Below are 57671 nucleotides of genomic sequence, written 5' to 3' on the forward strand. Positions count from 1 at the left end.
GCGTGTTCTGGTTCATGGTCCACTCCCAATTGGATCCGGCGATGGGGGTCGGCGCCGCAAGCAATTGCGGCCCGGCGGCAGTCAGGGCGACCGACGCATAAAGGTGCTCGGCAATGATGAGTGCCGCGTTGCGTTCTTCCGCCTCATTCCTGAAAAGCACCACGTCGCCAGCCTGCAGGCTTTTCAGCTCGCCAAGCGTTACTTTGAGTGTGCCGCGCCGAAGGCAGATTGGCAGAGGAAATTCGGCCGGGATCGGCGGTCTGGCATTGGCGATCTCGTCAAAAAGACGACCGATCCGAACCGCCAGGCTGGCGTCATTCGTGTTCAAGACGCAGTCAATCGTTTCCTGGTTGTCGGTCAGGACAAAAGCCAAAGGGGTCTCGCCCGAAACCGAAGCTGCTTCTGTTTGTGTGACCGAGGTGAGCGCGATGCTCTCGCCCACCTTGGCCTCAATCCATTCGAGATCCTCTTCAAACGCGGATTCCAGCAGCAGTGCGGCGTGGGCGGGGGCCAGCCGCTTCATGTCGACCAGTTCGTCTGCCCTGGCGAAGCCCCTTTCGACCACGGAGAGCGGCAGGCGCAATTTGCCCATCGTGTCTCCGACGGAGAACGCAATGGTGTACCACCACTGGTCGGCAGGGTTGGGCGCCGGCCAGACGGCGGCAATCGGCACCGCCCTGCCCGCGATCGTGATTTCCGCGGGCGCGCGCCGGCGGTAGAAGGCGTTCAATGCCTCAACGTCGACAGACGCAACAGAGTTCAGCAGCAGCCGCTCGCCAACGCTTGACCGTGAGGCCTTGCGTTTTGCCGGCTTTACCTGCGCTCTCGTTTTTCCCGACGCAAAGGCTTGGGGCATCACATCCATATTCACGATCACAAACTGGGCTATCGTTCTGTGGGCAGGCGCGTTGGACCACGCTCTTCTTCCTCGGAAAGCTCGGCAAGCGCCAGGCAACGTCGTGCGGTGCGTTTGATCAGATGCTCCAATAGCCCGTCCAGCTTCGTCAGAGCTTTCATGGCCGCACGATGATCATTGCGAGCTGCCGACAGTTCCTCTTTCCGTTGCTGCTCGGCGACGCCGGCCATCTTCTCGTTTTCACGCAACAGCTCGGTTTTTCTGGCGGCGATTTCGAACCGTCCCTGTAGCTGGTGAAGGCTGGCAGCCTTTATCGGATGCCCAATAAGCGAGCCGAACGCTGCGTCTTCGGCATCGACCGTGCGCTGCAGGTGCTCCGTGACCGCTCTGGCCGCCTCCCGACCCTTCCTCGCGGCCCGGTCCAAAGCGGCGTGCCGTCTGATCACCTCTTCCCGTGCACGGTCCTCACGGCGGCGTCTGAGGTCGCGTAATCGAGTGATCATCTCACGATCTTTCACCGACGATCTCCCGCATGAGTTGGCGTGTCCTCTCGAAGCTCTCATGAGTGGCGGACGCCTGACGCAGAAAGGCGTTGATGACATCGATCTTCACCACCGCCTCGTCCGCCAAGGGATCGCTGCCTTTTTTGTATTCACCGACGCGCAGGAGAAGCTCGATGTCAGCGTAGCGGGCAAGCAGTTCGCGCAGGTGGCCGGCGTCGGACCGATGTGCCGGCGCCACAACCGCATCCATGAGGCGGCTTCGGCTGCGCAAGACATCAATGGCCGGGAAATGGTTGCGCTGCGCAAGCTCGTTCGACAAGAAGACATGGCCATCAAGGAGGGCCTGAACTTCCTCGGCGACAGGGTCCAGCGTACCGTCGCCTTCAAGAAGAACGCTGTAGAGGCTGGTGATGGATCCGACGCGACCCGTGCCTGACCGCTCGAGCAGACGGGGCAAGATCGCAAACAGCGAAGACGGAAAGCCGCGACGCGTCGGCGGCTCGCCCGCGGCTAGGCCAATCTCTCTGTGCGCACGGGCAAACCGGGTTAGGTTGTCCATTGCAAGCAACACATGCTTGCCCTGGTCGCGAAAATATTCGGCAATGCTGGTCGCCACATAGGCAGCCTTGACACGCTCAATGGCGGGACGGTCCGAGGTCGCAACAACGACAATGGCCCTCGCCCGCCCCTCGGGCCCGAGCTGTTGTTCGAGGAATTCGCGCACCTCACGTCCGCGCTCTCCAACAAGGGCGACCACCGCGACATCGGCATCGGTGCCGCTGACGATATCGGAAAGCAGGATCGACTTTCCCACGCCCGGTTCGCCAAAGATTCCGACGCGCTGGCCGCGCGCACAGGTGAGCAGCGCATCGAGGGCGCGTATTCCGAGCTGGATCGGCTGGGAAATCAAGCTGCGCTCCAGCGGAGATGGCGGATAGGCATTGACCGGATAGCTGCCGGTGATGCCGTCCGGCGAAAGCGGCTTGCCGTCCAATGGCTCGCCAAGCGCGCTGATCACGCGACCAAGAAGGCTGGGGCCGACGGGCACCTGCTGGTCTTTTCCGGTCGCCACGACCTCAGTCAGGTTTGAAAGACCGGCCAAATCGCCCAGCGGAACAAGGATCGCCATTTCGTCCATGAGGCCGACGACTTCCGCCTTGGTCACCCTTCCGGTCCTAGGGTCGACGAGTTCGCATATCTCGCCGATCCGTGCCTCCTCCACAGTCGCATGAATGACCGTGCCGGCGACCCGCCGTACACGCCCCTTCCTGGGCCGGCCGGTATCGTCGCGCAGGCCCGAACGCAAATTCGGGATGATGGAGGCCAGACGGCTTTCGATATCAGCGGCGGGCGCGGTCATCGGACCTCCGTCTTCGGCGCAATCGCGGCAGCTATGGCTTTGAGCTGCGCGTCGATGCTCGCGTCGACGACGGCAAAGTCGGTCGAAACGATGCAGGCGTCGGGAGCCAGCGCGTCATCCGCGTCGATCTCAACCGTCATCCCCAGATCACTCTCGCGCAAGACTGCGTCCAGCTCATCACGAACCCTTTCGATGGACGCGGGATGAACTCGGACTTTCAGGTATTTGGCGCGGCGAATTTCAGTCACCGCCTGTCTTGCGGCTTTGGCGACAAGCGCGCCAACGTCGAATTCTCCCAGAATTCGCCTGACGATATCGACGGCAAGGCCAACGACTTCGGATTCCAGCCCACCAAAATAGCGATCCACCTTGACCGCCGTCTCGCTGACTAGCCGCGTGGCCTCCGCATCGCCTTGCGCCTTGCCGTCGTCATAGCCCTGCGCATATTCGGCCGCATAGGCTCGTCGAGCAGCGTCGCGCAACTGCTGCGCATCACGCCTTGCTTCATCGAGAAACGCATGCCCATCCTGCAGAGCGCGCACCTCGGCGGCCCGCAGGATCCGAGCGTAGGGACTCCTCACCAGAGCTTCCGACGCTTTGCCCGATTCGATCATCCCGTCTAGCTCATCGCCCGTCGAACAATCGCGGGGCCGGCCTCGGCAAATTGTTCGGCTGACGGCTGGTGGATGAGCTCTTGCGGCATCAGCTTGAGACGCACCCGCATGCTCGTATCGCTCGGCATGATCTGACACCAGGCGCCAAGGCAGCTCAGGCCGTCGGCATAGACGCGACCGGAAATGTCTTCCAGCGGCCCCAATCGCTCAATCGGGCCGGCCAGATCGCGGTTGGCGACGGCGAAAGCGCACAGATCAGCCCCAAGCGCCGTCTGCAATGCGGCCGCTTCGCGCCCAACAATGACGGCGGCCAGACTCCCAGCCCAGTAGATCGCGCCCGAGCGAAGTGCAAGTTCCTCCAACTCTTCGCCAGACGACAAGGCGATCGCTCGATCCACCTCATCGGCCGGCTCTTCGACCACTGGAGAGAGCCTATGCCGGTCGAGCAGAAGCTTCGACAGTCGCTCCTGCAAGCGTTGCGAGCGCAGCATGCGCTCGCAGGCAGCCTCGCCGATCGCGCCGTCAAAGCACTCCGCGAGCCAAGCCGCATCCACATAAGACGCGGGTTTGGAGATGAATGCCTGCCATTCCGGGCTGGCAGTTTGCTCCGAGCCGCGCTGGGTCATGTTTTCTTCACCGGCATTGCGGGAGCATCGAGCGCGTAGACGCCGGGCCGTCGATACCACTGCATGTAGGCCAACCGACCAGCCAGCGCGAATATGGCCGCCGCCATGCCATAAAACAGCGACATCGCGGCGGCGACGCTGTCTGGATGCAGCCACAGGCCGAGGAAGGTGGTGAAACCAGCCTCGCCGGTTTCCTGGTTGGGGGCTGTCGCTGCAACCGGAATGAGGGTGACCGAAACATTGTCATAGGTCAGTCCGGCGATGCCCTTGGCCACCAGCATCTTGACCTGCGGGATGAGCTCGTTCATCGGAACGGATGCGCGATGCCGGATGAACACGGAGGCGGACGACGGTACCAGTTGCTGCCTCAGTGGATCGTTTTCGGGCAGGACGAGATGAACGCGAGCCGAAAGCACGCCGTCGATGTCCGAGATCGTCTGCGACAGCTCCTGGCTCAAGCCGTAGATCATCGTTGCCCGCTCTTCCACCGGCGAGGACACAAGCCCATCCCTCTTGAACACCTCGCCGAGCGTCTGGAATTCCTGTTTGGGCAAGCCGCTCTCGTCGAGAATGGCCATAGCTTCGGCGAAGCGGCCCTTCTGTACGGAAACCGTCATCTTGCCGTCCTTGCCTGCCTCGCGTTGAGCCGGAATCCCGTGACGCATGAGCGTGGCCACGATCTCGTTGGCCTGCCGCTGGTTGAGGTTGGAATACAACTCCACCGAACACGCCTGGAGCACAAGCATCCCCACGACAACGAGCGCAACGCGACACCTGGCGCCGCATCGATTCAATCGCATTAAACGCCGCAGCGAGGTTGGCATGGGCGCGAACACTCCGCGGCGCTTACTGTTGCTTGATCAGCGTGCTGGTGGAGGACGTGACAGCCGTCACGCTGCTCGTAACCACCTCGAGATTGGCGGCCGCCCACATCACCGAAATCGATCGTTCCAGGAGTTGCTCTGCATTCTTGGCTCGGGAGTCTTCGCCTTCCTTGCCGGACAGAGCCATCTTGTCGGCGCGATCCTGCGCGGCGGCCGTTTCAGCACTTTCGGGGGCGTTAGCCTGGCCAAGAGCCTTCTGTACCTGCTGCATGGTTCGTTCCAGCGACTTGACGGCAGAACCGAAAAGGGCCGATGGATCCGTGAACACCCCACCTGCAGCCTTCTCCGTCTCGGCCATGTAGTCGAAGAGTTTGTGCTCGAGGATTGGCTCGGTCTTCTCCGGCTTGAAAGCCTGGCCGCCTATTGCCGGATTGGCGCCGGGCGTCTGCGCCACCTGCTGACCTGCCCGCGTGGCGACACCACTGCTCTCATGTGTATTGATCTTCGCGGCATCGTGCTTTTCTTGCTTGGCGCCCACCATTCGGTTGCCGGGCTGGGCTGCCGCGCCGACGGTGATTTGCTGTTGCGAACTTATGCTGGTGGTTAAGTTTGCAAGCGTAGCCTCTAGGGCTCCAATCGGTGCGATTTGCATGAATCTGCCCTCCTGTTCTAGTTCGGTTTGGCGGAGGGGACAATCTGCGCCTCCGCCTGCTTTCCGCGGAAAACGCGAACGGACACAGCCTTGCCAGTCTCCTGCTTGGCGCTCGGCGTGGCAGGCACCCCGAGGGTTTTCCTGACGAGCTCGATGTAGGATGGGGGACCCGATACCGAGATGACATCGTCTTGCTTGGAGACCTTTATTGGAAACCGCGGGTCACTGACGCCCAGCCGTGAAAGCCTGTCTTCCGCGCCAGCAGCCATGTTGGCATCAAGCGGGATCATTTCCGTCTGGACTTCCGCTTCGGTCGCGACGTTCATGACAATGCCGTCGAAATGCCAGATCAATCCGTATCGATTGCATATCTCTTCGAGGAACTCGCGAGCTGTTCCAACCGGCATGCCGGCGCTCAGGCGCCCCTTTACCAGCTTGCTGACACGCATGGGCACCCGCATGTTGCGGCCGAGCTCAACCAGCGCGTCTGTCACCGACTGATCGATCGTGATGTATTTGTAAGGGCCAGGGGGCCAGCGCGGTTCGGCAGCAAACGCAGGCTGGGAGCCAAAGCCGAGCGCCAGGATGACGGCAAGCCGGCGGGCTACAAGGGCAGCCCTGCCTCCAGATAACCGATCCGCACGGTAGATACTGCGTCCCGTCACATTGGTCCTATCGAAAGCGACCCACGAGTAATGCCCCGCCTCGCTTGCTTCATAGCTTGTCCGCCGATGTCATTCTATCGCGGACACTCGAAAAGGGGAAGTCCAATTGGATTGCGTATCAACGACCTGTGCCAAATGTTGCGAAGGAACCGCAAGACGATATGGTACGGCGTCGGAATCGGTTACCACCGGGTTCGGGATCATTGGTTCAATGTGGAAGGGAGTGGTGTCGGTGACGGCAAACAACAGCCTGCTCGCGAAGTTGGACGTGCCCGCAGGCGTTCCTCGAGGCAAGAGGTTTGTGGCAACGCGTCTTGTCGAGGGATTGAGTGCATCGGTTCTGGTCGCCGTGGCGTCGATTGCCGCAATCGCGTCGGCGCAGGCCCAATCGAACGGCGGTTATGACCCTAGAAGTTGGACATACGATCGGGGAAGAAATGTACTGGTCTCGCCTAGTGCTTCCGGCCTGACGGCCGACGGAGAAATCGTGCCCGAGGAGTCGGTGATTCCCAGGCAGGTCGTGACATTCAGCGAGGCTCAGCCGAAGGGGTCGATCGTGATCAACACCACGGAGCGGCGCCTCTATTACATGCTGGGGGGCGGCAAAGCGCTACGATATGCGGTGGGGGTCGGCAAGGAGGGGCTGGAGTGGTCCGGTCGCGACATGATTTCGAAAAAGAAGGACTGGCCAGATTGGCGGCCACCGGCCGAAATGCGATCCAGAGAAGCATCAAAAGGCCGGATCTTGCCTGCGCACGTGGCCGGAGGCCCGAACAACCCATTGGGCGCACGGGCCCTGTATATCGGAAACACGGTTTATCGCGTCCACGGCACCAATCAGCCGTGGACCGTCGGACAAGCCAACTCCTCTGGTTGCATTCGCATGACCAATGAAGACGTCATTGACCTGTATGACCGCGTAAAGGTCGGCGCTCAGATTATTGTCCGGCATTGAATTGTGATCCCTTTCAACATCAAGCAGCTCGAAACCTTTCTCCTGGTGGCGACTTTCGGAAGCTTTCGAAAGGCTGCCGAACGCCTGAACACCACGCAGCCTGCGGTGTCCAACCGAATTGCCGGGCTGGAAGAAGCGCTAGGTGCCAAGCTGTTCGAGCGGCAGAGCGGCAATGTCAGGCTGACAGCCCAGGGACAACGGCTTCTGCCGGCTGCTCAACGGGTCCTGCGGGTAGCGGAACGGCTGCAACTGACGGCCAGCTCTCTTTCAGAGGCGGCGGGGGTGCTTAGGCTCGGGGTTGCCGAAACGATCGTGCACACCTGGCTACCGGATTTCCTCCGGGAGCTGCAAGCAAACTATCCGCTTGTCGATACGGATATCGTCGTTGACGCGACGAACACCCTTCGCAACGAACTCATGTCGCACCGACTCGATCTTGCAGTGCTGATGGGCCCAATTTTGGAACACAGCATCGAGAACATCGAGATGCCGTCGTTTCCGCTCGTGTGGGTCTGCTCGCCGCACCTGAAACTGCCGCACCGGCGCAAGCTGACGCTGACTGATCTGATGCAATTTCCAATCATCAGCTATGCGCGCACCACCAGACCCTACAGCGAACTTTACCGCAAGCTGACCGGCGAACTGGAAGAGACGCCGCGTATCTTTCCCGCCAATTCGCTGGCCGCTTCCATCAAAATGACACTCAATGGTATCGGCATCGCCTCTCTCCCGGGGGAAGTCGTCCAGGATTATACCGCAAGCGGCAAACTGCGCATTGTCGACTGCGAATGGCATCCGTCCGATCTGCAGTTTACCGCCTCCTACTCCTCCGAACCGTCCAATGCGGCAGCTGAACGGGCGGCAAAGCTGGCCGCCAGTGTCGCAAACGCGTATGCCGCGAGAACCGGCAAGGCGCAGGAGCCAATGGACGATAGGCTTGGCCCGCAGTTTCTCAGCCGATCGAGGTGACCGGCAGATAGATGCGGTCGCCTGAGAAGATCAGGTCCGGGCTCAAAATATGATCCATGTTGAGCACCACCGTCTCCGCCACATCCGCAGAATGGGTCTTGGCGATCAGGCGAATGCTGTCGCCATCCTTGACCTTGACCCACTGATAGCCGTCTTTCTCCAGTGTTGGGTTGGTGCGACCCTCAGCATTGCTGCTGCCCTCGGCATGAGCCTCGACATAGTCGCCGGTAACCCAGCCGCTATGCATTTCGCCGTCCGGTCCGAAACCTTCCACAGGTATCCAGGTCTCCCCTGACGCATCTGTCGACGGCTTCGCGGTCTGTTCGACGAATGTGCCGGGTTGCAGAACCGTTTCAAGCGTCGAATGCCCGTCAGGCTGGGTCCGCAAATTCAGTCCGTCATCGGCGACCACGACGAGCTGCGGGGCATCCTCGTCCGGGATCTGCGGACCACCTGGAACGTCTGAAGGATCATCGGGTTGGTGGGACGAAGCATCGCCATCCGGTTTTTTCGGATCGGGTGGACGGGGCGTCTTCGCGCCCTCCCAAGGTTCCCCGAGCAAGGCGTCCAGCGAGAAGAGAAGCATTCCAACGCCGAAGGTGATGCCCAGAGTCCACCGATCCCATGCAGCCCATCTTTTGTCCGACTTTTCCGCCCCCGCGATATCAGCGTCGGTTCGCGGCACTGAACGGCGATTCATCCGGTCCGTCCTTATGGCCGACGCCCAGAATTCCGCGCAGCCGAAGGTGAACATGGCGCCGGCGACTGTGGCGATCGGCGCCGGCCAGGAGTGCACCGTATAGACGGCGCAGCCAAGCACATAGCCGGGTCCAGCCAGATATTCGGCCAGGTTTCGGATCACCGGTCTGCCGGTGAACGACTGCAGCATCGACTTCGTGCCATAGACGATGTTGCCGAGCGTAAACGTGCTGTTGACGACAAGATCTTTGCCCTGGATCATCCCGGTCGCGGCACCTGGTGCTGCCGCAATGAATGTGGCGCCGCCGAGCGCGTTGAGAAATCGCCCGAACGGCTTGTGACTTGCCGTTGCGTTGGGAAAGAGCGCCTGCGCGCCGAAGACGATGCCTCGCACGCCAAATGCCACCGATCCGGCGGTGGCGGTCCAGGTTGGCGGCAACGAACTCCATAACATGTAGGAGGTGGTCGACATGCCGCCAAAGGTGGCGAGCGCCTGAGCGTTTTCCCGCAGCCTGGCATGGCTGAGGGCCAGATCGACACTGGTGGCCTGATCCGGCGTCATCGCCTTTTTGTGGGTCGCCCGATAGGTCGTCAGTTGCAGCACGGAGAGGGCGTTCGTCTGATCCCCGTTCATCCACTCGAATTGCTCAAGCGTGAACTTGCGGAACTGGCCGGGGCTCATTTCCTCCAACTGTTTTCGTGTCACCACTTCGATCTGCCGCTGGGTCAGGGCCTCGGTGTGGTGGATCGTGAAGGCGCCCCATTGATCGCGGGTCAGCAGCGGAATCTGCTTCTCGGTCAGCCACGGCACCTGGTTGGGATCGAACTTCGCCACGTCCACCGAATCTATGATGGTTGCGGGGATCGCCTGAACCTGGCGCTCGGTTAGGTTCTTCAGCAATCCGGCCTCGCCCAGATCCTTGAATTGCTGTGACGTGAACTTGGCGACCTGGCCGGGCTTGAACCACGGAATCTGGCGCGCTTCCAACTTCGACACGTCAACGAACTCGACCATGTCTCCTTTTATCGCCTGCACCTGTGGTTTCGTCAGGTGAGGCGTCAAACCGGCTTTGCCGAGATCGCGGAACTGCTGGTCGGTCACATTCCGGATGTGGCCCTCGGTCAGCCAAGGAATCTGTTTCCCGTCGAAGCTCGAAATGTTGACCTGGCCTATCTTTGCCTTCGGGATACCGCGCAGCTGGCTCTTGGTCAGATAGGACAGCAAGCCGGCCTGATCCATGTCGCGGAATTGCTGTTCCGTCAGCTCGGCCACCTGCTCGCGCTTAAGCCAAGGAATCTGGTTCGGCTGGAAATCGCCCATGACGAGATCCGGAACCTGGTCGAGCGGGATCGCTCTGACGCCGGTTCGGGTGAGCGGTCCATTGTTCGGAGCGGGTTGGCCGTGGGTTGCTGGTGCGGGACGGCCAGTTTCAGCCGGGGGGTGGGAACCAGTGGGCTCGTAGTAGTCGTATAGCTCATCCGCGTACCGGCCATAAAACTCCCCATACGTTCCGTCAGCAGTGCTCGGCTCCTTGTCACTGAATAGCGTCGCCATTTCCTCAACGGCTTGCGATCGATCGATCTCGCCGGCCTTGTATCGGGCGAATATATCGGCCTGGGCCGAATTCCACTCGGCGCCGAGGATAGCAGCCGGCTTGCCGCTGTTAACCGCGAGCTCGTCGGCAGCGGCATATTGAGCAAATGTCGCTTCACCCTCGACGTTCAAATAGGCAGAGACCACGGCATGCTTATACGCCTGCCGATCTGGAAAATTATTGGGATGAAGGTCGATTGGCGCGTCCCCCACGTGGGACAGCTCGTGGCCGAGCAGGTCGACGAATTCGGCAAGTACGGTGTCGCTGTCCGCATCGGCTGCACGGAATGTCTCGGCATCGACAAAGACTACTCCCACGTCGCTGACGTATTGTGATCCAGTCGCCGTCAGATCGTCGCCGGAGCTGGCGTCGAAGATCCGGAGGTCGTGCCGCGCCGGGTTGACGATGCGTACGCCTTTCGCGTGAGCGCCGCGCAAGAGATCCATCAGCGTCGGCGAGCGGCTGAGCTGATCTATAAGATTGGCCTTGGTGACTTCCGGCATGCCGAGGTTCTGATGGAGCATGTTGTCGAGCAGGCTCGCCGCCTCCTGGCGGTTGGCCGCGATTTCGGCCTGCGTCAGCGGCTTGGCGAATGATGGGCCCGATGACCCATCTGCTGCAAAATCCTGCCCTTTCGGCGCTGGCCTGGGCGCCGGACTGCTGGGAGCGATCGGGCCCTCGCCAGCTGGCGGCAAGCCGTTTGCCGGCGGCGAATTATGGCGGACCTCCCGCTCAAGCAACTGGTTGAGGTAATGGGCCTGCGTGGGCGTCAGTTCGCTGCGAGCCTGCTGATCCAGTTGTTGCCGCAACGCTTTCCACGCTGGCTTGCTCATCCCGTCTGGGCGTCCGTCGACGGTCGCGAGTTGGTCCGGATATGGCGCACCACCCAATTCCGGGAACACATCGGACACGCGCTGGCCAGCGAATCTGAGCTGGGGATTGGGAGAAGCTGCGATGCCGGCAAGATAAGCAGCGAGATGCTGCAGGACGTCTGGGGTCAGTCGCCCATCCGAAGTTTCCAGCGCGGAGAAAACCTTTTGCGCGCCTTCGGAGAATCCGGGGTGCGCGCGGGAGGTACGGGCATGCGGCACCAGAACCTTCCTTACCGAGCCGAGTTCTGCTGTCGTTACCGGCCATTGCCCAAGGTTTACCGCGAAACCGACGCCGTGGTCTTTGCGGTCCAGGCGGTTGAGTGGTCCGGCGCCCGCCTCGCGCGGAACGCCCTCGAAGGCAGGGCTAGCGCGCCAGGGTTCCTTGCCGCCTCCGAAGGGGGAAATAATGTCGTAGTTCCGGTAGAGGACACGATCCTCGAAGCCGGGCACCTTGCCTTCGGCACTATAGTGGCTGGCACCACCTCTCGCAGCTTCTTCCCAGAAGGAGGCTGCCCTTTGGCTGAGCGGGCCAGGTTCCCTAAGCGTGTACCCCGACCGGCCGCCTTCGCCACCGAGATAGAGCAGCGTGCGTTTGACGTAGGCTCCACTCACAGAGAAGCCAGCGATGGATATGGAAGCGCCAATGGCGTTTTCGCTCTGGAACGTGTTCTTCGACATCATCGGGGCCGATGCGACCCACTGGGCAGATGGAGCCGCAGCCTCGTCATAAGCGAAATTCGGCCGGTATCCATTGACGAAAAGTTTCTGGCCCTTCGCATCGTCGGGATGGACCGGGAGCAGAAAGCCCGTGCCGTCCGGGCCGTTGTTCTTCAGGCTGAGTTCCCCATAGACCTGCCGGCTGGGCAGCGGCACCTTAATGCCGAGCATCGATCCGCCGAGGCCGACCGTGCGGGCCGCAAGATCGTTCAGCATCGACCCACCCAAGACATTGGCTTCGTGTTCCTGCAGGAACCAGGAAACGGTCGCGCGGTCGGACCGCCAGACCCCTTGCGCATCCGTGAAGAATGTCGGGGCACGCCACGAACTCGCCTTGTCGACATCCAGCAACCGCGCCAGCAGGACAGGCACCTCGCTGTTGATTTCGGTCCCGGCCTTGGGCTTGCTTCCAGGCAGCGCGTTCTCCAAGGCGTGCGCGAGCGACCGGACCGCGGGGTCCGCGGATTTCTGCTGGTTGGCGGCGTAACCGCGCATCTCTCGCCAAAGATACGGTGTCCAGGTCTCGTGGCCGGACAGAACCTTCTCATTGTAGCGGCCTTCCGGCGAAAGCTTGCCGGCGGGGTTGAACGAAGACTCCGGCTGAAGCTTCGGACCGTAGACCCACGTGCTGCCACCGTCGGCCTTCAGGACTTGCATGAGCGCATCCTGCTGTGCGGCGGTCACGGCCTTGCCAGGCTTGGTGGCGCGCCCCTTGAAAAACGGCGAGGCGGCATTTGCCACGGCGGCAAGGTTCGGATCGGTGGAGCCTGACGCAGCCTTGAGGTAGTCGCCGATGATGCCACGGCCGGCATCGGTCCAGCCGGCTTCTCCTGGCAGCGCCCCGGCGGTAAGGAACTGCTCGCCGCGGGGCAGCCTGCCATCGGACGACAGGCCGAGTTGGTCGATCACTTCTCCCGGCGACAGATGCGGCAGCTTGCCCTGAGCGCTGAACACCTGGAGGGTCGTCAAGCCGTTCATCGAAAGCTGGCCGACCGGCTTGGAGCCGGTGAACGGGCTGTTCCGGTCGGCGTTAAGCATTTCGACAAGCGCATTATGCTGAGCCTGCGTCATTTCCGTGCCGGACTGAGGCAGGCCCCTGCCCCCGAGTTGCACTCTGGTCATGGTCACCGCATCGCGGACGACGGGATCGGTGGAACGTTCGAGGGAATGGAGGTAGTCGCCGACGAGTTCCACCTGCTCGGGCGCCCACGTCGGCGCGGGCGTCGCCGCATCGTCGGGAAGCGCCGGCAAGGTCGCGGCCAGGGTTTCGCCGAGGGCCGAGCGATGGCTAACTTCCGGATTGTCGGCAGGATCGAACGTATGGACTTCCCGTGCCGGGGTGTTGACCCTGAGCTGGCCATTGGGCGTGGTTATCGATCCGCGCTTGGCGCGTTCGACCGTCGGGCCGGAACCCAGGTAGCCGGCCTCTGTGGCGTGCTCGCCCGGCAGGACGATGTCGCGGGTCATGCTCGCCTGCGGGCCGGCCACGATGACCTTGGCCGGCAGGTATTCGCCGCCGGCCTCGACATAGATGTCTTGTCCGGCGGTGACGCCGTCCTGCCGAACCGGTCTGTGATAGATGCTGTCGACCAGTTCGCCAAGCTTCGGATAGTCATAGCGGGGTTCGGTGTTCAGGTAACGCGTGCCGATGCGCCTGAGGCCGGCTCTGACGGCATTGAACGTCTGGCCGAAGCTGTACGGGTTTGACGAGAAATGATTGATGATCGGCGTGCCGTCGGGCCGAGCCGGGCTGGGCTGTCCGGTGTCCGTCACGGCCGGTGGCTCCGTGCGGGCGTTCGGATCGGCTGTCCAGCGGCCGTCGGCGCCAAGATAAAGCACCGGCAAGGAAGGATCGAGCTCGACAGGAGCCGGCACCGGTTCCGGCGCGGCCGTGATCGCCTTGGGTTCGGGTATCGCGACAACCCTCTGCCCTTCCGGCAGGTTGAAATTAACGAGCATCTCGCCGGTGTGGCGGTTGCCGAGAGTGTAGCGCATCAACGGGGGGGTGCCTGCCGCCCCAGCTTCCGGCAGCTTCGCTCCGGAAGGCCCCTGCCGCTCGGTGGTTTCGCGGCTGGAACCGTCGCGTGTTTCCGTTTCGGACTGGAGCAGGAGCTCGTCCGGGGTGGCCAGCACGGCCGGGTCGGAAGGGCGTGTGCCGTCGAGATAGCCCGTCTGCTGCGGATCCTTGCCGCTAGTGTAGGTGTATTCCGCGGGATTAGGCCTCGGCATGCCGGTGAACGTCTTGGTCACCGGGTCCCAGACGAGCCGTAAGCCGCTCTCGGCGGAGCGCGTCGTTCCGTCGCCGCGGACCGGCGGCACCACGATCGGATCGCCGTCGGCGGGGAGGCGCACATTCTGCTCACGCACTTCCTGAGCGCCTCGGTCGCTGGCATTTTCGGGATCGCCGCGCTCGCCCGGCGCGCTCGGCCCTTCATCGTGGACGTTGACGACCGTCCCCTCGACGACCGGGTGGCTGGGATCGTGGAAGACCAGCTTGTCGGTCGGGCGATAGACGCCGTCGGGGCCTTGCTCATGCACGACCATCGGCCGCGACGGCTGGCCGTCGCCTGATGGATCACCCCTGCCGCCCGTGGGTGGCGGCGGGTTCGGACCCTCGGACTCGCCGGCCGGCAGCGCGCGCTGACCGGTTTGACGGCTAGCTCCTCCCGTGTTGTGAAAACCGTTCCGGGCGCCGAAACCAGGCCCCTGCTGGCCGGACGTTTCGCCGATCACATCGCCATCGATGATGATCTCTTCCGGGTTCGGCATGACCTGTTCGCCGGTGGGCCTGTAGACACCGTCGGGACCGACTTCGTAGACGGCCCGTGGTTGTGGCCCCGAATCCGGTCCGCCAGGAAAACTGGCCGACGTATGAGTTCCGCTCCGAGTACCGCCCGCTCCAGGCATGTTGTACAACAGCGAGCGGCCGCCCAAGCCTGTGCCGACAGTGCCGACGCCTATCCCCATGACTGCGTTCGCGAGCTCGAGCAGGGACATCTCGCCGCCATGCGCCGCCAGATGTTCCACCGATTTGCCGAGCACCGGAACACCGGTAACCACGGCGGCGGCATCGAGCCCCCATGCAGCGGTGGTCAGCTTGTTGCCGCTTTGCATAAACGCCGAGACGTCATCAGCATAAGAGGCGTGCTTTACGTTCACCTGGAATCTGCCGATGCCCCAGCTGGCATCCTTCATGCGGGTCATCCCGAACCCACCCGCGAAAGCCTCGGACCCGGACAAGCCGGACCTGGCCAAGCCGAACGTGCGCAGGGCGCCGGCGCCTACGGGCAGGAATGCGGTTACGCCGGTCGCGATATTCCAAGCCGACTGACTGTCGAAGTCGCCGCCCTGAAGGAGGTGCTCACCTTCCCTGTACAAGGCCTTACCGCCCAGAGCCGCACCGGAGGTGATCGCGATTGGAATGGCCCATTGACCGCCTGGAACAAACGAGACAATGGTGGCGGCGCCCGCCACGATGCCCAGGCCTATGTCGGTGGCCTTGTCCCAGAAATCCACTTTGCGTGCGTCGGCCACTTCCAGTTCGTCGAGCGAAAAACCATCCTCGCCGAGCGACATGTCGCCGCCCTTGGCCATGACCAGATTGCCCTTCTCGCCGAAGATGCGATTCTCGTGCTGGAATTCATCGAAGGTGCTGTAATATTTACCAGAACTGTCGACATAGCCGGCTTCGTTTCCATCGCCCTTGATCGCGAACAAGGCCGTCGATGATTCCATCCCGCCATCGAGGGAGAAGATCGGCACGATCTTGACTTCGGCGTTGTCGCCGGCGCGGTCGGTGATTTCGTCGACGACCTTTTCGACTCCCTCGCTCGATGGATCGAGGCCGAGGGTCTGAGCAACGGTACCGCTGAGTTCGCCGGACGTATATGTCTTGTATTCACCGCTGAAACCGGCTTTGTAGAGGTTCTCGAACTGCACCTGATATCCAGCGAGCGCCTGGTCCCGGTGTTCTTCAAAATACGCGTTTTTGAGTCTCGCCTCGTGCTCCTCCAAACCATATTCGAGCAGCTTGGGGTGGCTCGCGGAAAAAGCGTACCAGTCGCGCCCTGCCACCATCGCCGGCCGCACGTTTTCTTCCCAGTCCTCCAATTGGTTCTTTTCGGTCTCCGCCTGGCCTCGATCGATTTCCGCGGCCGCGACTTCGGGGTGCACCCATAGCATCTGGCCGTCCATCTCGATCTGGACCCACTTGCCGCTGTCGCCGATCGCGCCTGGGCCCTGCTCTTCGTAGGCCGCGGCAACCTCCGGCGCGACCCACAGGTCGCGGCCGTTCACCGTGATCTTCACCGCCGTCTCGCCCGGCTTGAGCGTGCCGGCGGGCGCCTCTACGGTTCCCGGCCCGTAGTCGGTGATCGCCTGGTCGCGTGCCGTCGTCGCGTTGACAAGTTTCGTCTTCGCCTCCCTCAGCCCGGCATCCAGCTGATCGACCTGCACGCCTATAATATTCGACTTGGCCACCTCCAGCACCGAGTGCGATCCGTTCCCATATGGCGTGCAGACCGGCGCTGATACATCCTGCGTCGACGCCAGCATCTCCTGCCACTGCTTGTTGAGTGGATCGTTGCGGAAGTCTTCCCTGATATTCTCGTCGTCGAGAGCGTATGTCAGGGCAGATTTATGCACATTGGTGTCATCACCGTTCTCGTCGGTGAAAGTGTCGTTCTCATAGACGGTAACGACATAGAGCTGACCGTTCTCCTCGACTATGTCCTGCGATAATATCTTGCCGGTAAACTCACCGCGTCCATTGGTATACCCTTCCCAATCGAAATGGTGTGGGTTTCTTTCCCGCGCCTGCGCAAGCAGTTGCTGCTTGAGAGGCTCCATGGTTACGGCAAGATCCGCCGCCTCTTTCTGCGCAACCCCATACTCCTGATAGGCTTCGGCCAGCGTTACCTGGTTGGTCGCCGCCTTCTGCAACTCTTTCAGGCTGTCGCGTCGCCCTTCGATCTCCGTATATTCAGGACTCCCGGGTTTGGCATCGGTAAGCTTCAGCTCCAACTCGGTCGAGCTGAGCATTTGGTCGATCGTGGCCTTGTTGCCATTGGCGGTGTGGAGCGACACGTTCGTAAAGAGCTCGGCGACCTCCGCGTGCGCGGCCTTTCCTTGTTGGTTGGTTTCCTCGGCGCTGGGACCATCCGTGCTGCGGACAGCTGTCTGGTTGGGATCGCTGAGCGTCGGCAGGTCTATCTGTTTGTCGATCGCGTCGAGAAGTGACTTCTGGCCCTGCTCGTATTCGGCCCGGGCAGTGCTGGCGCTTTCAAGCGCGTTGTTGGCGAGGGTCAACCGATTTTGCGCATCGGACAGCGTACCCTTCGGCTCGGGGGCCTTCCACTCCAGCCCATAAGGCGCCAAGACCTCGTCCAGCGTCGACTCGGCACCCTCCATGGCGTTCTTGTATTCAGGGTCCAGCGCATAGACGTCGAGTTGTGCCGCGCTCTGCTCGAGCTTTGCCTGTGCCTCGCCGAGGTTCGCAATCGCAACGTTCTCGGCTGCGATCGCCTTGGCTACCTCCGGGTCGAACCATTGCCAGCTCCCATCGACCAGCAGTGGCACCCACTTCCCGCCTGAAGGAGCCGTCGGTGATGGTGGGTTCCCGTACGGACCGACCGACGTGGCGCTGCCGTCGAGACTTTGCGTCGCGGGAGTACCGCCGCCGTAGTTCTCGATCGCATCATTTACTGCTTGCTGCTTGTCTATGACTTCTTGAGCAAGCTCGGGACTTGCTCCGCCGAATATGCCGTCCAGCGTCGTCTTGACTATCGTGTCTTCCTTGGCCTGTTCCGGGTCATTGCTGTTCGGGTTGATGTCCAGCAACAGCTTGGCCAACGCTTCCTGCGCGGTGCCGGCCGCGATGTCCGTGACGGCGCCAGTCGTATCGTGGGTCAGCGTGATCTTGCCGTCTGACGACGTAGTCAGCGTATAGCCGTTGAAGGTGACTTCCACGGTCGTGCGGGTACCGTTTTCGATAGTAACCTTTTCCCCCGGATGGATGATGTCTGGGTCACGAGGCGAATTGAACAGCTCCGGGTTCGTTCTCCTCAGATCGTCCAGCGACACGCCATATTGCTGCGCAATCAGGGTCAGGTTGTCGCCAGGCTTGACCTCGTACTCGACGGGCTCGCCGCCATTGATCTTCTCGGTGGTCGTTGTCGTTACCCGACCGTCCTTGTCGGTGACGATCTTGATTTCAGTTCCGGCCTTCGGATCGACGATTGTAGTTGTGGTCTCGCCTGTCTCGAGATTGCGGACACTGTTGCGCGTCCCGCCGTTCCCGTCCTCCGACACCGTCGTTTCCTTGCCGTCGGACGTCGTCACGACGGTTCGCTCGTCATGCTGGTAGTCGTGATAGTAGACGGTCTTGTCGCCGGTGTGCGGATCGACGACTTCAACCGACTGCACGTCACCATTGTCGCTCGTCGGTTCGCGCGCCGTGACCTGATAGCCGGCGGCCTGCAATTCGGCAATCACCTGCTCGTTGGTCAGACCCCTTTCACGCGCGATTTGCTCGATGCTCTTGCCGTCGGCGAGATCATCCTTGATGCCCTGGGTGGTTGCCCCGCCCGGATCCTGCGATGCAGCGAGGACGGTCTTGTGACCATCTGGCCCGTTGACGGTGGTGACCGGCAAGGCCGGCCCGTACCCAGGTGTAACGGTTTCCACTGAAGCGCCGTTCGGCAAGGTGGTCCGCTCGGAGACGGTTCCGGTGCCCAGATCGTCTTCATAGCGCGTCGTGATCGCACCGGTATCGGGATTATAGCTGCTGGTTTCCTTGCGCCCGAGCCCATCCCGGATCGGCGTGGTGGTTGCCGTGCCGTTGGGTTGTTCCACGCTCGTGTAGTAGCTGTCGTGCTGATAGTCGTAATATTGGCTGACGGTGCGGCCGCTGGCATCCGTGATCGTCGTCGTCTGCACGTCGCCATTGTTGCTTGTCGGGTCGGTGGTCGACACGCTCATCCCGCCGGACCTGAGCGCGGCGATAACCTGTTCGCGCGTCATGCCCCGGGCAGATGCAATCTGGTCGATGCTTTTGCCGCCAGTGACGTCGCTGACGATGTTGCGCGCAGTCGTCGCTTCCGCGGCGTTGTCTCCGGGCGTGCTGCTGTCCAGTTTCACCGGTGTCGCGGCCAGTGCCGCGAGATCGGTCTGCGTGTAAAGAGCCGGCGTCACCGTCCTGCCATTGCCGGATGTGCCGTTGCTGGCGTTGACGACGTTGACACTCGGCGCCACCGAAGCCGCAACCGGCGGCGGCTGAAGCGAATCCAGTTGCGTGTTAACACGGGCCAGTTCCTGGCGGGCCTGTGCTGCCCAATCCCGCTCGCCCATCCTGTTGGCAAGCCTGATCTGTTCCCGCAGCTTCGCAGCCTGCGCCTCGAGCCGGGAAACCTGCTCGGCTTTCGCTGAGGCGTTTACCTTTTGCGGCTGAATCGGCGGCCTGGTGGGCGTTATCGGGCGAACCATCAGGACGACCTCCGGAAATCAACGTTGCAGGCAGCCTGGCTGCCGTCACGCCCGCCCGATCGCAGCCTTTCGGATGTTATCGAGGGGGCTTCCAATAAATGCCGAAAGCAGCGAGCTGTTCTTCCGACTGTTTTACCCGTTCTGCTGGGTTTGTTTCCGACTGCGTTGCCGCCAGTGCCGCCAGAATCTCGACGGCGGCGAACGCCGGCGCCATGCTGCGGAAGAACGACTGTGAATTTGACGTAACGATAATTGTTTCCCGCGCGATCTGTGTCAGCGGCGACACGCTGCTGTCAGTGATCGCCACCACGCCGATGCCCTGCCGAGCCGACTGGCGGGCAATGTCGATCGTCGTGCGCTCGTAGGGCGATATGCCCAGCGCAAGAAGTACCGCGCCACGTCCCGCGTGCTGGAGGGTATCCAGGCCATGTCCGGCCATCTCGCCGACAAGCGTCACCTTGCAATCGGTGCCAGCCAGTAGCGACATGATTTGAACGAAGTGGCTCACGACGGGATGGGCGGCGCGCGAGCCGACCGCGAACAGATTGCGTGACCGGGCGAGCAGACCGGCTGCCGCGATGAACTGCATGGCGTTGCCGTATTCGCCAAGGCTTGAGATCTGGGCGGCAAGCGTGTCGGCAACGACGCCGGCAGTCGAATACCCCGGATCGCCATGCTGTCCGATACCCTGTCGCGCCGGCTCGCCCGCGACGGTCTCGCGCAGCGCGCGCGCATAAAGGCTGCGCATGTCTTCGTAGCCTTCAAGACCAATCCATCGCGCCAGCCGCATCATCGTGCTGTGCGAAACGCCGGCCTGGTTCGCCTGCTCGCGCATCGACATCAGTGCGACATCCTTGGGATGATCCAGCACAAAACGCGCGGCGACCCGCAACTGCGGCGGCATAGTCTCAAACCGTTCGACCAAAAGCTCGGCCAAAGGACCTTTTTCCATTCTGAAATACCCCATTCACCCACCTACCAAGGTACTCCTTGAACGCAGGTGACGCAACAGTTGGAACCTAAGTGTCTCAAATATTCCAACTGGACTTTCATTTTCAGCCATGCTGCCTTAAGCTGCCTTGGCAACTCTCCAGACGGCAGTGATGTGAGTCCGGAGTTTGCAACTTTGAAAGTCCCTCAAGGAGACAATGATGGCTGCTACCCCTCCCATTACGTCCGGCTCTGCAGGGTCGCCGGAACAGAACCTGGACAAGATGATCAAGCACCAGGAGCGCATGTTTGGCCTGGAGATCACGAAAGAAATCGCGAAGTCCCAGCATGACATGCTGATGAGCACCGCCAGGACACTCGGCCAGTCGGCTGAAAAGGCCTAAGGCGGCGGATTTTCGAACCATGCGCCGCCGCAAGCACCCGGCGGCGTACCTGCACGGCGCAATTTCCAGCGCCGTCGTCAGGCTGTGTTGGAAATGGTCATTCGGCGGGAGATGAAGTGGCATGACCGCTCGTCCTATCAGCAAACATCTGGAAGCAGCAGTGCCGGCGCGCCGACTCCAATCGATCATCGCCCCCTCCCCGGATACCGGACATTCCATAGAGCTGAGCGTGACCCACGGATTTCACGCCGGCGCCGAAGTCAGTCTGGTCGAGCCCCAATATACGATCGGCTCCAGCACTGAGTCGGACATTGTCCTGCGGGATGCCGGCATCGCACCGATTCATGCAAGGCTGCGGCGCAAGGGCGCCCAAGTTGAAATCGAAGCCGTCGGCGGCGATGTCATGTTGGCCACGAGCGAGACCATCCGTGAGGGACATGGCAGCCGCTGCAGGCTGCCGCTCACCATAAGCTTGGGCGAGGCGCGGATCCAACTGGTCAGCCTGCCCCGCGCAGCCAATCGATGGTCTTTTGGGTCCTTTGCCAATCGCCCGCTGCTGGTCGCGAGCAGCGTTCTCTGTGCGGTCCTGGCAGTTTCCGTCGCCGCGAACGGGTTCTCTTTCGCCAAGCAAGAGATTGGCGCAAAGGCGTCCTCTTCCTCTCAAGACGAGCAACCAGTCAGAGTGGCTTTCGCCGGTCAGGCAGGCGAAAAGATCCTGGATGCTTCATCGCCAGCGCAAATCCAGACTGCCGCCGAAGTGGAAAGGCAGCTCAAACTGCGCCTCGAGCAATCCGGCATAAGCACATTAACGGTTCTGGAATCAAATGGACGCCTCGTGGTCTCGGGTATGATCCCGAATGAGAAGAGTGATGTCTGGGCAGAAACGCAATCCTGGTTCGATCAGTCGTTCGGCGCTCACCTTCCCCTCATCTCCAATGTCATGGTTGGCAATGCGCCGCAGGCGCCGCGGCTGAGGCTGCAGGCGATCTGGTACGGCGAGCGGCCCTACGTCATCGCAGCCGACGGCGCGCGCTATCACGAAGGTGCATTCACCGACGACGGCTGGGCCGTCAAACACATCGGGGAAACCGAACTTCTCCTGACCAAGGGCGGCGCCACGGTCGCGCTGAAATATCCGTGAACCGCCGGCTCGAAGCGGCACGATTCGACACGGGACGAATTGACACGGCGGGCCGCGACGGGCGGCAGGCGGAAAGTGTGCGTGGCCAGGCCATCAGCCGGCGACGGACGAATGGGGTCGGCAAAGCAGCCAACGGTGCTCAGGGGGCGAGATCAGCCGACGGTGCAGAAAGGCCGGAAACGGCGGAATTCCAGGCTTCTCAAGGAGCGGCCGGCGAGTCGCTCGACGAGATACTCGCCAATTTCGTCATGCCCAATATTCCCGAACCAGCCATCCTGCGACGCTCCGTGCATATTCTCCAGCACCTGGTAACGCACCTGGTCCCAAACCTTGAGGGCGGGGAGCAACTCAAGACGCTCGCCAGAACGCTGATGGAGGATGAAATCGAGCGTCATCGCGATCTGCTTGGTCGCATGCAGGAAGGATCAAACTCTGACCGACCCGCGTGACACCGTGCATCTTTTGCATGTCCTGGGCTATCTCTACGGGTGCCACGGGCAGGCAAAGCGGGGCGCGGCCTACCTGCTCATTGCTGCACAGCTCTCGCCGGGAAATGCCGGCGTCCTCAGAACGTTGGCTCACCTTCTCATACTCGATGGCGAGGCGGACAAGGCGCTTGCCACGATTGCCAGGCTGGAGACCTTGGAAGGAATGGATCACCCGGTGCTTACATTACTGAAGAGCCGCGCCTTGCTCGTGGCCGGGCGAAAGACGGAGGCGCGCAGTGCCTTGCTTAGCTTCCTGTCGCAACGAGGCGTCCGATGACCGTCTCGGAACGCCTTATGCAATTCCTTGCCAGGCTGTCACGCCGCAGTGATCTGGTCATTGCTATTCTGATGCTCGTCGCGGTGGTAATGATGCTCATTCCATTGCCGACGTTTCTCGTCGACAGTCTCATCACCGCAAACATCGCCATCAGCGTGCTTATTCTGCTGGCCTCGTTCTACGTTTCTCATCCGCTGCAGTTTTCGTCACTGCCGTCGGTCATCCTCATCGCCACTTTGTTCCGGCTGGCGATCACGATCACGACCACGCGACTCATCCTGCTCCAAGCCGACGCAGGCGAGATCATTACCGCCTTCGGCACCTTCGTCGTTGGCGGCAGCATTGCCGTGGGCCTCGTCATCTTCCTGATCATCACTGTTGCACAGTTCATCGTTGTTGCGCGGGGCGCCGAACGCGTCGCCGAGGTGGCCGCGCGCTTCACGCTCGATGCGCTGCCGGGCAAGCAGATGAGCATCGATGCCGAGTTGCGCAACGGCGACATCGATCAGGCGGAGGCACGCCACCTGCGCCAGCAGCTGGAGCGCGAGAGCCAGCTGTTTGGCGCAATGGACGGTGCCATGAAATTCGTCAAGGGAGACGTGATTGCAGGCATTGTAATCATTCTGGTCAACTTGATCGGTGGTTTCGCAGTCGGCACGCTGCAGCACGACATGTCGCTCGGCGACGCGGCTGCGACCTACACGTTGCTCACCGTGGGCGATGGCCTGGTGGCGCAGATACCCGCACTGCTCGTCGCTGTGGCCGCCGGCACAATGGTGACGCGCGTCGGCAGCGCGGACGGAACGGGCGATCTTGGCCAGCAAATAACCAGCCAACTGCTCCGCGACTCCCGCGCGCTCGCACTCGCAGCCGTGATCATGGTCGGCCTTGCCATGGTGCCAGGCTTCCCCTCCATCATGTTCCTGGTCCTTGGTGCCTGCTGCGGCGCCGGCGCCTATGCAATCAATCGCCGCACCGACCAGGAGTCCGGGCCTCAAGACATCGGCCATACCGCCTCGCCTGCACAGCGGGGGGATTCCGCGTCGCTTTCGGCAATCTCCACCGCAACACTGTCTCCATCCTACCGCGTCATGGTGCGCTTCGGAACCGAGCTCGCACGCTTGGTCCCGGAGGCCGAATTTGCTGCGCTCGCCGACGGCGTGCGCCGTGAACTCTTCGCTGATCTCGGTGTCGACGTTCCGGCCATCGGCATGCAGGTCGACGAGATGCTTTCGCAACGAAGCGTCCGCGTCGATCTGGAAGGTGCGCCCATCCTGGATGCTGAAATTCCTGCCAACCGTGTTCTTGTCGAAGCGGACACCACGCATCTCGATCTGCTCGAAATACCTTACGAAAAAGGTTCTCCGATTGCCGGTCTGCGCAAATTCGTATGGGCCGATGACGGCTACCTGTCAGCACTGAACGAGGCCGGCTTTGTCTTCTCAACGCCGGTGCAAATAGCGGCCAAATGGACCGGCCATGCACTTCGCCTTTATGCCGGCCATTTCGTCGGGATTCAGGAGACACGCAGACTGCTCTCGGAGATGGAACCGGATTATGCGGATCTGGTCAGGCAGGCGCAGGAGACCGTGCCGCTCCAGAAGATCGCCGAAGTGCTTCGCCGGCTCGTCGCCGAAAACGTCCCGATCCGCAATCTGCGCCTTATCCTCGAGGCACTCATCGAATGGGGCCAACGCGAACAGGACGTCCCCTTGCTGACGGAATATGTCCGTACATCCTTGAAGCGCCAGATCAGCTTCCGCTTCGCCGGCCGCAACAACATCATCGCGGCCTATGTGCTGCAGCGTTCGGCCGAAGATATCCTGCGAAACGCGGTGCAAAGCACATCGACCGGCACCTTCCTGAACCTGTCGGACGATGATGCGCAGGCTTTGGTCACCGAAATCGAGCGAGCCCGGTCGCAGAACGCCACCGATGTTTCGCCGGTCGTTCTCGCCGCGATGGATGTGCGCCGTCACATGCGCAGCCTGCTCGCACATAATGCCATCGAGCTTCCTGTCCTGTCCTTCCAGGAACTCGCACACGAGTTCAATGTCCAGCCGCTGGCCACGATCGCTGGCCGCCCCGGCAACGCCGGCGCGCGGGTCGTCTCCCATTCGCTCCCGTCGGCTCAGGCGAACGCCGCGCAGGAGGCGCCCTCCTGACGCCAGCCGGACGGACGGACATTGGGGATTCAGGAGAGAAATGGTAATGACCACCCACAACACCGCGGCAGACGTAGGATCAGCCGCTTTCGCCCGGCGGGCAGATTTAGGCCGGTTGGCTATCGCGACTATTGGCGTCCTGCTGGCGTTGCTGCTCACACTAGCCGATGCGACGGCACAGAACATATCACCGTTGCCGAGCAAACCAACGGTCGGCTTGCCGGTCGGACAAGGACGCTTGTTGCGGTTCAATGAACCGGTCGAATCCGTGCTGATTGCCGACACCACGATCGCGGACCTTCAGGTCGTGTCGCCGAGCATGGTCTACGTATTCGGGCTCAAACCCGGCCTGACCAACCTCATTGCGATCACGGCCGATGAACGGATTGAGGCAACAGCCCAGTTCCGCGTCACCCCCGATGTCACGCCTGCTACCGAGGCCAAGCAAGCAATGCAGCCGAGCTCGGCGACAAATCTCCACATTTTCGGAACCCGTATCGTTGCAACAGGCGAGGCGCGAGGCGTCGATGAGGCAACGGATCTGGACAATGTCGCCCGGACCTTCTCGCCGCCGGAACAGCCGCCGCTGAACAACATGACCGTGCAGGGCTCACAGCAAGTCAACATCCGGGTTCGCTTCGCCGAAGTCTCGCGCACGGAACTGCAGTCCTACGGCGTCGACTGGTCCGTCGGCTACAGGAGCGGCGGCTTCGAATTCAACATGTTCCAGGACAACGGTGTGCCCTCGGGCAACGGGAATTTCGGTTTGAGCATGGACCAGGCGCATGGCCTGAACTTCGACATTCTGATCGAAGCCCTGCAACGCAACGGCATCGTCAAGATACTGGCCGAACCGAACTTGACGGCCATGACCGGTCAGACTGCAAGCTTTCTCGCCGGTGGCGAAATTCCGGTTCCGATCCCGCAAGGAACCGACGTCGTCACCGTCCAATACAAGCCCTTCGGCGTGTCCCTCGGCTTCACCCCGACCCTGATCGGCCGCAATCGCATCGCGCTCCATGTTCAGCCGGAAGTCAGTTCGTTATCTGAGACCGGATCCGTAAGCGCCAACGGCTTCGCCATGCCGAGTTTCGTCGTGCGCAAGGCCGACACCACGGTCGAAGTGGCGAGCGGTCAGACATTTGCGATCGCCGGTCTCTTCCAGCAGCGGACCTCGCGCAATCTGGAAAAGTTTCCGGTGCTCGGCGATGTACCGGTGCTTGGTCCGCTTTTTCAATCACAGCGTTTCCAGCACGAAGAGACCGAACTGGTCATTTTGATCACGCCCTATCTGGTGGAACCGGTGCGCGACAGCCTCGCCACGCCGCTTGACCGTCCGGCAGCCAAGCACCGCAGCCGCAAGCACGCCAATGACGCGTCGGCGACGGGTCTCATCATCAAATAACGAGGACCGGATATGACTTCCCCCATCGGATTTTTCTGCGTTATTCCAGCGCTGGTCCTGGCCGGCTGCGCGAACAGCCCGCAACCGCGGCAGGACTATTCGCCCGGCTATAACTATGTTTCGACGGATGCAGGCGGCTCCGAGAAAGGTGTCGGCGGCTCAGTTCTTGCTCCCGATGCCTGTCTGGCCGAGCCAGCCGACGACGACAACTCTGCTGCCAAGACGAACCTGACGATCGTCTCCGGCGTCGGCTCCCATTTGCCGCCCGGTTGCGCCAATGCCTTCAATCTTCAGCGTATGTCCGAAAGCCAGCGTGATCTCGTCGAAGGCCGCCGCATGGGCCCGGCAGCGGCCGCACCGACCGCGCGCGCGGCCCGTCGCTACCTAGATGGCGAGGAGGCTCCGATAGGCGGCGCCAACAGCGCGCCGTCGGTGCCGCAAACAACGCTCCCAGTCGAGTGAGCCGGCGCGGCGTTCGCCCGCGTAGTGTCACTCTGCGCGTCGCGCTTGGCGGAAGGCCGCTTCAGGCCCTCCGGCCCGATTCGCTAGCCGAGGATGGAGCCGAGCGCCTTCGCTTTGGCCTGAGTGCTGCCCTTCAGCCGGATGGTTCTTGCGCGGGCAAGCAGGGTGGCGACCTCCTTGGTCGTCAGGCCGATTGGCGGCGAGGCCTTGACCTGGTCGGCCTGGCCAAGAAGCCCGTACACCAACACAATGTTGCGCTTGTGGTGCAATTGCGCGTTGGAGGCCGAGGCAATTTTCTGCACCAGCGGCAGCGCCGCGGCGGAATTGTCCTCGAGGGCTGCCGCCAATGCCATGTTGGTCTCGACGTCAAGATCGCCCGGCGCAAGTCTCAACGCCTGGGCGAAAGTCGCCTGCGCCTGCCCTGTCTGGCCGGCGAATGTCTGCGCAACGCCCAATCGATTGTAGGCGCTGCTGGTGTTGACCAGCGGCGCTGCCTGCGCAAGCGCGCGCATGCCTGCATCGATATCGCCTGCCTCTATCATCGCCGAGCCAAGCCCAAGCATTGCTCCCCCGTCATTGGGAGCTTTGGCGAGCGCGGCCCGATAAGCGTTGGCGGCGTCGGCGGGATAGCCCGCCCGCATGTAAGCATCGCCCGTCTTGACGAACGCGCTCGCCTTGGCGTCCGGCATTGCGGCTGCGCGCTGGTAGAGCGCGATGGCCGTATCCCTTTCTCCACGCGCATCAATATCGTCGGCAAGTTTGATCAGGCGCTCGGATTGAGACGATGGGCCTTGTGCCTTGGCCTGCACCGAGCCAGTTTTGGTCGTCTGGCAACCGCTCAGCGCCAGCGCGACGACGACCGGCAGGAATACGACACGCAACCGCAAATCCACCTCTCCGTATTCAAGCCCGTCCCACCTTACACAGGGCATCGGCCGACTGGAACCACGATAGTGCGGTAAGATTGCAACATGGCCGAAGAAGCTGAGGAAAAGAAACTACCGGCGTCCGATAAGAAGCTTCGTGACGCCCGCCGCAAGGGCCAGGTTTCGCAAAGCCGCGACCTGGTTTCCGGCTTCACTCTTTTCGCAGCGCTTGGCTATCTCTATTTTTGCTGGCCGCTGCTCTTCAAACATCTTTCGGAACTCGTGGAGACCGTGACGGTGCCCGGCGGCTCCTTCGAGGAAGTCAGCCTGCGGGCCATCCACCACTCGTTCTCATTGCTGATGCTTGCTACATTGCCGCTAGTCGGGATCGTTGTGGTTTTCACCGTAGCCTTCGGCATGCTGGCCACGTTCGGGCCGGTCTTCTCGTTCGAGCCGCTCAAGCTGCAGTTCGATCACATAAACCCGGCGAAGGGGCTTCAGAAGATCCTGTCGCTCCGCAACGTCATCGAGTTCGCCAAGGGCCTCGTCAAGGTGGTGTTCCTGGCGAGCCTTTTCGTATTCATCCTGATCGCCTGGCTACAGCCTCTCTTCGATGCGCCAGGCTGTGGTCAGACATGCCTGGAGCCGATCATCAAGGCGGTGATGACACCTCTCGGAATTGCCGCCGCCCTCGCCTTCGTCGTCATCGGCTTGGTCGATGTTCCTATTCAGCGCTGGCTGTTCCTACGTGACATGCGCATGACGACAACCGAATACAAGCGCGAACACAAGGACCTCGAAGGCGATCCATTGATCCGCCGTGAACAGCAGCGACAGCGGCGCGAAGCCATGCAGCCTGCGAAGCTGGGTGTGAAAAACGCGGGCATCGTCTTGGTGTCAGGCGACCGCGCCGTGGCGTTGCGGTACGTCAAGGGCGAAACGCCTGTGCCGACGGTTGTCGGCAAGGGCCAGGGCCGTGCGGCCGAAGATATGATGGCTCAAGCGCGCGAAGCAGGTATCCCCATAGTCGAGGATGCCGTCACCGCCCAAACGATCTTCGAAGATGCGAACATCGGGTCTTATATCGGCCAGCAGATGTTTTCCCCGGTCGTTCGCCACCTCGTCCGGCATGGGCTCACTTGAAGCCAAAATCCTGCGATTGTCCTTGTATGCCAGTCTAGCCCTGTCGGCTGGTGGAAGCGAAGCGGCGGTCCGCTGGTCGCGCATCCGTCAGCGTCAAGGCGGCGAGCAGGCCGATGCAATGAGGAGTTTCGGTATACGCACCATGCCGCCCGATCCGCAGCTTGCGTTCGTTCGGGTTGAATAACGATGAATCATCGGCACGACATTTGATCGGGGCGTCACGGAGTCTGAAAACAGCGTTCTCGCGTACATTATCGCGGCAAGGCCACGGGGCGGCCCGAAGCCGTCTCGACACCATCATTGCACCCAGCGGGAGACCTGGCTGGGCAATCAATTGAGATCATGCAAGATCGCTGATATTGCTCCCGCATCTGACGAGAGCACCGCAACGGGCTGCCGGCAAAGATACCGACCTGCAATCTGCAGGGCGTTGCAATGCGCGCTTCACAACCTGTCGTCGCCTAATAAGCTTGCTGGATCGCAGCGGCGATCGCAGCAATGTCGTGATCGGCGGCGATGAAATCGTCGATCGAGCCAAAAGGCGCAGTATTGAGGAAGATCGCGAAAGCGAGCTCGCGGCCGCTTTTCGTGTCAATGTAGCCGACTTGCGTCTTGGCAATGATGATTCCCTGATGGTCTCCGGGCGTAATCGTAACCCGTGTACCGTCCTTGATCTGGATATGCCCGGCCGCTGGGCTTCCGAGGCCGTTCTGAGCCTGCGTTCCATCCACTCCCAGGACAGCCATCCCATCCCGGATGGCCGAGCCCCAGGGTGTTTTGACGACTCGCGCCAGCACCGTGGTCTGGTCTGCAGGAGCTGTCTTGGCGTGGTCATCGGATCCGGCACCGTCGAAGACGTAGGTGCTCTGGCGCGACACGCCCAGCTTGTCGAGAAGGTCGAGCTCCTTGCTGATTCCAACCACACAGTCGCGGCTTTCGGCTTTTACAGCTGCAAGGCACAGCATCAGATGCGCTCCGCGATTGTAGCTAACCTTGAGAACCACTTTGACGAACTCTGAGAGTGGAGGCGAGTCGTGTTCCGCCACTTTGTTCTCAGCAGAATAGACCGCCGCGTCCGGTAGTTTGTTCGCTGGATTTGGCCCAAGCGCGTTTGCACCAACTGTCACTCCGGCGCGCTGCAGAGCTTCGACAAAAGCGGTCCGGGCAAACGCAGCCGGGTCGGTCACAGGCCATATGTTCAAGGCGGGTGGAGCTCCGACGGCTATTTCGCCGGTGACCCGTATCTCTCCCGGACCCGCCGATTCGATCGTGATGGGCTTCGGATTCTCGGCAACGGTCATCACGTCGCTCGCTATCTTGACGGATGCAATCTTGGGTCGCCAATCGATCCTGGCCGGCTGACCAACGCTGGCCGCCGCCGTCATGATGTCTATGACGTTTTCGTTGAGCCAGACGGGTGAGATGATTCCGTCTGTCGGGTCGCGATAGGTTTCGAAGAGGCGCGCATCAATGATGACGTCGCCCTTGATCTGCGTGATGCCCGAACCGCGAACGTCCTTGGCCAGGCCATCCAGCGCCGCGAGGGGGTCGCTCCCCTTCACCAGGGCGCCGCCTGCAAAGCCGGTATCAGCATAGTTGTGGTCGATTTCCGGCATATTGTTGTAGCCGAGGGTGCCGTCCGGCTGCTCGCGTAGACCGAAACTGAAGTCGCCGGACGCGACCAGGATCAGATCACCGCCAAGCACACCGTCCGAGACGGACCCGGTCCTGTGGACCGGAGTGTGGAACCGGTACTCGGCACCATAGAGATCCAGCACGGTGGCGGTGCTGTATACCTTCATGATCGATCCAGGAGTCAGCGCCCGGTCTCCCGCCTGGTCGACAAGCACGGCCCCCGTGTCGAGGTCGACCACGCGCATGCCCCAACTCGTGTGCGCGTACGCCGCTTTCGACTGGATCTCTCCGATAACAGCCGAAACACTTTCAGGCGGGTCGCCCGCGACCGGCGGAAGGGTATCGGCGCGCGCGCCGGCGCCGCAAACAAACCCAAGCGTGACTAGCGCGACGAGGGTCGTCAGAGGCGTCGAATGGATCACGCGCATTGGGCAATTCCTTTTCACGAGCTTGAGATCGCGTTAGGCGAAATCTGGGCGCAGCGGCCGCGGAGGCCGCGGCGGCGGCTCGAATCGCTCGATGATGGTGTCGTATCTCTGATGGCGCGATCCTTATCCTGCGCCTGGGCTGAGGCGATCAGCCTTGCTCGCCAAGCAAAGTCGTCGAGGTGAACCACTGTTTGCCCCCAAAGCTGCCCACGAAGTTCTCAAGCAGCCGCAGACATTCTAAGCCGAAAGAGATCCTCTCAGATAGAAGGAAGTCTCAGACAGACGGCGACTTGTGTATAGAATTCTTCGCCTTTTCCAAGAAAAGTGGCCTTGGCCATTCCGAGCGATTCTGCGGGCTAGGCAAAAGCAAGGCAAGACACGCAACGCTCTGCCCGACGATCACATCCTCCGGCTGGCGAGCAGCCTTGTGAGCCAGTCCGGATCCATTTCCGGCACGGAGGATAAAAGCCGTTCGGTATAAGGGGCATGCGGCGGCGTGAGAATTTCGCTCTTTAATCCCTGCTCAACGACTTTGCCCTGGTGCATGACCACAATTTCATCGGCGATCGCTCGCACGGTGGCAATGTCATGGGTGATGAAAATGTAACTCATGCCGAGCTCGCGCTGAAGCCGCATTAAGAGCTTCAGGATTTCCTCCTGCACAATCTGGTCGAGCGCGGACGTGATTTCGTCGCAGATGATGAGTTCCGGATCGGCAGCCAACGCCCGGGCGATGCAAACGCGCTGCTTCTGGCCCCCCGACAGTTCGGCCGGCAGACGATCCAGGTAAGTTTCGCTCATCTCGACCATGTGCATGAGTTCGCTGATCCGCCGATCCCGCTGTGCACCCTTGAGGCCGAGGTAGAATTCAAGCGGACGAGCTATGACTTCTTCGACCGTCTGGCGCGGATTTAGGGCGTTGTCGGGCATTTGATAAATCATCTGTATGCGGCGCAGGATCTCTTTTGGGCGCGTCTTCAGGGTCTTGGAAAGGGCGTGGCCAGCAAAGGAAATCGATCCCGAAAGCGGCGGCAGCAGGCCGGTAACGACGCGAGCGAGCGTCGATTTTCCGGAACCGGATTCGCCGACCACAGCCACTGTTCTTCCACGTGGAACTTTGAGGGAGACATCCTCGAGCACCTTAACCGCCCGGCCGTAGGCCGCCGTGACGTTGTCTATCGTAAGCAGATACTCATCGGCCGGAACTTCGGGCTTGGCGAGCTTGCGCACGGCCCAGAGCGTCTTGGTATATTCCTGGCTGGGCGAGGCGAGCATCTGGCGCGTTTCTGCCTCCTCCACGGTAAGTCCATGGCGCAAAACCATGATGCGGTCCGCCATTTGCGCCACCACCGCCAGATCATGCGTCACATAGATTGCAGCGGTGTTGAATTCCTCCACGATGTTGCGAATGGAGGCGAGCACTTCGACCTGTGTCGTCACATCGAGCGCCGTCGTTGGCTCATCGAAAACGATGAGGTCCGGACGGCAAGCCATCGCCATCGCGGTCATTGCCCGTTGCAACTGTCCGCCGGATACCTGATGAGGATAGCGAAAGCCGATGGTCTCCGGATCTGGAAGCTGAAGACGCCGATAGAGATCGACCGCACTCCGGTTCGCTTTCTCTCGGCTGGCGATCCCATGCGCCACCACAGTTTCGACAGTCTGATCGAGGAGTCGGTGGGCCGGATTGAAGGAGGCCGCGGCGCTTTGCGCGACATAGGCGATGCGCGAGCCTCTGAGGCGACGCCGCCCTGTCTCGCTGAGTGCCAGAAGATTGATCCCGTCGAACAGGATGGAGCCCTGTGTAATGCGGCAGCCCGGCTTGGCGTAACCCATCGCGGCGAGGCCAATGGTGGATTTGCCGGCGCCTGACTCGCCGATCAGGCCAAGAACCTCCCCCCGCTTCAGCGCCAGATCGACCCCGCGGACAATGGGATGCCACCGCTCGTCCGAGAAACCCTCCACATGCAGATTGCGGATCTGAAGCAGATCCTTGCCTTTTTCGCGCAATCCGGGAGCGCTATTTTTCATCCCGCAACCCGCTTGTTGCGTGCAGGAACCAGTCGACGACGAAATTCACGGAGACCGTGAGGAGGGCAATTGCGCCGGCCGGCAGCAGCGGCGTGACATCACCGTAGGTGATCAGGGTTGCATTCTCGCGCACCATCGATCCCCAATCGGCGGTCGGCGGCTGAATACCGACGCCCAGGAAGGATAGTGCCGCGATCGTGAGGAATACGAAGCAAAATCGCAAGCCGAACTCCGCGACCAGCGGCGGCATGACATTGGGAAGTATTTCCTTGGCGATGATCCATTTCGGGCCTTCGCCGCGCAATCGCGCCACTTCGACATATTCCATCACTGCCACGTTAAGCCCGACGGCGCGTGCGAGCCGAAAGACACGTGTAGAATCGAGCAGCGCAATGATGATGATCAGGCTGGTGATCGACGAGCCGAAGATCGAGAGCAGCACCAGGGCGAAGATCAGGCTTGGGATCGACATCAACACGTCCACCGCACGCGACAGTATCTGGTCGAGCCATCCTCTGTACAATGCGGCAAGAAGGCCCAGCGAGACGCCGACCGCGAAGGACAGCAGCGTGGTCGCCACAGCGATACCGATGGTATTGCGCGCACCGTAAATCAAGCGTGTGAGCATATCGCGGCCGAGCTGGTCGGTTCCCAATTTGAACTGCTGGCTCCACGGTGCGAAGGCTTCGCTGAAAACCTGCGTTTCGCCGTATGGGGCGATCCAGTGCGCGAAGACCGCAACGATGACATAGCCGATGATCACGAGGATGCCGAACCAGGCACTGAAGGGTGCCTTCTTCAGCGCCGTTTTGGCCCGGGTGGCGCGCGAGCGCCTCAGCCTGTGAACCTGAGCGATGGGTTCGTAGCTGGTCATCGTGGATGCAAGAGCCTGGGATTGGTGGCGATGGAAATGATGTCGGCAGTCAGATTGAGGAGGATATAGGTCGCCGCGAAAATCAGGGCGCAAGCCTGGACAACCGGAACATCCCTTGATTTGACCGCGTCGACCATCAGCTGACCGATGCCGGGATAGACGAACACCACTTCGACCACGACCACTCCGACGACGAGATAAGCAAGATTGAAGGCCACCACCGTGACGATCGGCGCCCATGCGTTGGGCAAGGCATGCCTGAGTACGATGGCCATCGGCGACATTCCCTTGAGACGCGCCATGTCGATATAGGGGCTTGCAAGCATGTTGATGATCGCCGCTCGTGTCATTCGCATCATGTGTGCCACGATGACGAGCGTAAGCGTGGTCGCCGGCAAGGCTACTCTCCAGACCTGGTCCCAGAACGGCGTCTGGTCGTTCACGTTCGACAATGTCGGGAACTTGGGAACTGCGTTGAGTATCGAGTTCAGTGACACTGCGAGCCAGTGCGGCAGGGATTGTGCGAACTCGGATCCAATGAATGTGTCGCGCGATATGACCAGGTAGGCAAGCATATAGGCGACGAAAAACTCCGGGAACGAAATGGTTGTCAGCGTCACTGCGTTCACCAGCCGGTCGAACCAGCCATTGCGGTAGAGCGCAGCGAGGATGCCCAGTCCCAGGGCCAGCGGAACTGCGATCAGCGCGGTCATCGATGCGAGGAACATCGTATTGTAGAGGCGCGGCGCGATGATCTCGGCGACGGTGCGCCGATATCCGGTGCGGCTCGCGAACGAAGAGCCGAAATCACCGTGGAGCATCTGCCCGACCCAGACGAAGTAGCGCTCGACAGGCGGACGGTCGATGCCAATTTCTCGCTGGAAGGCGGCGACCGTTTCGGGTGTCGCGGATTGCCCGAGCATCGCCTTGGCGAAGTCGCCCGGCAGCATTGCAATCGCAGAGAAGATAATGATGGATACGATGAACAGCGTGACCAGGCCGAGGCCAAGGCGCTGCAGAACCGTTCTTGCGACGGGGTTCATTTGCACGCGTTTCCCGTTGCCGCCGCTGCCCTGCCCCACTCGGCAGGGCACGCCGAGACGAACCGGACCCTCGCAACGATCGCGGGTCCGGCCCGGACTCTCACGCAGTGGCGATCCACCAGCGTTCGGCCATCTTCAATCCATCATTCTCCCAGTTCGGTGCCACTTCGCCATGTGCGAGCTTGCTGGATTTGGCGCTGACGAAATTGTTGAAGACCAGCACAATGCTGCCGCCATCATCATGGGTCAGTTGCTGCATCTCGGCATACATTGCCGCACGCTTGGCCTCGTCCGTCTCGGCGCGCGCCTGGACAAGCAACTCGTTGAAGCGGGGATTTTTCCAGAACGACTCGTTCCAGCTTGAGTCCGCGGCGAAGGCTTGCGTAAACATCCAGTCGGCCGTCGCGCGACCGCTCCAATAGGAAGCGCACCAAGGTTTCTTGAGCCAGACATTGTCCCAATAGGCGTCCTCGGCCTCACGCACGACGTTTACGTCGATGCCGCACTGGGCTGCCGTCTCGCGGATGAGCGCAGCCGCGTCCACAGCGCCTGCAAAAGCGGCATCGGCGACCGAGAGGTCCACCTTCAGTTTTTCCATTCCAGCCTTTTTCAGATAATGCTTGGATTTTTCCGGATCGAAACTGTGTTGCGGCTGCGGGTTCGTGGCGAACTTGATCGCCGGCGCGATCGGGTTGTCGTTGGCCACGGTGGCGTGGCCGAGAAAGATCTTGTCGACGATCTCCTGACGGTTGATCGCCCATTTCAAAGCCATTCGGACGTCCGGATTGTCAAACGGCGCCACCGTGACATTCATCGGCAAGGTATAGTGGCCATAGCCGGTGACCTCGACGATCTCCACCTTGGGATTGCGTTTCAACATGCCGAGGGTCTTGAGGTCGGCGCGGCCGATATAATCGACCTCCCCTGTCGATAGCGCGGCCATGCGAGCGGCGAGATCGGTTATGGCGATGAACTCCACCTCGTCGAGATAGGGTTTGCCGTTCTTGAAGTAGTTCGGATTGCGCTTGAGTTTGGCCGAAACTCCGGGCTGGAAGTTCTCAAGCACGAAAGCACCGGTGCGAACGCCCGATCCCCAATCCGCCTTGCCGTCCTTGGCCGGCATGATGACCAGATGGTAGTCACTCATGATGTAGGGGAAATCGGCGTTGCCGCTCTTCAGCGTGAAGACAACCGTTTCGGGGCCATCCGCCTTGATGCTGGCGACGGGCTCAAGCAGCGGCTTCGCTGCCGATTTGGTTTCGTCGCCCATATGATAGCGCAGCGAAGTCACGACGTCGTCCGCCGTCACATTCTTGCCGTTGTGGAAGGTTGCGCCCTTGCGCAGCTTGAAGACCCAGGTTTTGGCGCCATCGGACGATTCAAAGCTCTCGGCAAGGTCCGGTTGGACGTTGCCCTTCGCGTCGACCTCGGTGAGGCTGTTGGACATCGAGCCCGAGAACGCTGTCTGTGTGAAGGTGTCCGGGTAGCCGGCCGGATCGATCGAATCCGTCGTTGCGCCATGTGCCAGGCCGAGCTTGGCGAAGCCGCCCTGCAGCGGTTCGGCCCGGGCCGTGCTGACGAAGAGCTTGTCCGCAGCGGTGACCGTCAGCCCAGTGGCCAGCCCAAGATGAATGAAGTCGCGACGAGAGATCTTGCCGCGACCAATCAGGCTTTGAGCGATACCAAGCTTGTATTCAGATTCTGACATTTGACTCTCCCATTGCGGATTTTCCGCGTTATTGTTCGTCACGCACCCTGTGAAGAAATCTGCTCGTTAGCCGCGATCATCCTTTCTTCTAACCGCTCAAATCCGCACCTCGATCAGGCTGTCACATAGATGCTGCCCGCCTCGACGGTGACTGGAAATGTGCGCGCGCGAACGGACGGATCGACCAGGGCCGCGCCTGATTTGATGTCGAATTCCCAGCCATGCCAGGCGCAGCGCACGATCTCGTTTTCGCGGTGATAGATGAATTGCGCCTCTTCGACCGGTGCAGTTGTTCCGCATTGCGGCCCCTCGCAAAGCGGAGCGCCACGGTGCGGACAAACATTCAGCAGCGCGTGGAATGAATCTCCGATGCGGAAAACGCCGACCGAAAGGCTGCGGATCTTGGCGATGAAGGGAGATCCGGTTTCGATCTCGTCGACGCGGCAAATGTAGGTCTTCTCGGGCATCGTCTGCTTCCTCAGGCGGCATTCGCCGCTTGCGCGCGGGGGATGCGCTTGTAGACCTCCAGCGCGTTCAGCCCCATGATCTTGCTCTTCCAGGCAGGAGGGATTTGCAGCGTGTTGGCATCGTCGTAATCCCAATGCGGATAGTCAGAGGCAAACATCAGCGTGTTTTCGCCATCCATCGCCTCGAGAGTGGACCAGAGATGCTGAATATTTGCGGGCTGCTCCAGGGGCTGCGTGGAAAAGCGGATGTTGCGCCGGCAATATTCCGACGGCAGCATCTTCAGCCATGGCGTCTCTTTGCGTAGGGCTTTGTAATCGGCATCCAGGCGCCACAGCACCGACGGCACCCAGGCGACGCCGCATTCGATGACTACAAAGTAGAGGTCCGGCCATTTTTCGAAGACGCCATGCGCAATCATGCTCGCGACATGCGAAATCGCCGACATGTGCAGGATGGCATGCGTCTCCCAGAAGAACGTCGTTGGGGCCGGAGCAATTGCAGTCGAATTCACGCCGCCATGGCCGCCCAGATGTATGGCAAAGGGCAGCCCCACTTCGGCACAGGCTTCGTAGATTGGATGGTAAAACGGATCGCCATAGGGCTTGACGGAGCCTTGCGAGGCAAGAACCTGGACCATGCGCGGATGATTGCCCAGGCGGCGTATCTCGGCGGCCGCGAGCTTCGGATTCTGTGGCGCGATGATGATCGAGCCCATGAAGCGATCGTCCTTCGGCAGCCACTGGTCGATCTGGTAGTCATTATAGGCGCTGACGAGCGCGCTGGCATAATAGGGATTGGCGAGGGTGGAAGCCTCGATCGGCTCATCGCCGGTAAGGATCGCCACATCGACCTTGTACTTGTCGAGGTGCTTCTCTTTCATGATGAGATAGTTGTCGGCTTCCGTTTTCGGACGGACGTCCTTGCGGGAGAAGTCCTGCGGATGAAACCAAGGACGATGGCCATGCGGGAAGGCGCCAACGGGACCTGTCTTCTCGCCTTCAACGAACATGTCCTTCCATAGGCCGGAAAGGTAAGGCTCCAATACGGTCGCGCTTGACCAGTAATTGTGACAATCGCAGTCGACTATGAACACGTTGCTCAGCTCCGTAGCTTCAGCCTGGTCGATCTGCCGGCCGATTTCACCGAGTGCAGCTTCCGCCTTGAGTATTGTTTGATCAAGCTTATGATCCTGCGCAATATGATCGACTTTTTCGATCGGAGGTCACGTGCAGCTAGATCACATCGAAACCTTTCTCGACATCATCGAGTCACGAAACTTCAACCGTACCGCCGATCGGTTGGGATTGACCCAGTCGACGATCAGCACCCGCATCAAGAATCTGGAGAGTGCGATCGGGTCCGAGCTCTTTCAGCGCGGGCGTGCCGGTGCTGAGCCGACAGCCGCAGGGCGGCGGTTCGAGGCCTACGCGAGATCCCTGCTGTCGACCTGGTCGCAAGCTCGACACGACGTGCGAGCGTTCAACCGTTTCGAGGGCACCTTGCGCATCGCCGCACAGGTGGGCATGACCCGCTCGGTCCTGCCCGGATGGGTCGAGACACTATGCCAGGCCCTTCCAAAGTCCTCGATCCATGTCGAGTCGGACTATTCGAACCAGATGGTCAGCGACCTAAGCATGGGAAATTTGGATATCGCCGTGCTTTATGCGCCTCGCTACCTGCCTGAGATCGCCTACGAACATCTGATGGTCGAGGAATATGTGATGGTTTCGACGGCTGCCAGAACGCTGTCCGACGTCGACCCTGAAACCTACATTCGCCCGGGCTACACCGCCGTGCTGGAAAAGACGCACGCAGAGCTGCTGGCCGAACTGGCGATCTGCCGGCTTTCGACGGGATCGGAAACCCTGGCCGAGATCATGCTGCGGCGAACGGGCGGCACCTGCTACATGCGCAGCGACGATGCGCGCAGGTTCACTGCCGAGCTTCCATCGTTCCTCGTCGAGGGAGCGCCTACGCTGCACCAGCCAGTCCACACCGCGATACTCGCGCGCCGCAAACACGAACCCATCATTCGCAAAGGCATCCGAGCTCTCCAGGTCGCTGTAATGTCACTGGAAGTTTAATCGAAATTGCCGATCATAAAGGCAGGATTGCGCGGCTGTTCAGCGGGTTTTGAAGTGCCATCTTGGCTCGACTTCAAACCCGAGTTGAATGATGAATGCACCCGCGGCCTTTGGAACCTCCGGCTTCGTCCCGACGAAGCGTCACCGCCAGTGGGCACAGACCACCCCGCAGCTTGTGCTCTGCCGGCGCGTGATCGACGAAACGCATGATGTGAAAACATTCGTTCTCACACCCGCTTCAGATCGGATGTTCTGCTTCAGTGCTGGCCAGTATGTTCTGGTGCACCTGAGGATCGACGGTGCCGCGGTGATGCGCTCCTACTCTGTTTCGTCACCGCCGACGCGACCGCTCGACCTGCAGATCACCGTGAAACGGACGCCGGGCGGGCTTGTTTCGAATTGGCTCCATGACAATTTAAAGCCGGGCGATGGGATCGAGATCGAAGGGCCGCTCGGCTCGTTCAATCTCGACGATCTGCCGCATGGAAAGTCCCTTTTCCTTTCAGGTGGCAGCGGGATAACTCCCGTCATGTCAATGCTGCGCGCACTTACCGACCGCGCATCCGACCAGGATATCCGCTTCATTCACAGTGCAAAAACGCCGGACGACATCATCTTTCGGCTCGAACTGGACGCACTTGCCGCTCGCTTTCCCAATGTTCAAGTGACTTGCATTTGCAGTCAGGAAGACCCGGCATGGAGGGGTCCAACCGGGCGAATTGATAGTGAGATGCTCCTGTCCTTGGTTCCCGATCTCCACGGCCGCACAGTTTTTGCCTGTGGGCCCGAATCCTACATGAAGGCGGCGCGCGGCTGCCTCGACGCAATCGGCCTCGCTCCTTCACAGTATCATGAGGAGAGCTTCGGAGGCGGCAACGTTTCGCGATCGCTGTCGGATTCAAAGGTTTCGTCTTCGGTCCGCTTCGCCCGCTCAGGTATTGCGCATCACTGCGCGACCGGAGAGACCCTGCTGGAAGCGGCGCGCCAATGTGGCGTTTACGTCCCCACCGCTTGCCAGCAGGGAGTTTGCGGTACGTGCCGGATCGCCAAGCTGTCCGGCGAAGTTGTCATGGATGACCTGGGCGGGCTGACATTGGACGACAAATCGGCAGGCTACGTCCTGGCGTGCTGCAGCCGCCCCCAAGGCGACGTTTTGCTTGATCTGTAACTGTCACATACCGCAGTGTAATCGGGCAGCCTGGCCGTTACTGCGCCGCAAGTGATTAGCGTTTCGGAGCCTGTTGTCCGGCCTAACGGCGGAACTTAGCGGCCTTGAATATCCTAAGTTAAGCGCAGTTTACCTCATTCGAACAGACGAGGACAGTGGGTCAACCCGCCTTTAGGGTAAGAGGTCGTTCTGTCGATATGTCCGGAGAAACTATTGTCAGTCGTGTGGAAACAGAAGCAGATTCGCGATTCTTCATGCAGACACTATTGGAGTTCATGTGCTCGCATCCCATAGGGGGAACGTTGTCGAAGAACGAGTGGGGGAACAATGATTTTCTCGGTGTTACCGCAAAAATCTATAAACCGCATTCGGTGATATGCCGCCAGGATGACGACAACAGTGAGTTATTCATAGTAAAATCGGGTTGGGCAATACTTTATCACATACTGCCGGACGGAGAGCGGCAGATCATAGACACTCCCCTCAAGGGGGACGTCGTCGGTTTCCGTGGCTTGGACGGACCCCATCTTGCGTCGCTGGCGTCCATAACCGAACTCGCTGTTTATGAAATTTCCAGTAAGGAACTGGTCGAGGCCATCCTGTCGGAAGGCCGAATCGGGAAGAAGATCGCCTGCTCCCTGGCGCGCCTGAACGCCATCCTTGCCGAACATCTCATGAATACCGGGCGGCGGAACGCGATGAGGCGTACCGCCCATTTCCTGCTCGAGTTGGAGGAGAGGCTCTCCAGGGTTGGGCTATCGGCGCATGGAAGATTTGAGTGTCCTCTTGCCCAGCATGAACTGGCCGACATCCTCGGAATGACCACGGTTCACGTCAACCGAACGTTAAGGGAGCTCCGCAAGGCCGATCTCGTCTCTTTCAAGTCAGGCCATGTTGAGGTGATCAACCGCAAGAAGCTGGTCGAAACAGCCGGATTCGACAGCGAGTATCTCAGGTAGCGGCTATCTCTTTGAACGCCAGCGCATGGAAACCAAAATTTCCGCTGAAAACGATGGTTCCGCCGCCGCAACAGTTCGAGACGACATTTACGGAGGGCTGGTCGTACGCGGGACACCTGGCAGAGCATAGTATGTCTCGACGGCAGCGGTATCCGGCTCGAGGCGGTCGAAGGTTGGGGCGAGCGGAACGCAACCCCGTTCGTGCTGACCAAACTGTGAGAGGGCGAGGTCATCATGACCGCGGCAACTTGGCCTATCGCGCGAGGGCGGCGTGCTGCCGAAATATGCGTAAAGGGCCGTTTACCACGGCGTGCTCGAATTAAAGTGTTGAGCCACGGGCTACCAGCTGGGCTGAAGATGGCTAGGTGGTCCAATGCATGCGTCTTTCGGACAGCTCTTTGGGTCCAGCTTGGCATCGGTCCCCTGAAAATTACGAAAAAAGCAATCTATGTTAGAGACTGCTTATTAATAATCCCTACACTTACCCACGCTGGGTATCGCTGGGGGTCGGGGAACTGAAAACGACGCAAATGGGGTAATCGAGTCTCGACCTTTCAAAACGCGCAGTACCAGACTTTCACTGCGAGAGAACGCGGAAATTATGTCAGCCAGCGCAAGGCGGCTTGTGTGGGAAAGAGCGAGTATTGACATGGGTGCCACGGCAGGACTGCACAATTATAATTCAGCCAATCAGTCAGAAGTCCCGTCCGGCGGAACGGGAATCGTCCACGGGCAGACAGGCAGGGAATGCCTCCTCATCTTGGACGGAAGGGCTCTAGACCGCGAGTGTCTCGCATCGGCTCTCGTGGACCACGAACTCGGCATGGATGTCGCCGCCTTGGGTTCCATCGAGGAATGGCGCGTCAGAAAGAGCTCGGCCCCTCCCCTTGCAGCCATACTCTTTAACCTTGGCAGTCGGAAGGTCACCGATCGTGGCATCGCTGACGAGATCAGGCATATTTCGTGCGAGTTCAAATCAGTCCCGGTGGTCGTCCTGGCCGACACCGAAGACCTTGCCCAGTTGCTGACCGCTCTCGAATGCGGTGCACGCGGTTACATTCCGACCTCTGTTGGAATCGATGTCTGCGTCGAGGCTATCAACCTGGCGGCAGCGGGAGGCATCTTCGTGCCGGCGAGCAGTGTCCTTGCTATGCGGCACCTGATAGATTCGGGCAGCCGCGACACGCACCCTTTGGCAGGCATGTTCACGCTTAGGCAGGCCGAGGTTGCGCAAGCGCTCCGGCGCGGCAAGGCGAACAAGATGATCGCCTACGAACTGAATTTGCGCGAAAGCACGGTGAAGGTCCACATCCGCAATATCATGAAAAAACTAAAGGCGACCAACCGCACGGAAGTCGCCTGCAAGGTCAACGATCTTCTCGCAGAAGGAACTCTGGCTGACGAGTGAGCCCAAGCGTAACACTGCCCACCTTGCGTGAGTCCCGCGGCCGTATTCGACTTTTGCCCCAGCTGAACTGCTATCTAAGCAGACTCGGGGAAGGTGTGTCTTCCTATCCATCTTATGGCCTCCTCGATCGTATCGAAATTCTTGTGCTGCCCGCTCAGCAGCCCGAATCCTGTCTCGAGGAACCATTTGCCTTTGGTGGAGTAGGCTTCCTCGTCGATCTGGGTAAGGACCGCCACCAGTTGGTCGCATTTCCAAACCAGGAGGCCGGATTCTCCGCCTTCAACCGTTCCGATCCGGGCTTCGCTGAACGACAAACCAGAAACAGTGTTTGTTTGGCCCATTTAATGAAAAATCCCGTCAAATTCAAATGCCAGTAAAGATCCGTCATCCTTGTGTTTTTTTATCAATCACGCACAGAGTTCAAACCGTTTGAGGCGATCTAATTCGTGGTCCACCGCTGTCGAGTACAGAGGACAACGGGCAAAAAACAACCGGATCTAAGACGGGTCGTGGTTACACTGGCGGGATCCATATGATACGCCCCAGTGATGCGGTTTCCACCGCGCCTCTTCGGCCATCGCCCGAATGATTTGAGCCCACGCGTTCTTGATCGGGAACGAGGCTTCGGCAAGTGAATGCACCAGCCAGAACGAAAATCTGTCGCAGGTCATATAGGAGGACGATTGTCGAAAACGAGGTATCCATTTTTTGCTTCAAGTAGATCATGCCGATGGTGAGACCGCTGAGGTACCATCGTATCGTTCCCCGACGCGCCGTTGCCAGACGGTGGAGTAAGCATACCATGATTCATCGCCCAAACTGCAGCCTGTGTTCGGTTGCGGACCCGAATCTTTCGAAGTATGGCTTTGACGTGTACCTTCACCGTAGCTTCGGCAATGTTAATTTCGCGCGCGATGGCTTTGTTTGACTCCCCTTCGATCAAACGGCGCAGAATACAGTTCTCGCGATTCGACAAAATTACCTTTTCTTGATCGCTACTCTCTACTTTATCTTCCACCTTTGGTAACTCATCAGCTATCGGTTCAGCTGTCGGTTCATTTTTCGAACCTTGCCTTATATCTTGAATAACCATCGAAGTTTCCGCAGGTAGTACCGTTTGCCCAAGCATAACCAATTCGAGAGCTTTGATGAAGGTATCGTAAGCAGCGATCTTTGTCAGATACCCGTCAGCCCCCGCACGAAAAGCTGAGACTATATCGGCCGTACGACAGTGATCAGCTAGCGCAACGACATGGCTGGCTGGGTAAATCGCCTTAAACTCAACAATTTGCGCGAATTCAGCTTCCGCATCAGCACCGCCGATATCTATGACTAGCAAGATCGACCGGTGACGCGGTAGCGGCTTTTGCAGAAGATCGTTAACAGAAGCCGCAGAGAAAAGAACACAAAAATCTTCTTCATTCAGGATTCGACTAAGACCTTCTCGAAGTAACTCGCTCGGCCCGACAAGCACGGTTATGAAAGATTGCCTTGTCATCATCGCTTCTCACCTGGCCCGATTGGGACACACGCGTCGATTAGGTCCTCCACGCGCCAACCGCACAGTTTCTTTTTTAACCTTACGCCAGGAATACCGTACACCAAAATACCCTCATTAGGCGTAGGGCAGCATCATCGAGGCGTATCCCGGATCTTCAACCTGGGGCTTTTGGTCAAGAACCCGAGCTCGTGGTTTCACCGACTCAGCCCATCGTGGCAAAGGATTGCGCGGCAGCGAGGATTACCGGGCTTGGTTTCCGGCGGGCCGATGAAAGGAACCATCAGAGGCCCGTTCCGCTATGGTTACCTCGATACGATTGCCAAGATGGACGGCTTGGTCGATTCGCGTCTTAATTCATCTGACGCGTCAAGCTGTGCATCAAGTCATCCACGTGGCAGGGCGCAGAACCGTGGCGCCGGGGGAGCGCGGCGGCAGAAGCGTCAGGGGTGATGTTGTCCGGCACCTTGAAGTTTCGGCGTCACATGCGATCCGGCCTGATCAAGACGAGCACCGTCATGCGCGCCGTCGTCGACGCTCCGGCTGATCTCGGCGAGGTGCTCCCGCATCGCCTCGGTATCGCAATAGGGCAAAGGCCCGCGCCCTTCCCTTCCGGGGGCAGACGGCCCCGCTGGTCAACCAGTGGGGGAATTTCACACAGTAGCTTTGCCAGTTGCTGCGAGTCCAGCAAGGCTCGGCAGGCGTTTCCAGTTCGGCGATGTCGCCAAGACGCTCACGATATTGCGCCGGAGGCTGCCCCCGCCCCGTGACGAGTGCGGGAAGCCATTGCAGTTGCTCACGCCGATGGCAGCGTGCAGGTCGGTCAGGCGGTAATTGTAGCCGAGTTCCGGATAGCCCTCGTAGATCACCTGTTTCGAGCCGTGCCGGACCGTGTCGGTAACGCTCATGCTGTGTTGGCCGACTAGCATGCATGACCCTTGCCTCCTGCTCCTCGGGGGTAAGTTCACGCGTGATCCGAGATACTAGACGACGTTTGCAATTCGAGGTAGGCGCAAGCTTGAACGCAGCGCCAATCGCCCGGGAGAGTCTCAGTATAGCCTTATCCACGCCGTATTATGGTCATGAAGGTTAGCATTATATCTCCAGATGAAATTTCTGGTTGTATTGCCAGAATTTCGTTAAGGCGATAGATTGTCATTTATTGCCGATGGGTGTCCTTGGAGATACTTATGGTGATCAATATTTAACTGGAGAAACACATGAGACCGATGACTTCTGAAAGGGAAATACTGTGGACACACTCGGAAGGGTTGAACAACTCACGCGCGACGACGGAGGCAGCTGAGTGACGACCGAGGCTCCCATTTCCACCGCTTCCGCGTCGGCGGGTCTTACCCACACCACCACACCGATCAAATCCGAGTATGATGGCCAGGTGATTGAAAATCTCGACATCTACGTCACCAACGGGGACGCGGTCACGATTACGCACGACAATGTCATCCTGCGCAATTGTCTTATTCATCACGTCGGAGGCGACGGGGTGATGGTATCGGGGGCAAACGGCGTCACGATCGAGAACACCGAGGTCATCAACGCCGACCCGCCGGCGGGAATCGACCCCGAGACGAGCCCGGACATCAACAACATCAAGGCAGAAAACGCCTCGAATCTGACCGTTTATAACACCACGGTGCGGGAAGGCTCGACTGGCATCTATCTCGTGAACTCGCCCGGCGCGGATCTTTCGCACGTCGATGGCTACAACTTCCATGGCCCAATGCCGCGCGGTCAGTTCGTCCAGTTCAACAACTCGGGCAATAGTTCGCTAACCGACTTCTATGCCGTCAACGACGCCGGCAGTTCGCATCCTGAGGACATCGTCTCGGTATACGGCAGCCCGAATACGACGATCTCAAATGGGGTGATCGACGGCAACAACTCTCAGACCGGCGTGGCCGTTATGTACGAGAACGGATCGACCGGAGGCAGGGTGGACCACGTTGACGCCATCCATCAGGGCAATGGCGCGTTCTCTTCCTACGCGAGCGATGTGACCTTCGATCACACGAGGTCGTTCGACGGTATCAATGAGGATCAAGGCCGCGGGCTTCCCTCGTCGAATGGACTGATCTGGAATGTAAGCTCCGGCGGGGTCAGCATCCTGAACTCGACCTACACCAACCCTGGCAATCCCAACAACATCATTTGGGACGCGTCAAAGGCGGTCGTGGCCGACGTGCACGAGGATCCCACGGCCACCCCAGTGGCACACGTCGATAACCAGTTCACCTGGGACTACGCAGCGGATAGCTCGACCGACACTGTCACGGACGCGAGCGTCACTCCCCCAACCACTAGCACGACCGAGACCGGGTCTGGGACCGGGGCTGTCGCTCCTTCCGGCAGCACCAGCGATGGCACGTTGTACGGCACCAGCGGCGCCGATATACTCCACGGAACCAGCGGCCACACCATGATCGGCTATGGCGGCAACGACACCTACTATGTCGATAATGCCAACGAGAAGGTGGTTGAGGCGGTGGGCGGCGGCAACGACAGTGTGCTCGCCTCGGTGAGCTATGCGCTTTCGGCCGGCTCGGAGATCGAGCTTCTCGCCACCAACAACGCGTCAGACACGAAGGCAATGACCCTCACCGGCAACGAGTTCGCCCAGACCATCCAGGGCAATGCCGGCAACAATGTCATCAACGGCGGTCTCGGCGCCGACGTCTTGACCGGCTACGGAGGCCACGATGCCTTCTCGTTCAATACGGCTCTTGGCGCCGGCAATGTCGACAAGATCACCGACTTCAAGCGGTCCCAGGATACGTTCCATCTCAGCGATACCGTTTTTGCCGGGCTTCAGTCGGGAGGGCTTCCGTTCAAAGCTTTCTTTGTTGGTGCAGCCGCGCATGACAGCTCCGATCATATCATCTACAACAGTGAAACTGGGGCTCTCTCTTTCGACAATGACGGGGCCGGCGGAGCATCTCAAACACAGTTCGCCACCCTTTCTCCACATCTGTCGCTCACCGCAGCCTCGTTCTATGTGACCTGAAGGACTACGCGGGGAACTTTAACATCCCGCGAGGGGCTGCCCGGGCCAAACAAGGACTGGATAAACAGTCTCTCAAAGCCATGATCCCGAACCGAAGGTCAGCGTACCAAAAGGGGAGCCCGGTTTCGGAGAAGATCACGCTCAATGGAGTTCCATCCCGATGTCATCGGGATGGAACAGACTCGACTTGTGAGCTTTCCGTAGTTGTCCATGCGGACCGAACCGAGGAGACTGGAGTTACCAAGCTTCAGCACTCACCGGAGGGGTACTAAATGAACATCCACAAGAATGCCCGTCGGACGCCGTGGCGTGGAGAGGAACTGGCTCTTTCGGTCATCGAGCGACGTCTTTCCTAAGCCTTGCGGCGCAGGCCTATGGTGTGTCGAAGCGAGCGGCCTGTGATGCTGGTCGATGGCGTCGATGTGCCGGTGGTCGACCCAACCTGGCTTCGACGCGAGATCGGCGTCGTCTTGCAAGAGAACGTGCTCTTCAACCGGTCCATTCGCGAGAACATCGCGCTCGCCGATCCGGCTATGCCATGAAGCGGGCATCGCTCGCCGGCGTTCACGATTTCATCCTGGAGCTGCCCGAGGGCTATGGGTGCGTGCGACTCGATGGCGACGATTTGCGCCATTTTGATCCGGACCAACTCGGCACCCACCTGCCCCAGGATATCGAGCTGTTCTCCGGCTGCGTGCGCGACAACATTGCGCGCTTCCGAGCGGACGCGGCCGATGCGCAGGTGACCGAGGCGGCAACACACGCCTCTGTGCACGAATTGATCCAGCGCCTCCCAACAGTTATATGACCAACGTCGGGAGGATGGAGTCGGACCGTCGGGTGGACAGCGGCAGCGATCGGTCTCGCGTGCGCCCTGTTTGGCAAGCCGAGCTTCGTCGTGCTCGATGAGCCTGATGCCAATTTCGACAGCGGTGGCAATCAAGCACAGATCTGACCCACAGGCCGAACGTCCTGTCGGCGGTAGATCGAATGATCATCCAGCAGGAAGGACGAATAGCGCAGATGGGCAGTCGTGACCAGTTGCTGCCGTCACTCGTGGGTCCGAACCTAGCGCTGGCATTGCGGCGGCCCGTCCGGGTTGGAGGGCGCCCCGGACCGCCGGCGTCACATCCAGCGCACTCTCTCCTCCGCCGGACACGCGTCGATGCGTCGATGCGTAACCAGTGACCAATGATGATGATGCCTGACACCTCGAAAAGGTCTGCAGTCATAGGACGCAGTCGCGGGCTCCGGCGCGGACGCCCGCTCGACTCGTGCCTCCGCCTCTATAAGTAGTGGGGCCGACACCTTCCGCGCTCTTGCGTGCAGGACGGGTGACTCGAGCTAGCTTTCCGCAAATTTTCGCGCCGCGTCTATTCGGACTACGCGTCATCTATGGTCGGCCAGGAGGACCCCCATGTCCGGGACCTGCGCCATGCGATGCGGCAATAGCTTGCGAGTTTAAGCTCGTCCCAAGCAACAGAGCAATGGATGGAGGTGTTACAATAGCAAAACGCCCAGCATTCTTTAGAAATTCACGACGCGCCTGTTCTTCTGGGATACGTTTATCTGTCTTTACTTTGGAAGACTTCCTGCTCTTCATCGAATGAACTCCAATTTTGTGAATAACAACTCTAAACTAATGTGACACCCAACGCCCTAACGTGACATATGGGTGTCGTGAAGACAAGTCGCCGTCAAGATACACTTCAGGAAATTAAGTATTACTACACTTTTGACCCGAGATCGCCGTCAAGGAGGATGCTCGTGGCGCGGCGTCCAAAGTCGAGGGGACTTCGTCGGCCCAAGCCATCGCCATGTAGGAGTCGCCACATACCCCACAGCGAATTGCCGACCAGGCGCAATGAAACGCCGAGGACGGGATGGTACAAGGGGAAGACACGCCGCCAGTGTTGAAAGCGAACCCATGGGCGCCGCACATATTGCGCCGGTGCTCTAACGCCAAAGAAGTGACTCAATGCCAAGAGTTGAGTATCGAACGCGTTCCGCGCGCTCTGGTCGGGCAAGGATGTTCGGAGCACCGCCCAATCCAGCTTATGCTGTTCCGCCAGCCGTGCCAGATCATAAAGGTGGCGAAAGTCGGTCCTTCCGCGCCAGTAGTCCGCCTCCTTGATGAGATCATGCATGATCCAGTGGAGTGCCCGCGACTGTGGGGCGGGGATTTTCGCCTTAAGGCCGTGACGGCGGGTAAGCCTCGGGGGCTCGCGGTCAATCTCCCGGTACGGCCGGAGCTCCAGGAGACCGACGTCTTGCGGGCGCGCCATGCCACCAGGGACCGTCACTTCGGCGTAGCCAAGCTTGGCAAGGCAAGCCCGGGCAGCCCCTTCTTTGGCCGTTTCCACAGCCAAGTCGAGATCGCTCATGATTCTGTCGGGAACCCTGCCGCTCGACGAAAGGAACAAGGGAACGGCCCCTTTGAGCAGGACCGGAACGACGCCCCCCTGATTGAGGGCAGCAACGGCTTCATTCAGCTGCCTGCGCAAGCGCAAATTGCGGTCCCGGTTGCAGCGGTAAATGAACTGAAGATACTGGCCTACGTCTTCGGGGAGGCGGTCAAGCTGGCCCGTGTGCGCAAGAGTGGCGAACAAGACGGGCGTAAGCAGAGTGTGGTTGGCGAGTGCAATCACCGACAGCCAGTCGGCCGTTACCACCAGGCGGCCGTTAAGTCCCGCGATCAGGGCCTCGAGCGCATCCCCGGTGGGCTTCATCGGCACGCCGCCTTCAGCAGTTCCAACGCGTCATCCAATTTGGCATAGGTCAGGCAAAAGCCCTGTGCCGATCGGATGACTTGGCAAAGAACGTCGAACGCGGTGCTGCTCAGCTCTTTATTCCGCGCAAAGGCGCCGTTCAGCAAGCCACCCAGGATGTCGGTCGGGTCAATCACCCGCAGGGAAGGTTTGGCATCCTGCGTCCGACAGAGCAAGACCACCCAGCCCACTGGCCGGGGAACGGGAGGGACATGATCCTTAGGCACAAGAAAACGCACGCGCCTGCGATCGGGGCGCCGGTATACCGGAGAGCTGCCGAGTTCGGGGAAATGATGTCCGAGAATGGACCATGATCCCGATTTGACTGCAGGCGCAAAAGCAAGGCCGATACCCTGTCCGGCCGAGTCGAGAAGTGTCACATCGTCTGCCGCGAAGCCAAACCCCGCGTGGACCAGCGCCAAGGTCAGCGTCGTCTTGCCCGAGCCAGGGTTACCACAAAGGAGGAGCGTTCGGCCGTTCTTGAACAGCGCCGCCGCGTGGAGGGCGAGTTCATATTCACTGTGCCCAAGCACTTCGGCCAGCAGTTGCCCTTTGACCATAACGGGTATCTCGTCACGACCACAGGAATCAGTCCAGTGGCCATCCCGGAACAGGTGGATCCGCTGCCCGCGCTCAACCAGATGGAATTGAACGTCGGCGACCCTGTTTCGAACTTCGAGATGCTGAAACACGGTCGCGGCCGGACAGGCAACGGCCGCCGGATACAGTATGCGCACACACACGCCTGGAACAGCAACGACCTGGCAGATGTGTTGATGAGCTGCGGTTGGGCACGGCGGTGGAGCAGGCTGGATTAGGCCGAGCCGTTCCCAGTCTTGAAGGGCAGCCTCGACATAGCCATCGGCCTCTTGCCTATCAACGCCACGGGCTGCCATCTCGCCCACGATATCCTCGACCGGCACGCCTTCTTCAAGCGAGCGCCAGATATCCGCCGCAGTGTCATTGAGCGCAAAAACTAGCCCCTGCGTTGAACTGAGGAGGATATTTTGCCCTTTGATGCATGCAAGCCGACCTTGGGGAACTAACCTCGCCGTAGCATGCCAACGCCGTTGCCGTGCGGGCACTTTTGCGTGAAGTTGCGGGTTATGCATTGAGCGGTCGCTGTGTGTTTCGCACTGATCATCGCTTGCATTCAGTTGTTCTGTAACAGCGCCTTTGGTAGTAGAGCCGCACATCTCATGGTGTCGAGCCTCACCCAAAGTCGTATTCAAGTGAGAATATCGAAGAAGAGGTTCAATTTTTCCGAATGAGATGTCGCCTGGCAGTTAATCGATGGGTCATCGGCCAGCCACTCCTTGCAAATCGATCACTTGCTACACAAAATCGCCTCCAGCGGACTCGAATCGGCAAAGTTGGGCTAGACGGCGTTTCGCCCCGTCCAGATTCGCGGGATGGTCAGAAGCAGGATCTTTACGTCGAGCCAAACCGACCAGTTGTTGACGTACCACATATCGTGTTCGACACGCTTGATCATCATGTAGACATCGGGCGTTGCGCCGCGCCATCCATTTATTTGTGCCCAGCCGGTGATCCCCGGCTTCACCTTGTGCCGAGCCGGATAGAGAGAGATGATCTGGCTGTATTCGCTGTCGTGCGCCAGCGCGTGCGGCCGTGGGCCTACCAACGACATGTCGCCCTTCAGCACGTTCCATAGCTGCGGAACCTCGTCGATACTGAACCTTCTCAATATGCGCCCAACGCGGGTGACGCGGGGATCGCCCCTGCAGGCTTGAGGGACAACGGGCCCGTCCTCCAGGATCGTCATCGTTCGGAACTTGTAGATCTTGAACGTGCGGCCATTGAACCCGGCCCGACGCTGACAGAAGAGCACCGGCGCCCTGGATTCGAGCGCAATCAGCGCCGCTACAACGGCCAAAGGGGGCAGAAGAAATGGAAGGGCGACAATGGTCAGCACGAGATCGAAGAGCCGCTTCATAAGGAGCTGAGGCGCCGTCAGGGGCGCGCTTTGCAGTTCTATCGCCCTCGTCCCCCCCAGGTTGACGACAGGTCGCTGCAAGAGCGCGCTAACGACGTGGTCCGGAAGGAGCCTTACGGGTACCGCAACCACGCAAAGGTGGGCCGTGATTTTCTCAATCAGGGATATGTCAGCCCAACTGACAGCAAGGACTATCTCGTCGACAGAACGCCGACGCACATGTTCAATGAGCTTATCCATACACTCAAGGAGCGAGCCCTCGCTGGATGCAGCCGGCAACGTAATCGTTTGGCAGACCTCGCATCCGGAAGCCTCGATTGCCTGGACAACGCCACTTGGCACGCGCACGTCCGATTGCGTTACGATCACTACTTGCGGTTTGGCAAGCATGTCCGACCTGGTCAAGGAGGCAAACAGTCGTCCGGCGCCCAAGCGCACGAAGATGATGCCGCTAAGTCCCGTCACGAAGAACAGCATGACGGCTTGGCGCGAAAACATGTCTCCCACTTTGAGTGCAAGCGCCACAACCGACAGGCAAAGAAAGACCGCTGTCCAGATCAGCGCGACCTCCTTGATCTGAGAGGCCAGCGACCGCAGCTCGGAACTCAGATACAGGCCGCGCGCATATGCGGAAGTCGAAAAAAGGGCGGCTACAGCAACACCGAGCCCGAAGTTCCGGCCGTACTCGCCGAAATGTCCGAAACTCACAAGATCATATACCATTCCCGAGACGATGCTGAGCAGCACGACGGACATTGCCTCGAGAAGCGGAAACGACTGCAGAAGAACATTGACCTTGAGGGGCACGTTCGACAGCGGTGCGTTTGACGTGGCGCCCGCACGGGGGCCTTCATGAAGAAGTGCCATGACGTTCACCTGCGTTCAAAGCCGCATCCATCCACCAATGTCGCGCAACGACCCCCCTCCTCTGCTGAAAACCACCGGAGTGCCCAGCGTGACCTAGCACCCGTCCCCTGCGATCATTGCCCCTTCACGCGAAGTTCGATTGCGGTGGCTGCGGGTAGCACAGAGAATGGGCAGAGAATGGCAGCGACACTGTGCGAATCCAATTCGGCATAAGCTCTAACCCCAAAGGGTAGAGCCAGCGGACACACCGAGCTTCCTTGCCCGCTTCCGGCGCCTGTTAGCCCTTCGAGTACCTCGAAATGATATGCTCTCGCGCGCAGAACTGGAGCGGCGGACGCTCCGACGGAAGCGACCGGTTCGAAACTGCCGCCCTTTCTCTTTTTTGGGCACCGCTTGAGCACCGAACCCGAAACCGGGTCTCATTTTCGGGCCTGATCGTCTAGGCGAGCGCCATAGCATCGGCGGCGATCCGTCGCAGCTGGAGCTTGCGAACGTGGAGGCGTGGGAGCGGCTCCATGCCGATCGTGGCAAGGATGTGATCCCAGCGGTAGACCCAATCGTGCATCTCTAGGCAACGGACCGCACTTGTCCGGCGCAACAATTCCGTACGGCAGGGGTTTGCGTCGAGTTCGCCAATTACGTCTGCGATATGGCTCGAGTCTGGTGATACCTCGATCACGGCGTCTGGCCAGTCGAAGTGCGCGCCGAATTCGGTGCATTGCGGCGCGGTCCCAAGCATGACGGCGCCGCCCGCGGCCCCTTCGAAAAGACGGGCAGGCAGCACCTGCTCGCCGACAACCGTGCCAGACCTGTGGTTTGCCAGCGTCGCTGGACTGAAAGCCATGAAATAACGCGTGCGCCTGATGACGTTGGCGAGCAGCGACCGATGCTCACGCCAGTCCTTGACCCGGGAACCCGTGCTTGCGAGCGTGTCGTACAGATAGAAAAGGTCCCGCTCTTCGGCCAGCTTCAGAAGCTGCCCGTGTATCTTCGCAGCTCGGTTGCCGATCGAATATACGTCGACCACGCGCTTAACCGGCGACACATACGGCGTTGAAATAAGGCCGTCGACAGCCGTGGGGAGAAAGGAACAGGGCGTGCGGGTGTATTGAGGCAGGCGCGGTATGCAGGCGCTGTGCAACAGGAACACGTAGTCGAACTGGTCCAGGAGCTTGAGATATTGGCGGTCCTGTTCGAGCGTGCTCGACCAGAGTTCGAACAGATACGCGACAGCGACCTTGCAGCGGCCGCGCCAGTCGTGGATGCGGGACAATTCTACAAGGCTTTGCGGGCTCCAGGCCACGAAGAAGAAAAGGTCATAATCTTGCGTGAGCCGAACATGCTCAATGCTTGGCGCATTCATTAACCCCAGACCTTTGCGAATCCCGTTCGTCAGTCTGTTGAAGTCACGCTGGACGTTGTGGGCGTCGTGGTTTGGCAAGATGGCGTGAAAGCGCCTCGTGAGGTAGTTGTCGATGCCGGGGGCGATCAGATCGGCATCCTCGCATTCGGCAACGATGCGGCAGAACTCATAAGCCAATGCAAAGTGTGCCCGGTCCTTCGCGTTGAATTCAGAGGCAACAAGTGTACGTCTCTTCAAGGAATTCTCCCGCCAATTGTCGTTCAACTTTCGACTATTCGGCCGCTGCAGCTTGGACCGGCCCATCGTGCTCCAGCGCCGCAAGAGGCTGTCGGCCAAGAATCATGTCTGCCGCCTTCTCTGCGATCATAAACACAGCGGCCGACGTGTTGGCCGAGGGAACGGCGGGCATGATGGAGGCGTCGACCACCCGCAAGGCCTGCATGTTGTGGACCCGCAACTGGTCGTCCACGACAGATGCAGCACTGACAAGTGGGCCCATCCGGCACGATCCGCACAAATGATACGTGGTCAGCCCGATTTCGCGGGCGAACTGAAGACGGTCGGCGTCGTCCGTTATCTTCGGGCCGGGAAGCTCTTCCGTGCAGTTGTAGCGCCTTAGCTCGGGGGCGCGAAACAGCTGCTGCACAGTCTTCATGCCGTCGACCACGACCTGCCGGTCCTGATCATCGGCGAGGTAGTTGGGCTGGATGAGCGGAGCTCGAAACGGATCGGCCGAGACGGCCCGCACGTGTCCGATGCTCTTCGGCCGCAACTGATAGTAGCCAAGCTTGATGACTGGAAACCGCCGCGCGCCGTGGTCGGTATAATTGCCCAGGGCAAGTTCAAGCTGGATATCGGGGGTGGACTGAAGATCCCGCGAGTTGACGTACCCGTAGACGAGCGACGGGCTGACGGCGAGAAAGTTCGGGCGGCCCAGCATCCATTTGGCCGCCTCGCGCAGGAGGGCGACGCCGTGTCCGCTAACCGTTTCAATACCCTCTACCCGGGCGATCAGGTGGACCGCATAGTGGTCCTGGACATTTGCGCCGACACCGGACAATTCGTGCACGAGCGGAATGCCGAGCTCGGAGAGCATACCCGCAGCACCGACGCCCGACAGCTGCAGCAATTTTGGTGAGTTCGCGGCCCCAGCCGAGAGGATCACCTCGTTACGGGCCTTCACACAGCTCGTTGGATGACCCGGCCCTCCTCGTGCATATCGAACGCCGATAGCCCGCTTCCCCTCGAACAGGACGGCAGTGGCCTGCGCTTTCGTGCGGACCTCCAGGTTCTTCTTTTTGGCAATCGGCCGCAGGAAAGCCCGCGCTGCGCTCACGCGCCATCCTTTGTCGATATAGCGCTGATAGTAGCCTACGCCGGCCTGACTCGCCGCATTGTAGTCGGGATTGCGCGGGACACCGGCATTGAGCGCGGCCTCGATGAATGCATCACAAAGCGGATGTCGCCAATCGCAGTCTGTAACCGGAAGCAGCCCGTCAGTCCCCCGGTAGAAGGGATCACATGCCCCAAGCCTGCGCTCGGTTCTCTTGAAATAGGGCAGCAGGTCGGCGTAGCCCCAGCCTCGATTGCCCTGGCGGGCCCACTCGTCGAAGTCCGCAGCGGCGCCACGGTTGTAGATCATCCCGTTAATTGCGGTCGACCCGCCTAGTGTCTTGCCCTGCACCATTGGAATGGAACGATTGGCCGTGCCCGGGCTCGGCTCCGTTTCGAATTGCCAGGCATATTTCGGATTCGAGCATGTCTTGTAGAGTCCCGCCGGAACGTGCAGAAGGATGCTGCTGTCGGACGGTCCCGCCTCGAGCAGGCAGACCGAATTGGTCCCGTCAGCCGCCAGACGATTGGCCAAGACGCAGCCTGCCGCCCCGGCTCCGACGATCACATAGTCAAAGACATCCGCCTCGACCGACATCGGTTCGCGCTCCGCTTATCGCCAGCTTCAAACAATGGCAGGAAATCCGGCAGATGGCACTTTGCCCATCGGTATTAAGCCTTATGAAGGGCTTTCGCGGCGGGCTGAGTGGAGAGATGCTGTGCGGGCACAAGCCTGCCGCCAATCTGCATTCTTGGCGAACCTGCGCCGGCCGGCGCACAGGGGAGATGGGGATGCCTGACGACAATCTCGCCGAGGAAGCCGCCTTGCCGAGAGGACGGATGCGGCATGCCCATCTGCATCTCGTCGGCGACCTCGACGTCTCCGCGCAAGCGGAGCCGACGTCTGACACCCGAACGGGTCGCGCGGCCGGCAATCTCTTGAGGTCCCGCCCTAATCGGCGCTGTCTCCTTGCCGGGCTGGCGCTGCCCGTCTCGGGCGTCGTCGGCGCAGCACTGCATCTGGGCATGGGGGGATCGGGCGGCGGTAAATGGTTCGGGGGCGCGGCCACCATTCTGCGTCCAAGCGGACCGGTGCTCTCGCGCGCAGATGGGCAGATCATTGAAAATCTTGATATTTATGCCCCCCAAGGCAACGGGATCACGATACTCCATCAGGGCGTCATTGTCCGCAGCTGCCGCATCCATCATGCCATGGGCAGCGGGATATACGCCTGGGGAGCCGCCGGAATACGCTTGCAGGAGCTCGAGATCGATCATGTCGGCGTTCCCCCCTCGGGGATCGGACCAAGCCAGAACCGCAACAACATAGAGCTGGAAAGGTGCCCGGATACGATCATCATCCGTGTCAGGGCGTCCCGCGGCTCCTCCAACATCTATGTCGTCGACTGTCCGGGCACCCAGATGAGCTTCCTCGAACTCCACGACGCGCGCGGGCCGTTCCCGCGTGGACAGAATGTGCAGTTCAACCGCTCTCCGGATACGAGCCTGGAAGAATTCTCGGCCGAGAATGGTCCCACCTCCTGGACCGAGGACAATATTTCTGTCTTTCACTCGGATCGCTGTGCCGTTCGGCGTGGACTCGTCTTCTATAACAACAGCCCGACCGGGGCTGGCGTCATGCTGGAGGGAAGCTTCAATTGCCGGGTCGAAGACGTCGATGCCGTTCAACAGGGCAACGGCGCCTTCTCGGCCGTCCCGCAGGATGATGTCGGCAGTGGCGGATGCTCGTTCAACCGCTGCCGGAGCCGGGACACCTACAATGAGCCGCGGGACGGCAGGGACGCCCCGACATCCAACGGCCTGTCGTTCCATACTCGGATATCGGAAGGCGCTGAAAAGCACAGCGTTAGGGACTGCTGCGTCTACGCGCTCGCCAATCCCGGCAACATCATCTGGGAAACGGCGGCCGTGCATGCCGGGTGGTCCATCGAGCGCAAGACATTTGATCCTAGGCCGCCATTGCGGCTTGCCTTCAACTGGCGGTGAGCGGAGGGTGCGCTGGCGCGTCGCCTTCGACCATGCCCTACCCACGACGACGCCAAAAGAGAAACAGGTCTGCTAGCATTGACCGCGGCGGGGACATCCCAAGCGTCCAGAGAGGCGCCGATGCAAGGATCATGCGTCCCGTCGTCGTGCTGGTATCAACAGGTGTGTCGACGATGCGAAGACCGACATCCTTGCTGCCAAGCCTTTCGATGAGCGCTAGCACTTCGCGGGTTGTGCGCGCAACACGGTACGGCTTCGTGACCGCAATCACGTCTCCTTTCCTGGCACATGCGATCGCCCTCTCCAACTCCGGCGTCGAACCGAATATGCTAGTCTTCTCGCAGAAGAAGTTCTCGGCTCCCAAGCGGGCAAGATAAAGCT

At 60.3% G+C, this 57671-nt stretch carries 42 protein-coding genes and 4 pseudogenes (2 of these 46 cut by a window edge); 17 read left to right on the forward strand and 29 right to left on the reverse strand.

What is annotated here, in order from left to right:
• The 8 genes from sctQ to RQ479_RS11410 all read right to left on the reverse strand — a co-directional run.
• On the reverse strand, nt 1–877 hold the 5' portion of the coding sequence (gene sctQ / locus RQ479_RS11375) for a type III secretion system cytoplasmic ring protein SctQ (RefSeq protein ID WP_376705127.1). The gene continues 257 nt to the left of window position 1, outside the view; the window shows 877 of its 1134 coding nt (coding positions 1–877); its start codon is at nt 875–877; the stop codon falls past the left edge of the window.
• Nucleotides 878–885: 8 nt separating this feature from the next.
• Nucleotides 886–1374, reverse strand: coding sequence for a YscO family type III secretion system apparatus protein (locus RQ479_RS11380; RefSeq protein WP_376705128.1), 489 nt, complete (start codon nt 1372–1374; stop codon nt 886–888).
• On the reverse strand, nt 1361–2719 hold the full coding sequence (locus RQ479_RS11385) for a FliI/YscN family ATPase (RefSeq protein WP_376705129.1): 1359 nt from the start codon (nt 2717–2719) through the stop codon (nt 1361–1363). Before RQ479_RS11385 ends, RQ479_RS11380 begins: the two co-directional genes overlap by 14 nt.
• Nucleotides 2716–3333 carry a type III secretion system stator protein SctL gene (gene sctL, locus RQ479_RS11390; RefSeq protein WP_376705130.1) on the reverse strand — a complete coding sequence of 206 codons (618 nt, stop codon included), beginning with the start codon at nt 3331–3333 and terminating at the stop codon, nt 2716–2718. Before sctL ends, RQ479_RS11385 begins: the two co-directional genes overlap by 4 nt.
• Nucleotides 3334–3338: 5 nt before the next feature.
• The gene (locus tag RQ479_RS11395) at nt 3339–3959 is read right to left on the reverse strand and encodes a SctK family type III secretion system sorting platform protein (RefSeq protein ID WP_376705131.1); all 621 of its coding nucleotides are present in this window, start codon (nt 3957–3959) and stop codon (nt 3339–3341) included.
• On the reverse strand, nt 3956–4681 hold the full coding sequence (gene sctJ / locus RQ479_RS11400) for a type III secretion system inner membrane ring lipoprotein SctJ (protein ID WP_376705132.1): 726 nt from the start codon (nt 4679–4681) through the stop codon (nt 3956–3958). The genes RQ479_RS11395 and sctJ overlap by 4 nt, the downstream gene beginning before the upstream one ends.
• A gap of 124 nt (nt 4682–4805) precedes the next feature.
• Nucleotides 4806–5435 carry a hypothetical protein gene (locus RQ479_RS11405; protein WP_376705133.1) on the reverse strand — a complete coding sequence of 210 codons (630 nt, stop codon included), beginning with the start codon at nt 5433–5435 and terminating at the stop codon, nt 4806–4808.
• A gap of 17 nt (nt 5436–5452) precedes the next feature.
• The gene (locus RQ479_RS11410; protein WP_376705134.1) at nt 5453–5929 is read right to left on the reverse strand and encodes a type III secretion protein; all 477 of its coding nucleotides are present in this window, start codon (nt 5927–5929) and stop codon (nt 5453–5455) included.
• A 403-nt stretch (nt 5930–6332) separates the two neighbouring features.
• Here RQ479_RS11410 and RQ479_RS11415 point away from each other — a divergent pair, with 403 nt between their 5' ends.
• Nucleotides 6333–7055, forward strand: coding sequence for a L,D-transpeptidase (locus RQ479_RS11415; protein WP_376705135.1), 723 nt, complete (start codon nt 6333–6335; stop codon nt 7053–7055).
• Nucleotides 7056–7058: 3 nt separating this feature from the next.
• Nucleotides 7059–8024, forward strand: a complete 966-nt coding sequence (locus tag RQ479_RS11420; protein WP_376705136.1) for a LysR family transcriptional regulator — start codon at nt 7059–7061, stop codon at nt 8022–8024.
• Here RQ479_RS11420 and RQ479_RS11425 read toward each other — a convergent pair.
• Both RQ479_RS11425 and RQ479_RS11430 read right to left on the reverse strand, forming a co-directional pair.
• Nucleotides 8008–19389: a LysM peptidoglycan-binding domain-containing protein gene (locus tag RQ479_RS11425; protein ID WP_376705137.1), complete on the reverse strand. Its 11382-nt coding sequence runs from the start codon at nt 19387–19389 to the stop codon at nt 8008–8010. The genes RQ479_RS11420 and RQ479_RS11425 overlap by 17 nt on opposite strands.
• 76 nt (nt 19390–19465) lie before the next feature.
• Nucleotides 19466–20341 (reverse strand): MurR/RpiR family transcriptional regulator, encoded by an 876-nt coding sequence (locus RQ479_RS11430; protein ID WP_376705138.1) that lies wholly within the window; start codon nt 20339–20341, stop codon nt 19466–19468.
• A 199-nt stretch (nt 20342–20540) separates the two neighbouring features.
• On the opposite strand from RQ479_RS11430, the gene RQ479_RS11435 reads away from it, so the two are divergent.
• On the forward strand, nt 20541–20723 hold the full coding sequence (locus RQ479_RS11435) for a hypothetical protein (protein WP_126092905.1): 183 nt from the start codon (nt 20541–20543) through the stop codon (nt 20721–20723).
• Between the two features lie 121 nt (nt 20724–20844).
• On the forward strand, nt 20845–21864 hold the full coding sequence (locus RQ479_RS11440; RefSeq protein ID WP_376705139.1) for an FHA domain-containing protein: 1020 nt from the start codon (nt 20845–20847) through the stop codon (nt 21862–21864).
• Between the two features lie 152 nt (nt 21865–22016).
• Here the strand turns inward: RQ479_RS11440 and RQ479_RS11445 are convergent, their stop codons facing one another.
• Entirely contained in the window at nt 22017–22259 is a 243-nt protein-coding gene (locus RQ479_RS11445) for a hypothetical protein (protein WP_376705140.1), read from the reverse strand.
• On the opposite strand from RQ479_RS11445, the gene RQ479_RS11450 reads away from it, so the two are divergent.
• The 4 genes from RQ479_RS11450 to RQ479_RS11465 all read left to right on the forward strand — a co-directional run bounded on the left by RQ479_RS11450 (nt 22243) and on the right by RQ479_RS11465 (nt 26661).
• A complete protein-coding gene (locus tag RQ479_RS11450; protein ID WP_376705141.1) occupies nt 22243–22629 on the forward strand; it encodes a tetratricopeptide repeat protein in 387 nt (128 codons plus the stop codon). The genes RQ479_RS11445 and RQ479_RS11450 overlap by 17 nt on opposite strands.
• Nucleotides 22626–24794: a type III secretion system export apparatus subunit SctV gene (gene sctV / locus RQ479_RS11455; protein ID WP_376705142.1), complete on the forward strand. Its 2169-nt coding sequence runs from the start codon at nt 22626–22628 to the stop codon at nt 24792–24794. The genes RQ479_RS11450 and sctV overlap by 4 nt, the downstream gene beginning before the upstream one ends.
• Before the next feature lie 241 nt (nt 24795–25035).
• On the forward strand, nt 25036–26199 hold the full coding sequence (locus RQ479_RS11460; protein WP_376705143.1) for a type II and III secretion system protein family protein: 1164 nt from the start codon (nt 25036–25038) through the stop codon (nt 26197–26199).
• A 12-nt stretch (nt 26200–26211) separates the two neighbouring features.
• Nucleotides 26212–26661 carry a hypothetical protein gene (locus RQ479_RS11465; RefSeq protein ID WP_376705144.1) on the forward strand — a complete coding sequence of 150 codons (450 nt, stop codon included), beginning with the start codon at nt 26212–26214 and terminating at the stop codon, nt 26659–26661.
• Between the two features lie 83 nt (nt 26662–26744).
• On the opposite strand, the gene RQ479_RS11470 is transcribed toward RQ479_RS11465, so the two are convergent.
• Nucleotides 26745–27548 carry a tetratricopeptide repeat protein gene (locus RQ479_RS11470; protein WP_376705145.1) on the reverse strand — a complete coding sequence of 268 codons (804 nt, stop codon included), beginning with the start codon at nt 27546–27548 and terminating at the stop codon, nt 26745–26747.
• 84 nt (nt 27549–27632) lie between these two features.
• On the opposite strand from RQ479_RS11470, the gene RQ479_RS11475 reads away from it, so the two are divergent.
• The gene (locus RQ479_RS11475; protein WP_376705146.1) at nt 27633–28670 is read left to right on the forward strand and encodes an EscU/YscU/HrcU family type III secretion system export apparatus switch protein; all 1038 of its coding nucleotides are present in this window, start codon (nt 27633–27635) and stop codon (nt 28668–28670) included.
• 461 nt (nt 28671–29131) lie between these two features.
• Here RQ479_RS11475 and dacB read toward each other — a convergent pair whose 3' ends face one another.
• The 7 genes from dacB to RQ479_RS11510 all read right to left on the reverse strand — a co-directional run bounded on the left by dacB (nt 29132) and on the right by RQ479_RS11510 (nt 37950).
• On the reverse strand, nt 29132–30733 hold the full coding sequence (dacB, locus tag RQ479_RS11480) for a D-alanyl-D-alanine carboxypeptidase/D-alanyl-D-alanine-endopeptidase (RefSeq protein ID WP_376705147.1): 1602 nt from the start codon (nt 30731–30733) through the stop codon (nt 29132–29134).
• A gap of 399 nt (nt 30734–31132) precedes the next feature.
• A complete protein-coding gene (locus RQ479_RS11485) occupies nt 31133–32764 on the reverse strand; it encodes an ABC transporter ATP-binding protein (protein WP_376705148.1) in 1632 nt (543 codons plus the stop codon).
• Nucleotides 32754–33638, reverse strand: a complete 885-nt coding sequence (locus RQ479_RS11490; protein ID WP_352725704.1) for an ABC transporter permease — start codon at nt 33636–33638, stop codon at nt 32754–32756. The genes RQ479_RS11485 and RQ479_RS11490 overlap by 11 nt, the downstream gene beginning before the upstream one ends.
• The gene (locus tag RQ479_RS11495) at nt 33635–34681 is read right to left on the reverse strand and encodes an ABC transporter permease (RefSeq protein ID WP_376705149.1); all 1047 of its coding nucleotides are present in this window, start codon (nt 34679–34681) and stop codon (nt 33635–33637) included. The genes RQ479_RS11490 and RQ479_RS11495 overlap by 4 nt, the downstream gene beginning before the upstream one ends.
• A 100-nt stretch (nt 34682–34781) precedes the next feature.
• On the reverse strand, nt 34782–36389 hold the full coding sequence (locus tag RQ479_RS11500; RefSeq protein WP_376705150.1) for an ABC transporter substrate-binding protein: 1608 nt from the start codon (nt 36387–36389) through the stop codon (nt 34782–34784).
• Between the two features lie 113 nt (nt 36390–36502).
• Nucleotides 36503–36856, reverse strand: a complete 354-nt coding sequence (locus RQ479_RS11505) for a Rieske (2Fe-2S) protein (RefSeq protein ID WP_292653661.1) — start codon at nt 36854–36856, stop codon at nt 36503–36505.
• Nucleotides 36857–36867: 11 nt separating this feature from the next.
• Entirely contained in the window at nt 36868–37950 is a 1083-nt protein-coding gene (locus RQ479_RS11510) for an amidohydrolase family protein (RefSeq protein WP_376705151.1), read from the reverse strand.
• A 133-nt stretch (nt 37951–38083) separates the two neighbouring features.
• Between RQ479_RS11510 and RQ479_RS11515 the strand changes: the two genes are divergently transcribed.
• The 4 genes from RQ479_RS11515 (at nt 38084) to RQ479_RS11530 (ending at nt 42476) form a co-directional block, all read left to right on the forward strand.
• Nucleotides 38084–38941 (forward strand): LysR family transcriptional regulator, encoded by an 858-nt coding sequence (locus RQ479_RS11515; protein ID WP_292653663.1) that lies wholly within the window; start codon nt 38084–38086, stop codon nt 38939–38941.
• A 91-nt stretch (nt 38942–39032) separates the two neighbouring features.
• Nucleotides 39033–40109: an FAD-binding oxidoreductase gene (locus tag RQ479_RS11520; RefSeq protein WP_376705152.1), complete on the forward strand. Its 1077-nt coding sequence runs from the start codon at nt 39033–39035 to the stop codon at nt 40107–40109.
• A 302-nt stretch (nt 40110–40411) separates the two neighbouring features.
• Complete coding sequence (locus RQ479_RS11525) at nt 40412–41068, forward strand: Crp/Fnr family transcriptional regulator (protein ID WP_376705153.1); 657 nt, start codon at nt 40412–40414, stop codon at nt 41066–41068.
• Nucleotides 41069–41717: 649 nt separating this feature from the next.
• Nucleotides 41718–42476: a LuxR C-terminal-related transcriptional regulator gene (locus tag RQ479_RS11530; RefSeq protein WP_376705154.1), complete on the forward strand. Its 759-nt coding sequence runs from the start codon at nt 41718–41720 to the stop codon at nt 42474–42476.
• Between the two features lie 74 nt (nt 42477–42550).
• On the opposite strand, the gene RQ479_RS11535 is transcribed toward RQ479_RS11530, so the two are convergent.
• The 3 genes and pseudogenes from RQ479_RS11535 to RQ479_RS11545 all read right to left on the reverse strand — a co-directional run.
• Entirely contained in the window at nt 42551–42817 is a 267-nt protein-coding gene (locus RQ479_RS11535) for a hypothetical protein (RefSeq protein WP_376705155.1), read from the reverse strand.
• Nucleotides 42818–43143: 326 nt separating this feature from the next.
• Nucleotides 43144–43977, reverse strand: a complete 834-nt coding sequence (locus RQ479_RS11540; RefSeq protein ID WP_376705156.1) for a LuxR C-terminal-related transcriptional regulator — start codon at nt 43975–43977, stop codon at nt 43144–43146.
• A gap of 633 nt (nt 43978–44610) precedes the next feature.
• Nucleotides 44611–44891 (reverse strand): annotated as a pseudogene (locus RQ479_RS11545) (DegT/DnrJ/EryC1/StrS family aminotransferase); the annotation flags it as partial.
• Between the two features lie 389 nt (nt 44892–45280).
• Between RQ479_RS11545 and RQ479_RS11550 the strand changes: the two are divergent.
• From RQ479_RS11550 to RQ479_RS11560, 3 genes and pseudogenes are all read left to right on the forward strand, one after another.
• On the forward strand, nt 45281–46996 hold the full coding sequence (locus RQ479_RS11550) for a right-handed parallel beta-helix repeat-containing protein (protein WP_376705157.1): 1716 nt from the start codon (nt 45281–45283) through the stop codon (nt 46994–46996).
• A 401-nt stretch (nt 46997–47397) separates the two neighbouring features.
• Nucleotides 47398–47603, forward strand: a pseudogene (locus RQ479_RS11555) (metal ABC transporter permease); the annotation flags it as partial.
• Nucleotides 47583–48184 (forward strand): annotated as a pseudogene (locus tag RQ479_RS11560) (ATP-binding cassette domain-containing protein); the annotation flags it as partial. The pseudogenes RQ479_RS11555 and RQ479_RS11560, both read left to right, overlap by 21 nt.
• Nucleotides 48185–48416: 232 nt before the next feature.
• Here RQ479_RS11560 and RQ479_RS11565 read toward each other — a convergent pair.
• The 6 genes and pseudogenes from RQ479_RS11565 to RQ479_RS11590 all read right to left on the reverse strand — a co-directional run.
• Nucleotides 48417–48599, reverse strand: a pseudogene (locus RQ479_RS11565) (hypothetical protein); the annotation flags it as partial.
• A 124-nt stretch (nt 48600–48723) separates the two neighbouring features.
• Entirely contained in the window at nt 48724–49725 is a 1002-nt protein-coding gene (locus RQ479_RS11570) for a nucleotidyltransferase family protein (protein ID WP_376705158.1), read from the reverse strand.
• Nucleotides 49722–50996, reverse strand: coding sequence for a PqqD family peptide modification chaperone (locus RQ479_RS11575; protein WP_376705159.1), 1275 nt, complete (start codon nt 50994–50996; stop codon nt 49722–49724). Before RQ479_RS11575 ends, RQ479_RS11570 begins: the two co-directional genes overlap by 4 nt.
• Before the next feature lie 146 nt (nt 50997–51142).
• Nucleotides 51143–52588: an undecaprenyl-phosphate glucose phosphotransferase gene (locus RQ479_RS11580; RefSeq protein ID WP_376705160.1), complete on the reverse strand. Its 1446-nt coding sequence runs from the start codon at nt 52586–52588 to the stop codon at nt 51143–51145.
• A 439-nt stretch (nt 52589–53027) separates the two neighbouring features.
• Nucleotides 53028–54188 carry a glycosyltransferase gene (locus RQ479_RS11585; RefSeq protein ID WP_376705161.1) on the reverse strand — a complete coding sequence of 387 codons (1161 nt, stop codon included), beginning with the start codon at nt 54186–54188 and terminating at the stop codon, nt 53028–53030.
• A gap of 34 nt (nt 54189–54222) precedes the next feature.
• Nucleotides 54223–55881, reverse strand: coding sequence for a GMC family oxidoreductase (locus RQ479_RS11590; protein WP_376705162.1), 1659 nt, complete (start codon nt 55879–55881; stop codon nt 54223–54225).
• A 194-nt stretch (nt 55882–56075) separates the two neighbouring features.
• Between RQ479_RS11590 and RQ479_RS11595 the strand changes: the two genes are divergently transcribed.
• Nucleotides 56076–57290: a right-handed parallel beta-helix repeat-containing protein gene (locus RQ479_RS11595; RefSeq protein ID WP_376705163.1), complete on the forward strand. Its 1215-nt coding sequence runs from the start codon at nt 56076–56078 to the stop codon at nt 57288–57290.
• A gap of 37 nt (nt 57291–57327) precedes the next feature.
• Here the strand turns inward: RQ479_RS11595 and RQ479_RS11600 are convergent, their stop codons facing one another.
• A protein-coding gene (locus tag RQ479_RS11600; RefSeq protein WP_376705164.1) for a recombinase family protein crosses the window boundary here: on the reverse strand, nt 57328–57671 show its 3' portion. 61 nt of this gene lie beyond the right edge of the window; the window shows 344 of its 405 coding nt (coding positions 62–405); its start codon lies beyond the right edge, outside the window; the stop codon is at nt 57328–57330.

It is taken from the genome of Mesorhizobium sp. ISC25 (assembly GCF_042295465.1).
GTDB lineage: Bacteria > Pseudomonadota > Alphaproteobacteria > Rhizobiales > Rhizobiaceae > Mesorhizobium.

What these genes read in the sequence shown, in the direction of transcription:
- RQ479_RS11580 (WP_376705160.1), bottom strand. Translation starts at nt 52,588, where the DNA reads ATGGCACTTCTTCATGAAGGCCCCCGTGCGGGCGCCACGTCAAACGCA.
- RQ479_RS11530 (WP_376705154.1), top strand. Translation starts at nt 41,718, where the DNA reads ATGGGTGCCACGGCAGGACTGCACAATTATAATTCAGCCAATCAGTCA.
- RQ479_RS11590 (WP_376705162.1), bottom strand. Translation starts at nt 55,881, where the DNA reads ATGTCGGTCGAGGCGGATGTCTTTGACTATGTGATCGTCGGAGCCGGG.
- RQ479_RS11475 (WP_376705146.1), top strand. Translation starts at nt 27,633, where the DNA reads ATGGCCGAAGAAGCTGAGGAAAAGAAACTACCGGCGTCCGATAAGAAG.
- RQ479_RS11505 (WP_292653661.1), bottom strand. Translation starts at nt 36,856, where the DNA reads ATGCCCGAGAAGACCTACATTTGCCGCGTCGACGAGATCGAAACCGGA.
- RQ479_RS11495 (WP_376705149.1), bottom strand. Translation starts at nt 34,681, where the DNA reads ATGAACCCCGTCGCAAGAACGGTTCTGCAGCGCCTTGGCCTCGGCCTG.
- RQ479_RS11445 (WP_376705140.1), bottom strand. Translation starts at nt 22,259, where the DNA reads ATGACGCTCGATTTCATCCTCCATCAGCGTTCTGGCGAGCGTCTTGAG.
- RQ479_RS11425 (WP_376705137.1), bottom strand. Translation starts at nt 19,389, where the DNA reads ATGGTTCGCCCGATAACGCCCACCAGGCCGCCGATTCAGCCGCAAAAG.
- sctL (WP_376705130.1), bottom strand. Translation starts at nt 3,333, where the DNA reads ATGATCGAATCGGGCAAAGCGTCGGAAGCTCTGGTGAGGAGTCCCTAC.
- RQ479_RS11385 (WP_376705129.1), bottom strand. Translation starts at nt 2,719, where the DNA reads ATGACCGCGCCCGCCGCTGATATCGAAAGCCGTCTGGCCTCCATCATC.
- RQ479_RS11540 (WP_376705156.1), bottom strand. Translation starts at nt 43,977, where the DNA reads ATGATGACAAGGCAATCTTTCATAACCGTGCTTGTCGGGCCGAGCGAG.
- RQ479_RS11485 (WP_376705148.1), bottom strand. Translation starts at nt 32,764, where the DNA reads ATGAAAAATAGCGCTCCCGGATTGCGCGAAAAAGGCAAGGATCTGCTT.
- RQ479_RS11500 (WP_376705150.1), bottom strand. Translation starts at nt 36,389, where the DNA reads ATGTCAGAATCTGAATACAAGCTTGGTATCGCTCAAAGCCTGATTGGT.
- RQ479_RS11490 (WP_352725704.1), bottom strand. Translation starts at nt 33,638, where the DNA reads ATGACCAGCTACGAACCCATCGCTCAGGTTCACAGGCTGAGGCGCTCG.
- RQ479_RS11395 (WP_376705131.1), bottom strand. Translation starts at nt 3,959, where the DNA reads ATGACCCAGCGCGGCTCGGAGCAAACTGCCAGCCCGGAATGGCAGGCA.
- RQ479_RS11535 (WP_376705155.1), bottom strand. Translation starts at nt 42,817, where the DNA reads ATGGGCCAAACAAACACTGTTTCTGGTTTGTCGTTCAGCGAAGCCCGG.
- RQ479_RS11450 (WP_376705141.1), top strand. Translation starts at nt 22,243, where the DNA reads ATGAAATCGAGCGTCATCGCGATCTGCTTGGTCGCATGCAGGAAGGAT.
- RQ479_RS11570 (WP_376705158.1), bottom strand. Translation starts at nt 49,725, where the DNA reads ATGAAGCCCACCGGGGATGCGCTCGAGGCCCTGATCGCGGGACTTAAC.
- sctV (WP_376705142.1), top strand. Translation starts at nt 22,626, where the DNA reads ATGACCGTCTCGGAACGCCTTATGCAATTCCTTGCCAGGCTGTCACGC.
- dacB (WP_376705147.1), bottom strand. Translation starts at nt 30,733, where the DNA reads ATGCGCGTGATCCATTCGACGCCTCTGACGACCCTCGTCGCGCTAGTC.
- RQ479_RS11440 (WP_376705139.1), top strand. Translation starts at nt 20,845, where the DNA reads ATGACCGCTCGTCCTATCAGCAAACATCTGGAAGCAGCAGTGCCGGCG.
- RQ479_RS11405 (WP_376705133.1), bottom strand. Translation starts at nt 5,435, where the DNA reads ATGCAAATCGCACCGATTGGAGCCCTAGAGGCTACGCTTGCAAACTTA.
- RQ479_RS11435 (WP_126092905.1), top strand. Translation starts at nt 20,541, where the DNA reads ATGGCTGCTACCCCTCCCATTACGTCCGGCTCTGCAGGGTCGCCGGAA.
- RQ479_RS11520 (WP_376705152.1), top strand. Translation starts at nt 39,033, where the DNA reads ATGAATGCACCCGCGGCCTTTGGAACCTCCGGCTTCGTCCCGACGAAG.
- RQ479_RS11430 (WP_376705138.1), bottom strand. Translation starts at nt 20,341, where the DNA reads ATGGAAAAAGGTCCTTTGGCCGAGCTTTTGGTCGAACGGTTTGAGACT.
- RQ479_RS11465 (WP_376705144.1), top strand. Translation starts at nt 26,212, where the DNA reads ATGACTTCCCCCATCGGATTTTTCTGCGTTATTCCAGCGCTGGTCCTG.
- RQ479_RS11595 (WP_376705163.1), top strand. Translation starts at nt 56,076, where the DNA reads ATGCCTGACGACAATCTCGCCGAGGAAGCCGCCTTGCCGAGAGGACGG.